The organism is Thaumasiovibrio clandestinus, assembly GCF_047250365.1.
Lineage (GTDB): Bacteria > Pseudomonadota > Gammaproteobacteria > Enterobacterales > Vibrionaceae > Thaumasiovibrio.
In genome coordinates this window covers 173,015-230,685 of the sequence record NZ_JBLBVL010000006.1, presented here as the reverse complement: position 1 = coordinate 230,685, position 57,671 = coordinate 173,015, and the positions used below count along the sequence as shown (strand labels likewise).

Sequence of the window (57,671 nt, the reverse complement as noted above, 5' to 3'; positions counted from 1 at the left end):
GTCGCCTCATACCTTATAGAGTTGATCAAAGCGTACGCAGTTAGTTACGAGAAACTTGATTAGAAGTGAGGGCCTAATGCTCACATCGTGAGTTTGTTGTGCTTTCTAACGACGTTATGATTCTCTCGGTTTCAATCATAACTAACGGAAAAAGACGATGAACTTGAAAGCGATTGCTTTAGGCGTTGCAATGGCGGGAATGACCGCAAGCACCGCGCTAGCTTGTACCTCTATTGCGTGGAATACCGAGAACCATGGTGTTATTACGACGCGTACTAACGACTGGATGGAGTCAACTTTCCCACACCTTGGTGGAATCGTTAAAGGCGATGAGCGCTATATTCATGGTGCCGGTCTTGGTGATAAATACACAGTGAAGTACGACGTGGTCGGCGTGCTTGCCTACGGCGAGTTGGATCTTGTGCATGATGGTGTTAACAGTGAAGGCCTGCAGGTTAACACACTGTTCTATCGTTCAATGACAATGGATCCTGTAACACACCCTAAGCAAGTGACACAATTCACGATGGGCGAGTATTTTCTAACCTCTTTCGCCACTGTTGAAGAAGTGTTAACGGCGTTGCCAACGCTCGATTATGCATCCATGAGCCTTGAAGCGATGCCTGTAGACATCACGCTGCACTGGTCAATTACCGACAAAGGTGGTGACCGTGCCATTATCCAACTTGATCCCGATGGTATTAAAGTCTACCGCGGCGAAGAAGCGGCAGTGATGACGAACGACCCATCAATGCAAGAGCATCTTGATAACTTGGAGAAAGTGAAGCCATCTTGGGAATCGGCTGACCGTAACCTTGAGTTTGGTTCGAACGGCAATAGTGCTTCTCGCAGCCGTTTTGTACACGCGAGTTACTTCCTAAATTGGTTGGACGAGCCAAGCAGTTCGTTAAACGGCATGATGAAATTATCATCAGTCCCTTACCGTGTACCAGCAGATGCCCCATATATGGACTTTGGTCAAGGTATGACGGGTTATGCGACGGAGTGGACGTTGACACAGAGCTTAGAAACTGGTGACAGCGTGTATGAGTACAACTTCGGTGAGCATTGGAATACTGTTCGCTTTAATGTGTACGATCTGATGGGTAAATCGTTCCGTGTTCCATTGTACACGTCTGCAATGGGTGAGCTGGACGCGATTAAGTAAGTCTCTGCTAATTTAAAGAGCCGCTCGATACTTGCCTTAAACAGGGCAAGTATCGTTTTTTGTTATACGGAATCATTGTTACTTACGTTAGCTTGCCCTTCATAATTGATCTATCGACAAAGATAACTCGCCTATTTTTTGAAGCCGATGCGATTACCCTCCGCTCACGACGGCGCGACGAATAATATCCCTTACTGGAATGCCTTGCCGTCATAAAATACCCACTCTCCGCATGGGCATGTTCGAATTACAGTAATAGTCTTGTTCTGATTTAATTGTGTATTTCTGTTGCAAATTAAACCTTGTTGATTTGGTTCTTATTTGGCATGCGTCTATTTTTTGACACTGCTATTTAATGATAGAGGTGTGATTTACATGATAACACTATGCCTGCAGCGCTTATTTATTGTTATGTTAATTATGGTTTGTCGTTTTCGTTATTATGAGATGACGTTTTAGTGACGCTGAATGTTTGTGTGAAGTTTGCATTTAGCGCCGCATTTATTTTATTAAGACATGCTGTTTGTGATGTGGGTTGTGTTATTAATGGTACGCTATACCTGTTAGTGTGAGCACGAATCATAATGATAGGTGTACAGAGTTCATGCTGTTTATATTATTAAATAGTGTTTTAAGTGGTCACTATTTTGAAGGTTTAACAAAAACGTGAAGAGAGTGAGTTTGTGGAGAAGAATAATATTACTGGCCTTAGGTTGCCATTGTCGATAGCCATTATGGCTATTTTGGGTATTACAGGATGTGCATCGGTTGAAGAGCAGCAGGCCGTTGTATGTACGGTTGATGATTCTGGGGTTATAGAGCCAAAAGAGGCCGTCGGGAATGTCAATCAGTTAATTGACGCCTGCGGTACTGAGTTTTATTTTGATTACCGAGATGATCAGATAGCAGATGTCGCAAAAATGTCACGCTATCAAGCTCAATTTGAGCGCATTTCTGAAGATAGTAGTGGGGCATTCTTTAGCCAAAATTCAATCAAAAATGTTCTGGCATCGCAGGTTTCATTGACCTCTCAAGAGGCTATGTTTGCTAGTGACCGCGCCGATATCAGTGATCAGTTTCAGCTAGCTAAGCTGCGCCACTTCCTGAATGCGTATTTAGCAACACTCGATAACTCTTCTAGTGTCTATGTTGTTGGTCATACAGACAGCACAGGCTCGGCTAAGTACAATCAGTTACTGTCTGAACAGCGAGCAAAATTCATTGCTGATGAGCTGGTTAGGCTAGGGCTAGATAGTACTCGTCTCTATTATGAGGGAGTGGGGCAGTCTCAGCCTATTGCAAGCAATGCGACAAAGGCAGGGCGTGAAGCGAATCGCCGTTTTGAACTTTTGGATATTATTAGCAACGGTGAGCCGGTTGATTTCAACGTGGCACGCACCGCAATGGCGAAAAAGCAACGTATTGAAAACGTGCTCAATATGAAGCCTATTAGTGAGCGTCCCGAAGTGCCATCAAAGAAACCAACAGATGGTCGTTTAGGGTTGGGCGGTGTTCCAGCGGCGTCTGCACCAATAGATTTTCAATCCCTTTTAGCGGCGCAGCGTCATTCATTATCTGCCGATGAAACGAATCAGCATATTGCAACATGCATTGAGGTTGAACCAGTATACCGTTCAAAAACAATTAACTATGCCACCGGTGAACCATTGACACACTCGAAAGAGCTATCCAGTGTTGGTAATTTGTTCCGTTCCACTTGGGTAGGACAGGCAGAAAACACACGGGTTAAAATTGGTCCAATAGACATTAAGCGTGAAACGCTGGAATCGGCCACAAGTCCGAAGGTATCATTCTTTATCAACAATGATGGCGGCAGTGAGCAAGTTCCAGATTACATTTACACAACGCACGTTGAAACATATAAAGGCGACAATAGCGTGTTGCTCCGGATGTATCCCGAGCAAAGAAATGCACACATGCTGTGCTCTGATGTCATATTTTCCACTGAAGGTGACGTGACGACTAAGTCAGCAGGGATTTTTTACCGCAATAAGCGAAAAGTGCAGCTTGTCAGAGACATTGATTTTAAACTAGATGGTAGTTAACCTGGTTGTAATTAAACGAGCTGTAATACGCCACAAAAAAAGAGCAGATATTCTGCTCTTTTTTTCGTTACGTTATGTATTCATCGCTGCAGTGGACAATTAATTACGGCTTCTAATGTTTTTTGCTAGTGCCAACTGTTGATTAGCCTTCCGCATTACTTGGTTTGCTAAGCGATCTTTTTTCGCATTGGATAGCTTGTCCGATATCCGCATGTATTGCTCTGCTACATTAGAGCGTAGATTGGTAAGGGGTAAGAAGTCTTCAGGTAAACGCGTGGCGATATTATCAACATTTCGAACTAGCTCATCGAGTTTGGCGACAGAAATATCATCAGAGAGAGTGGCGTTCAGATCTTCAAACCTCTGAAAATAATAGACTTCAGCCGCTTCGTAAGGGAATGGAATGCTATTTCCTTTCTCAATCTCAGCATTGTATTCATTCAGTACAAAAATAGATGATTTCAATCGATTGCCAAATTCGATGAGTTCACTGAGGTCACTGTTATTGGCAAAGAAAAGTTCGCCGATGGTAATAATTATCGTTAGGGCATGCACATCGTCGTTTTTAATCGCAGCTCTATATTGCTCGACAAAGCGATCTGTTGCTGTTGTTGTGGGTGAGAAGATAAGGTCTTTTCGAACTGTTGTTAAGTCGTCTTTAAGTACGTAGACATTGTCTTCTTTATCATCATCACCATAGTTTCCCTTTTCTAGGTGCATATTAATCCGTTGCTGAAGAACATCGACAGTATTTTGCCAACTAGACTCAATATCCGTGGCCAGCCTTTTTAGTGCTTGCGAGTCAGGATACAGTTCATAGGCGTCATTGAACACATCATCAATGGCATAATAGTCAGGAAACTTGCTCTCTCTATTATTCAAAATCGTTTCAACACGTGAGTCAAAGATAGCGATGATCTCTTTTCGGTGCTGCCTGAAGAGCCCATCGCTGATGATCGGATTACTGTTGGATATACTATTGTGTTTTTGAAGCAATGTTTCTGGACTCATTGCTAACCAAGCATTCGTTTGCGCTTGTTCATTCTGATAAAAGGCCACTTGTTCCACAAGCGTTTGATACTTGGTATGTTGATGATGAATACTGACCCCAGCAATAATCATGATCATTAGCGAGATAACACCACAAGCTAAGTATGAAGAGGTCTTTCTTTCAAAACACTTAATTGTCTCTTGAGCAGACAACGGTGAGAGATTGCCTGTTAGGTCGAGCCCGCGTTTTAGTGCTCCCCATATCCCCATAGGTAATTTAGCGAGTTTAGTTAATGTGTAATTCTCGGATTTTGCGATGTTAGAAGGCTTACGGCCAAAAGGGTGTCGGCTAGAAAGCAATTCATATGCGATGCAGTTAAACGCAAACATATCATCTTGCTGAGATGCTTCTTTGCCTTCTAGCAGATTGATTGATGCATAGTTGGGTGTATAGCCGCTTAACGACGAATCTTCTTGTTGTAGTTTTGCTGCGTAAATGTCCGTGTCTTCTTGATAGACCTTGGACACGCCAAAATCAAAAACTTTCACCTCTCCGTTGCGATTAAGCATGATATTGCTTGGTTTAAGGTCGGCATGTACCACATTTTGCTGATGGGCATAATCTAAAGCATGCAGAACTTTTTGAAGGATTTTATAGGCACTTTTAAAGGATAACCCATGAGGGCGTGAACGCTGAATAACCTCTTCAAGTGTTTCACCATCAAGGTATTCCATTACGAGGAAGTAGATTTGTTTATCTACCCCGAAATCATAGATGCGAATAATGTTATGGTGGCTTAATTGTTGCGTATTTTGCGCTTCTCTAAATAGTGATTTTATAACTTCTGGTTGTTCGGCAAACTCTGGTTGAAGTATTTTTAGTGCGACATAAGGTGATTCTGCCCCCGTTTTTTCTAGCAATCTATCCGTGGCTTTGTAAACATCACACATTCCACCGTGGCCGAGAAGGCTTTCAATACAGTAGCGGCCTTTAATTACTTGACCAATAAGTTTTACTGGTTGTTTATTGGTACTGCCAGCCACTTCCGTTTTAGAGATATTTTCTTTGTTATTGGTGATATTGTCTTCACTATTAACAATGTGCGTTTTATCTCCATCGGATTCCTTTTGTATAGATTGAGGTTTCGCTTGGGACATATTAAGGCTCCTATTTATTTAACATACATACTAAGTTTTTATGCGCGATGTCACGGTCAGGTATGTCATTTTTTTAAAGCCACTATACAAAATAGTAAATTGACAAATTTATTTATTACATTTCCCGTCGACGACATGTCAAGAAAATGACGCGGCAATATTTGTCTAGATTGATTAAGCTCGGTTAAATGTAGATAGTACCCAGCGTAAATTTAGTTTCATTTCAATAATTATTAATTTTCTTGCCTGGAGTGTTCATGGACTTGACGTTATCAATCGTGAGTTATCACAAATTTACATCTGAAATGAAATCAGTTGTTACTATTTCTGCGATTGATGATTCGTCTGCTTTTTTATTTGGTCGTGCTGCTGATTGTGATTGGGTTTTACCGGACCCTGAGCGAGTGGTATCTGGCGTACATGGAAAATTTCAATTTAGACAGGGCCATTTTTATTTGGTCGATTGCTCGACCAATGGCGTGTTTCTAAATCGCAATGTGATGCCGATAGGAAAGAGTAAGCGTGTTATGTTGTCTGATGGTGATTTGATTACGTTTGGTGACTATGAGGTTGAAGTAGCACTGACAAAACTTGAGGATGGCATCGGTGAGCCGCTACAAACACGCGCTTCCTCTGCATCGAGTGATAGTCAGCAGCAAGAGAATCGTCAATCGTCGGCGGTGTGTACAGCTGCAATTGACAATACCGTTGAATCGCAGGCAACCCTAAAGAATGACTTTTTGGGTGAGCTTGAAGATAGCTTTGATTATGAGTTAAGTGGTGATTTCGATGAGATTCCTGATGATTGGGATTTTTTGAATCAGCCGACCGCCCTTGCAGTAACAAACAATGATCTCGCAGCCACAGAAGCTACGTTAGATGTGGCGTCGCCGATATTAGATCAGAGCCCGAAAAAATCGCCGGTACAAGTTTCTCGTCCAGCAGCATCAAGGCAGGCTAGTTCCTCGTTAACACACGGCGTTGAAAAAGCGCCACGTTCTAAAAGCACTACTCATACCACACATGCGCGGGTAGTGAAAACAGCGATGCTCAACGCAATGTCGGCGACAGATGAATCTCCAACGGCAGCGTTCCTGCGAGGGATGGGTATCCCTGAAGAGATGGTGCCGGTGGATAATACCAGCCAATGGTGGTTTAACGTTGGGCAATCTATGCAGTTGATGATGACGGGCTTAATGGACACCCTGCATCATCGAGCTTCATTTAAGCAATCAAATCGCCTTAATCACACCGCCTTTCAACGCCAAGAAAATAATCCGTTGAAGTTCTCTGCCACGTTTGAAGATGCAGTGCATAACTTATTTAACCGCACGTCTGTCAGTTTCTTAACCCACGATCGCGCCATTACTGAAGCGTTTAACGACATTGAAAAACACGAAAACGCAATGATGAGTGGCGTTGATGGGGTTGTCAATGGGGTTATGAAGATGCTTCACCCCGACAATAGCGTCACATCACTAGAGACGACGGGTATTCTCGACCGGATGAACCCGTCGCGCATTGATGCAAGGCAATGGAACCTGTTCCAACAACGATATTTCGAACTTGAAAGTGAAATGCAATCTAACGAAAAACCATTTTACTTAGAAGACTTTGTTAAAGCCTATGAAACTAGCCTAAAGTAGCGAGGAATCATCATGCATAAAAGACTGTTATTTCTAGTATTTATATTGTTGTCTGGCTGTACGTTTAACTATTTTAAACCTGCATATACCACGCTTGAATTCGAGGCTAGTGAAGGGATAAACCCAGATCTGAACGGTCGAGCTTCACCACTTGTTGTTAAAGTTTACGAACTGACATCGCGTACGTTATTCGATAGCCGTGATTTTTTCTCTCTCTATGAGTCCCCCAAAAAGGCCTTAGGATCGGATCTTGTTGTTATTCAAGAGTACTCATTTTATCCGGGGTCGAGTGAAACGTTTGAGGCCAGCATGGTGTCAGCCTCTCGATATATTGGCATTGTTGCGGCTTATCGAGATATTGAAAATGCCCACTGGCGAGAAGTCATTGAGATTGATCCTAAGGGGTACGACACCCTTGCCGTCAAGATCGATGAGTTACGAATTTCAGTAAAAAAATAGAACGGAACTGAAGGATAAGTATGAGTGAGTTTGACCGGGTCGCTTGGAGCGAAGGAATGTTTTTGCGTCCCCAGCATTTTCAGCAGCAAGAGCGGGCGATAAAGCGCGAAAGCGCATTGCTACACGAAAGCTTGACCAAATACTCGTGGGGAATAACCTCGCTAGAGATTGATCAAAGCTTATTAAAAGAAGGCCAATTTGCCCTCACTGAGTGTGTAGCAGTACTACCGGATCGCTCAATGTTCATTGCCCCTGAGCGTGATGAATCACCAACGCCTATCAACATCGACAAAGATGACAAAGGAATGAAAGTGTATCTTCTCATTCCTCACAGCAAACCGCGCGAGGTCAATATTGCGAATGATAGCAGTATGGCTATCGCGCGTTACCGTTATCAAGATTATGCTGTGGTTGATGAAAGTGATGGACAAGATGAAGAGATCATTCAGCTCGCTAAACTGAACTGTTCTCTCAAGGTCGCGAGCGCGCCGGTGACGGGGTTTCACTCGATAGCTATTGCCGCTATTCAGTCTGTTAGCGCTGAAGGAGAGGTCACGCTTGATCAACAATTTATTCCTCCGTGTATTACCGTTACTGCCAGCCCAGTCTTAGTCCATTTTCTTAAGGATGTGATTGGCATGATTAAGTTACGTGCCGATGCTATTGCCAATCGAATGTCACAAGGAAAAGGTAATGTCACCTCGGCGGCGGATTTTATGATGCTACAGGTCTTAAATCGCTATGAGTCCATGCTTCGTTTGTATTCTCAGTCTGAGGGAATCCATCCTTTTGAGTTATGTGCACATTTTTATGGATTAATCGGAGAATTATCGGCATTTACCAGTAAAGATAAACGCCCGCCCGCACTCCCTGCTTATAACCATCATGATTTACCCGTGGTTTTTTCAGCAGTGGTTAACATTCTTACCCACTGTTTGAGCGTTGTGCTTGAGCAGACGGCAACCCGGATGCCGCTAGAGATGACACAGTTTGGCATTCGCGTGTCGGCATTAACAGATAAGAAGGTGCTTGAAACGGGCCAGTTTGTATTGGCCGTGAAAGCCGATATCGATGGGGAAGAGATTCGACGACGTTTCCCTGCGCAAATAAAAATTGGTCCCGTTGAACATATACGCGATCTGGTTAACAACCAACTGCAGGGGATTGGTGTCAGCCCATTACCCGTCGCACCGCGCCAAATTCCATATAACGCGGGTTATCAGTATTTTGAGCTCGATAAGTCAAATGATTATTGGTCTCGCTTAGGGGCAAGCGGAGGCATCGCCCTTCATCTGTCAGGTCAGTATCCGGCGCTTGAGTTAGAGCTTTGGTCAATTGCACTGTAGTGGGTAAGTTAAATGGTTGATAGTACCTTGATGAAACCTCGTCCTGGACGACGAACGCAATCTAGACCTGAGCCAGCACCCATGGCCAACGAAATGGGTGTAGATAACGATTGTACCGTTCTGCTAACAAAGGGTGCCACAACATCGGCGATGTCACGTTTACCGTCGATGGGTGAGAGCCCGATGATTGATGAAGCCAGCGTTCTTTTATCTTTGGTTGGGCAAATTCGTTCCACCAGCAATCATGGCGACGTTGGGACATTGCGGCAAGCATGTATCGACTATGTTCGTGATTACGAAACAAGGATGCGTCAACAACAAGTCAGTAACGAGCTGATTGAGTCGGCTCGGTACTGCGTATGTTGTCTGTTGGATGAGACTGTGCTCAATACGGTATGGGGCGAGCAGTCTGTGTGGACCAGTGATAGCCTGCTATCGACGTTTTATGCTGATACTTGGGGGGGCGAGCATTTTTACACACTACTTGATAACACGTTAGGCCAGCCCGATGCTTACCCTGATCTTCTAGAGCTACAATATCTTTGTTTGACCCTTGGTTTTGTCGGTAAGTTACGCATTGAAAAGCAAGGAAGAGAAAAGCATGAAGAATATCGCTATCGCGCTTATAAGGCGTTGAAAGATCTTAAAGGTGGTAAAGACACACCTTTAATTACCAACATTAAAGAACAAGTTATAGAGCAAAGTGAACATAAAGACCCGCTTCCTGCATGGGTTTCATTGTCGCTGTTTGCCGTGTTGATGTTATCGGTATTTATGTATTTCAATTATATTATAAATGAACGTTCTAACAGTACCTTCGTGAGTCTCTCGACCCTTGTACCTTTAAATAGCAATATTGACGATGCTTTATTTGTCGACGATCCGGCACGTTTAGCGATATATCAAATGCTACAAACGGAAATCGACCAAGGCGTTATCGAGCTCGTTGATTTACCCGATCGCTTACGTATCGTACTTAAATCAAGTGAGTTGTTTGCGTCTGGCAGCGCAGATATTCAGTCCCACATGTCCCCAATTGTATCCAAAGTAGGCCGTGTCTTGCAAAGCGTTGATGGACGCATTTTAGTGGTAGGGCATACGGACGACCGCCCCATTTTTACCAGCAAATACCCGTCTAACTGGCATTTATCATTAGCACGAGCGAACTCTGTCGCCGATCTGCTTGCTTCTGGAAATCAGCTTGCGCGGCGTTTGTGGTCTGAAGGTATGGGAGAGACATCCCCTCGGTTTTCTAACGATACTGATGAGAACCGAGCACGTAATCGCCGTGTAGAGATTGATATTGTGTTTGAACAACGTAGAGCGGGGCTGTAATGAGACTGATTAAGCGTATGGCTGCGGCAGTTGGACGATTGTTTGCGTGCAAATGGTTTAGAACCTTGATCGGCTGTCTTGCACTGGCATTTTTGATTTGGTTTGGCGGCCCATTACTAGCTGTTGCGGGTAAAGAACCCTTTCAAAGTGAAACGGTACGCTACTGCACATTGTTGGCGATTGCCTTCTTGTGGGGCGGAATTAACATTCTTCATCTTTCTAAAAGTAAGAAAGAGAAAAAAGAGAGTGTCGCGAAGCTGTTAGATGGCGGAGATCAAAAAAATGATGAACTACAAAATGAAGCGACCAAGCATGAAATCGACACCATCAGTGAGCGGATTCAAACCGCGATTCAGCTCTTAAACAAAACCTCAAAGCGTGGAAAAAAAAGCGTTTATTCGTTGCCTTGGTACGTCATGATTGGGCCGCCAGGCACAGGAAAGACGACCACCTTAGCCAACTCAGGTTTGGAATTTCCGTTGCAAGACTCTCTCGGTGATGCCCCATTGGCCGGCATTGGTGGAACTCGTCATTGTGATTGGTGGTTTACAAACAAAGCGGTATTGATTGATACCGCAGGTCGCTATACCACACAAGACAGTCACGCAGCAGTAGACAGTAAAGCGTGGCTCGGTTTCTTGGGGTTGCTAAAGCAGTACCGCACCAAGCGTCCAATTAATGGTGCCATTGTAACCGTCAGTTTACCTAGTTTAATGACGCAATCTCGCACTGAACGCAATTTGCATGCACGGGCAATTAAGATGCGTATTCAAGAGTTGCGTAACCAACTTGGGATGCACTTTCCTGTTTATGTCATGTTAACGAAAGCTGATCTGGTTGCCGGATTCAGTGAGTTCTTTGCTGAACTGCCACCAGAGAAACGCGAAACAGTGTGGGGGATGATGTTTCCATTGAAGCACGATCACGAACAAGGGGTCGTTAGTCTTTTCAATAAGGAGTTTCACCGTCTGCTAACAGAGCTTCTTTCATATATGCCAGAGCGTTTGCAAACTGAACGCGATATGGACGACCGCTCCCTGATCTATGAGTTCCCCAAGCAGCTTCGTATGTTGCAGTCGCAAATTGATGACTTTTTGAAAGAAGTCTTTGCTGCGAATGCTTTTGAAAAAGCGCCGATGTTACGTGGGGTCTTTATTGTCAGTGCTGCACAAAAAGGCAAACCGATTGATCGTGTCATGGCAGAAACATCCGGTGGCCTAGGGCTGGCACAGATCCCTCTGCGAAGTGCTGATGGGCATCAGGAAGGATATTTTATTAAAGCGCTGTTTGAAGACATTATTTTCCCTGAACAGTATATAGGCAGTGTTAATCGACATCACGAGAAGCAGAATCGCTGGGTTCATCGCGCCGCGATTGCTGGTGGGGTAGTGGTGACATCGGCGATGTCACTGTTGTGGTACTACAGCTATCAGTGGAATCTTAATTTGGTTCATGCTTCCGAGCAGGCGATGACAGAATATCAACATGTGCTCAATGGTCAGCAGCTTGATGAACAGTTAGACGTGGATACCTTAAGCCATGCGTTGGACCAATTGAGAGCACTGCCTGCCGGATTTGCTGGTAACGATCTTGATGGGCAAGGGGTGAAACGGGCAGGTTTTTATCAAGGAAACAAAATCGGCCAACCTGCCACGCAAGCCTACATTAACGCATTAAAAGGACCGCTATCTCATTATGCAGCGAGGCTATTGGTCGATGAAATGGCGGCAAATCAACAGCATCGTGAATACCTGTATGAAACGCTTAAAACCTATCTAATGATGTTTGACCATGAGCATTATGACCAAGATCAGGTGGTGGGATGGTTCTCAGCCTATTTTGAGCGTAGTTATCCAGGTGAGCTAAGTAAGTCATTGCGTCAGTCATTGTTAGGCCATGTAGATAGCATGCTTGCGTATATGTACATCGATGCTAAGCCAGATGTGGAAGCCATTGAAATGGCTCGACAGGAACTGACCACGATGCCGATTTCGGAGCGTGCCTACCAACGTATGAAATTGGAGTATATGGATAGCCATATCTCTTCATTCAGAGTGACCGATGTGCTGATGTCGCGCAGTTTGACCCAGTTCGAACGCCTTAGCGGAAAGCCACTGACCATGGGAATACCGGGTTTTTATACGTACAACGGCTTTCATATGGTATTTGAACGCCAAGTTGGGCGAACAGTGCGACTGCTAACAGAGGACAACTGGGTTTACGGCGACAAGATAGAATTAACCCGTGAAGATGAAGAAGCACTGGTTGCAGAGGTACGTGAGCATTACCTGCGAGATTATATTGATGAGTGGGATCAACTCGTTAATGACTTAGTGCTTAAAAAGACGCGAGGCGTGAGTGCCAGTTTAGCCCAAGCGAAGATCATTGCCGGGCCAGAACAGCCGCTACAGCAGTTGATCTTGGCTTATCAGTCGCAACTGGGTTTAACCCGAGTTGAAGTGAGCGATAACGTTAAGGCGGCTGGTGAAGTGGCATCCAATGTCTCTGATGTCGCACTGCGCTCATCCAAATCACGCATTGGACGCTATTTACCGAAAAAGATGCCAAGTGTCGATTTGAAGTTACCCGGCAAAGAAGTGGAATATGCATTCTATGACTTGCTGCAACTTGGCGATGCCGAGTTTGAACAGATGGCCTCTACTTTTTCTACTTACCACAACTATTTGCTCGATTTATCCAATGCAGAAAGCATGGATAAAGAGGCGTATAACAAGTTGCTAGATGGTAACGCTATTCGAGATTTATCACGTTCATTTCGTACTACCGACTCAGTGCTTCCAATGCCGTTCCGCCACTGGGTGAACAATATGGCGAACGAGACAACCCAACTGGCTAAAAAGGGCTCGCAATACCACCTCAATGATATCTGGGCTAATACTGTTTTAACGGATTATCAGCAGACAATCGCCAACCGCTATCCTTTTAATCCGGCGTCAAGTAAAGAGGTGAAATTGAGTGATTTTGAGAACTTCTTTGGGTATGGCGGCACCATGGATAAGTTCTTCCAAGATTATTTAGCCCCTTTTGTGGATACATCCCGAGGCGAGTGGCGTTTTGATAAAGAGATTGGTGTTAGCCAGCAGTCACTGGCAGTGTTTGAACACGCACACCGTATACGTCGAGCCTTCTTCGATCAATCAAGCAACCGCATCAATGTTGAGTTTGGGCTGCGTCCTTTGTATTTGGATCAACATATTACACGTCTAAAAATCGAAATAGGGAGGCAGTCTCTATCATACAGTCACGGTCCTACGCGCATTACTAACATTACCTGGCCTGATCGCGCATCGAATACCCGAATTGTATTTACGCCACCTAACTCCGGCGGAGAAATCACGCAAAATTATCACAGCCAATGGGGGATCTTCAGGCTATTAGATGAAGCGCTACTGTCCAGGCCTGAAGCACGACGAGACAATATAGTGATGATAGATATTAACGGCACCAAAGCACAGCTACAGCTGATCCCAGACAGTGAGATTAATCCATTTTGGTCTCGTGAAATGGAGCGATTCGCATGTCCGAAGATGCTGTAATGCCGCTGTGGGGGTATGTTGGAAAATTGCCCGCCAAAGGTGACTTTGTTCAAGACGGATTACCGATAGACTTTATTAACCAATGGCGAGAGTGGCAACAGGCCATTCTTGCCGTGAGTCGAGAGCAACTGGAAGACAAATGGCAAGATTACTATCTCACCGCGCCTATTTGGCACTTTGCACTGTCTGCAGGTGTGTGCGGTGAAAGTGCGATGATAGGTACGTTTATCCCAAGTATTGACAGTGTGGGCCGGCATTTTTTCTTCACATTAGCGGCAGAGGCGGAGTATTTGCCAGCGGCTTATTGGTGTCAGCCTCAATGGAGCGAGGACATTGAGCCTTGCATTTTGGATGTGCTGGAGGAAAGCATTGATTTTGGACAATGGGGTGAACAGCTGAAAAAACCTACGTGGGCAGCAATGCTGCCCCGACCTGAGCAGGTGACGACACAGTATGCCCGTTTTCCTTTGCTCGATCTTGTTCTCCACGAAGAGCCACTCTCTCCAATTCAGCTGTTGGATCAGCAGTTACGCCAACATCGTCCTCACTATTGTGTGTGGTGGACCGCAGGTTCAGACGCGGTGCCGGGCTGTAGCCTAATTACCAATGGATTGCCGAGTATTAGTCAGTTTTCGGCAATGCTAGATGGACAATGGAAGCAATGGTGTGCGCAATGAAGATGAGTGATTGGCAGTTTTTTAGTTTTGTAAAAAGTCATGCGGGCAAGGTTCGTCCTTATAACGAAGACTGTTGTACTGAAATGCTCTCTCATCGTGTTTGGGTCGTCGCAGATGGCATGGGAGGGCATAAAGCCGGAGATATTGCGAGTCAAATGCTGGTGGATACCGTGCGCAAAGTGGTTGATGAGACGCAAGATCTGAATATTGACCATTTGAAAGACGCCATCGTTAAAGCAAATCAAGCGATTTATCAATATGCCGCAGACTACTTGGAAGGCAGTACGATGGGGACAACCGCCGTCGTGCTCTTTATTGATGCGGGTCAGTATCACTGTTTGTGGGTAGGAGACAGCCGCTTTTACCGACTGAGAAAAGGCCAATTTGAGCAAAAAAGCCGAGATCATAGTCAAGTGACAGAAATGGTTGACCAAGGATTGATTCTAGCGAGTGAGGCTGAAAATCATCCGATGGCGAATGTCATTACTCGTGCTGTCGGTGTGCTACCTCAGGTGGTCGTGGATCAGGTCTCGGGACAACTATGTTCAGACGACCAATTCATATTATGTACCGATGGTTTAACCAAAGAGCTAACCAACCAAGAGATTGCGTTTTGCCTTGAGGCACAGACGGTAAATCAGTCGGGCCTTGCCTTAATGCACTCTGCTTTAGTTAAAGGTGCCACGGATAATGTGACCTGTGCGGTCGTAAAAGCCAGCTACCTTGGTCAGTGGAAAGAGTCGCAAGATCGCAATGATGCCACAGTGCCGGTGTTCTCAGGGTTAGGGAGAAAAGGCTATGACATATAGTGCCGATTCAACGACAGAAGATGAGCAGATGACAGTAGAGCCGACACGGTTTGAACTACCAAAAAAGCTGCAACGTTTTTCCGAACTGCTGGACATCAATCGGTTGCTTGAGCCTATTAGTGAAGCGTCGCCGTGTGGAAGCGACTTGCGCCAAGACATTGGTCCAACGTCAGCGTACTACCGTTTAAAAGACATCCGTTCTCAAGCGCGTTCGGCCGAACGTGATGCATTGATTGATGGGGAGCCTTTATTGAGCCTTGCTCACTTGTGGCGGCCGTTGGCGCAAGAGTTGCCAGACATTATTGCCACACAGAGTAAAGACTTTGAGCTATTGGCATGGTTGATTGAGGCCAATACACGTATCTATGGTTTTGGTGGATTGGCAATGAGTTACCTGCTCACCGCACAGCTAATTGAGCGATATTGGGATGGCATATTTCCCTTGGTTGAGGATGACGATCAAGAAGAGCGAGTCTCCGCACTTATCGGTCTAAATGGTGTGGATGGAGAAGGTACGTTATTGATGCCGATTAGCTGTATTGCCCTTACCGAAGATCTGGCAGAAGGGGAGTATTCGTTATGGGAGTATCAGCAAGCCAATGACATTAGTCGCCTAGATACTGATAAGCGTCAACAAAAAATTGATGCGGGTGGCGTCGCCCTCGATGATCTCGAGCGTGCGGTGAAGGCGTCGAGTAGCCCGTTCTATCAAGCATTACTCGCAGAAATTAATGTGGCAATTGATGCTTACGCGCAAGCGGTTGGCAGTATAGATCTCGCCTGTCAATTGAAACTACCCAGTAGCAATATCTCTAAGCGGCTCCAAGATTTTCATGATGCGATTGTGCATCTCGCAGGCGACAAGTTGCAGGCTCTAAGGGGGGGTGTTGAACCGGATGATGCCGAAGAAGTAACGGATGTATCGGAGCAACACGACACGGTTACAGGCAATATTCAACAACGTGAACAAGCAATTGTACAACTCATTAAAATTGCAGATTTTTTCAGACAGACGGAACCACATTCCCCCGTCTCTTACTCGATTGATCAAATTGTGCGTTGGTGCGACATGAGTCTGCCGGAGCTTTTAGCTGAGTTAATTGATAGTGGCGACGCCCGCGAAGGTTATTTCCGGTTGGTTGGAATCGTCAAAGATGACAGTAATAGCAAGTCTTAATAACAAATATAGGGAGAAATAATGAGCAGTATTCACGGAAAGTTATCAAGGGTTAGAAAGCCTCGTGTGCACATAACCTATGAGGTAGAAACGGATGATACCTCGGTAAGAAAAGAGCTGCCATTTGTCGTCGGTGTAATGGGTGACTTCGCAGGTCAAAATACAGAATCACTCAAGTCGTTAAAGGATCGCCGTTTTATCCAGATTGATAACGACAATTTCGATGATGTGCTCAAAAAAATGAATCCAGGCCTGTCGTTCAGAGTAGAAAATACCCTAGAAGGCAATGATAGCAAGTTCGATATAAATCTTAGCTTTGAAAGCATGAAAGACTTCGAACCTGGCGCAGTGGTTAATCAAGTTGAGCCGTTAAAGAAACTCATGGAAACCCGCAATAAGTTGCGTGACTTAATGACCAAGATAGACCGCTCTGAGCAGTTAGAGGATGTGCTTGAGTCTGTGCTTAACAATACCACTAACTTAAATCAGTTGGCGAGTGAACTCGACCTGATTGATGGCGCATCCGAGGGTGAGTCTGGCGCTCAAGCTGACAATGCTGCGCAAGTGAGCGAAGAAGGGGAAAAAGCATGAGTACCGAAGTCTTAAACCAATTAGATGCATCGACGAGTACTGAAACAACATCGTTTCTTGATATGGCACTATCTGCGACTAAGCAGACAGAGACGTCACGTGCGCAGGAACTCATCAAAACCTTAACTGAAGAAGCCATGAAAGGTACGGTGACTTGGAATAAGAATCTAACCATTACCTTTCGAGAAGCGATTGAAAAATTAGATGAGACTATTTCAACGCAGCTGTCAGAAATTATGCACCACGAAAAATTCCAGAAACTGGAAGGAACATGGCGTGGGCTTGAGTATTTAGTGGCTAACTCCGATACGAGTAAAACGCTGAAAATACGTATGGTCAGCTTAACCAAGAAAGAGCTGCATAAAGATCTGAGTAAAGCGGTCGAGTTTGATCAAAGCCAAATATTCAAAAAAGTCTACGAGTCTGAGTTTGGTTCTGCTGGTGGCGAACCTTATGGCGCGTTAATTGGAGACTATGAATTTACTAATCATCCGGAAGACATCGAGACATTAAGCCTGATGTCGAATGTCGCAGCAGCCAGTTTTGCGCCGTTCTTGTCGGCAGCATCACCGGCACTGTTTGGTTTTGAAGAGTGGGATGAACTGTCCAAGCCTCGCGATTTGGATAAAGTTTTTGAGTCGCTAGAGTACACCCAGTGGCGTTCGTTCCGTGAAAGCCCAGATTCGCGTTTCGTTTCATTAACCATGCCGCGAGTTCTCGCACGTCTCCCTTACGGACAGATGTCATCGCGCGTTGAAGAGTTTGGTTATGAAGAGTTCGAAGTCAGTGATGAGTCTCCATTGAACCTGCATAAAACGGCCGCTCACGACAACTATTGTTGGATGAACTCCGCGTATGTGATGGGAACGAAGATGACAGAAGCGTTCTCTAAATATGGTTTCTGCACCGCCATTCGTGGCGCTGAAGGCGGGGGCCGTGTCGATGGCCTGCCAGCACATACGTTTATTAGTGATGATGGGGATCCGGACGTGAAATGCCCGACAGAAGTGGGTATCACCGACCGTCGCGAAGCTGAGTTGAGCAAGCTGGGCTTCTTGCCGTTGTGTCACTACAAAAATACCGACTATGCCGTTTTCTTCGGTGCGCAAAGCTGCCAAAAACCAGAAATCTACAACAATCCAGATGCAACAGCGAATGCCGCTATCTCAGCACGACTGCCTTACATTATGGCGACATCCCGTTTCGCCCATTACCTGAAGGTGATGGCTCGGGACAAAATTGGTAGCTTCATGGAAGCAGAAGATGTTGAAGCTTGGCTTAATCGTTGGATTCTCTCGTATGTTAATGCATCTGAAGGGGGCGGTCAGGAAATCCGTGCTCAGTTCCCGTTAGCCGATGCGCGCGTATCGGTGAAAGAAGTCCCTGGAAGTCCGGGTGTTTACAATGCGGTGGCGTGGTTAAAACCGTGGTTGCAGATGGAAGAGTTGAGTACCTCATTGCGACTTGTTGCCAAGATCCCAACTAACTCGTAAATGGGATTCAGTGGGCCTGCGTGCCCACTGAACTGAGGCAAACGTAATGCAGCCAACGTTTATTGAAATTGAGTCACTAACAACAGAGCCAGAATCGCCCCGTGTTCTCGATATCAATGCCATTTGGCTAGATCGCTTTATTGATATCGACGAGCCAGATAAAGCAATTCGGTACTGGATAGAGTTTCAACAGTTAGATATTTCGACCCTTAAGCAATTGCAGACTCACTTTGTTGACGTTATTGGAATGTTAGATGAGCTGATTAATCAGCAACTGAATAAAATTTTGCATCATCCAACTTTTCAGGCACTGGAAGCAAGCTGGCGCGGCGTGAAGTATACGGTTCGTGAGATCGCCGCTCTGCGCGGGGATGAACAGGTGAAGATTAAAGTGCTTCACTACCCTTGGCATAGGCTGGTTCGCGACTGCAATAAGTCGATGGAGTTTGATCAAAGTGAGTTGTTTCGCTTGGTCTATCAGAACGAGTATTCGATGTCGGGTGGGGAGCCATTTGGGCTGTTGATCGGTGATTACCGTATTCAGCATAGTGATAAGCGTCGTGTCCATCAAGACACCGATGTGCTCAGAAAAGTAACCCAGACTGCGGCGGCGGCATTTTGTCCATTTATAACGTCTGCCGACCCAACGCTATTAGGGGTGGATTCGTTCAGTGAGTTGGCGTCAGTCGCGAATATTGGGGCACAGTTTGAACAGCCTGAGTTTATTGGCTGGCGTAGCTTACGTAAGTTGGATGATGCACGTTTTTTGGCGATTACCTTACCGGATGTGTTGATGCGTGAAACTTATGTTAGTGACGGGTCACGCCAAGAAGATTTTGCTTTTGTTGAGCATTGCCGTCATGCGGAAACCGACTTGCTTTGGGGAAGCGCGGCATACTGTTTTGGTGTGGTTGTCGCAAGGGCATTTATAGAGTCGGGATGGTTTGGTCAGATCCGTGGCCATCAGCCGGGAAATTACAAAAAGGGCATCGTTGTTAATATGCCAGCACAAAAACAACACTTGCCGGGAAGCCGTTATCGTGAAAAACCTGCCGTTAATCTTCGGGTTGGAGATAGGTTAGAGCAAGCGTTGGCTGACAGTGGATTTATTCCCATCTCAGCGGTACCTGATACGTCTTTACTCACATTTTATAGTAATGCGAGTTTACATGAGCCAAGCATCTACGACAGCTTGGGCTCAAATATTAACGCAAAACTGTCGTCGATGATGCAGTACATACTCTGTGTGTCTCGCTTTGCTCATTACATCAAAGTAATGGGTCGTGACAAAGTAGGCAGCTATGAGAACGCGCAAAGTATCGAAAATGATTTCCAGAGCTGGCTACATGATTACACCACTGCATCGGATGACGCGACAGAAGAGATACGGGCGCGTTACCCACTGAGTGAAGCGCGTATTCAAGTTAAAGAACAGGTTGCTCAACCGGGAAAATTCTTTTCCGTTGTTCATTTGCAACCCCATTTTCAATTGGATCAGATGGTATCGAGTATTCGGCTTATTACCGAGCTATCTCCAAATATATATAACGGATAACACAATGAGTGAATGGAAAACACAAATTCAGGCAGCGGATCTTGCCGGTGCCATCAAAAGCTTAATGACTCACTTGCAAAGTCGTGCCACAGATATCGAGGCGCGTAGTCAGTTAGTGGAATTGCTGTGTATCGATGGCCAATTCGAACGTGCAGAACAGCAATTGTTATTGATCTTAAAGCAAGACCCAGACTGTTTACCCGGCGGCACTGAGCTACGTCATTTAATACATGCCGCGCAGGCACGTGCCGACTTTATGGGAGGGGCTGCCACCGCCAAATTCTTGGGTAACGTGAATGAGCAAACACAAGCAGCACTGATGCGCATTACGCTAGGGTTAGCCCAAGGTGCTGAGGATCTCGATACGTTTAACCAACAATATGAACAAGAGCGTACACGACCCAACGTGTTGCTCGATGATAAAGAGCATGATGATCTGCGTGACCTCGATGATCAACTGAGTCAGTACCTAGAGTGCTTTGGTACCAACGGTGAATACTATTTAGTCCCTATGTCAGCCATCGCGAGTTTGAGTATCACTCCGCCTGCAAATCTCATTGAAACGGTCTGGCGTAAAGTTGAACTAGAGATAATTGATGGCCCATCCGGTGAGCTACACATGCCGATTACTTACTATCACTCAGCGACAGACGCACAAAAGCTGGGTAAGGCAACAGATTGGCTGTCATCGCCGGCCCATGATCTTGTTATCGGTGCAGGACATAAGATGCTGTTGGCGGGTGAAGACGCGGTGGTGCTAGGACAAATCGAAGGGTGGTCGGTCGTTGACACCGCAGTAGTATAGTGACGTTGTCACTAGGTTGGTTAATGTTTAATCCTGCAATAGCTTAATTAAATGGACGAGAGAAATTGGCAGAAATTGGCGCACATATCTCCCTGTTGGACAAACTTATCGATTTGTCGCCAGAGAGTACAGTAGATAAGCAAGAGTATCGTCAAGCGGCAACCAGTGTGGCTAATTTACGCCGAGATGTGGAAAATTTATTAAATGCCCGTGTTGGTTGGAATCGCTGGGATGACACATTTGAAGAGGTTGCGGCGTCGATACTCAACTATGGTTTGCCCGATTTCTCATCAATGCCTTTTAGTAGCCAAAGTGGCAAAACCCATTTGTGCAAAATTGTGAAGGAAACACTACAGCGATTTGAACCGCGGCTGTTTGATATTGATGTGTCGGTAAGAGAAGACGAAGAGAAACTCGATCGCATCCTTCGTCTTCGCATACAAGCCGTTGTGTTGCAGTCTGGTGTTAGTGAGGAAATTGTTTTTGATTCGGAAATTGAACCCGTCAATTTGGGATTTAAAGTCAGTGAGGGACGGTGATGAATGATGAATTTGTAAAATACTATCAACGAGAACTGACTTGGCTGCGTCATAAAGGTGGCGAGTTTGCCGAGCGTTATCCGAAAATTGCGGGTCGTTTAAAGATGACAGAGGATCATGTTGAAGATCCCCATGTCTCTCGATTACTTGAAGGTGTTGCATTTATTTCTGCGCAGATACGTCAAAGTTTAGATGACAGCCATCCTCAATTAACAGAGGCGTTAATTGGCGAATTATTCCCTGATTTTCATGCGCCGATCCCATCGATAAGCATGGTTCATCACAGGCCAAGTATCTATACCGATAAATGTGTCTCGTTACCTTCCGAGACTGAAGTAGAGATTACTGCACCGGGTTATCAGCGTTGTCTCTATCGCACCAGCGATGCGGTGGATATTTGGCCGTTTGAAGTCTCTGGTGTGGAGTATTTTAACGCGCCATTTAGTGCGCCAGAACAGAGTTTCTTGGAGCCGAGTGCAGCGGTGCTAAAAGTTGTACTAACGTGCCATGAAGGGTGCGCGAGTTTTAAACACTTGGACATTAATACATTACGTTTTCAACTTAGCGGTCAAGCGCAAACAACCCATGCTCTCTATCAGTTATTAATGCGTGCTCTGCAAGGGATAGTGATTGTTAGTGAAGACAATACCATCACCTCAATTCCAGCCACGCAACTGAACAGTCGTAGCAGTGCGCCATTGGTGCCTTATGGTGCCGAGAGTTTCAGTGGTTATCGTGAATTGGTGGAGTACTTTTTAATCCCTGAAAAATTTATGTTCGTAGAGCTTGAAGAGTTACAAACTCGTTGGTTTGGCCAAGGTAATCGAGCGACACTGTATTTTTATCTGTCTGAAAGTGAGCCACTGTTAACAAAACAGATCAGTAATGAAGCGATGCGATTAGGTTGCGGCCCCGTGATTAACTTATTCAAATCGAGTCTTGAGCCGGTCAAACTTTCCACCGTCGATTACGAATATGAGCTACGTGCTGCACACCGCCAGGCGGAGATGCAAGAGATCATCAAAATCGACAATGTGAAGCTCTCTTCAAGTAAGTTAGATCACGATTTGCAAGTCCAGCCTTATTACAGTGGGCAGCATCCCAACTATGCGAATGCGAACGATTTTTACTGGAGTATCCGTCGTGAAGATGCCAGCTGGGCAGGGGGATTTGATGAACCGGGTAGGCATATCTACCTCAGTGTGATTAATCAAGATCACTCGATTGAAGAGTTAGAACGATTAGGTCATGCCAATTTACTGGTTGAGGCGCAGTGCAGTAACCGAAATATTCCCGACCGCTTGCCTTCCATCGGCGATCATCTAGAGGTCAGAGTAAAAAGTAATTCTGACAATTTGGGCACACGCTGTTTGCTGCCACTTTCTAGTACTGTGCGCCCACGTATGAGTGGTCACACACGCTGGCAGTTTGCCAAATTGATCACGTTAAATAGTTTTAGTGATAGTAACGGGCTGCGCAATTTGAAAGAGATGCTCAAGTTATTTGATTTTAAAGGTTCACCTAGCACCAAAGTATTAACCGATGCGATTGAGTCTCTGCATGTTAATTCAACGACGGCACGCGTAAATCAACACGGTCGGGTGGGCTTTTGTTACGGCTCGGAGATTACGTTGGATATTGTTGAGTCGAGAGTTGAAACAGACCAACTATTTTTGTTTGGGCAGATCTTATCTAACTTCTTTGCACAATATGCAGAGATCAATAGCTTTACTCAGTTGACGATCCGTTTGCTGCCGACTGAACAGGTGTACCACCGCTGGCCAGCAATGGTCGGTCATAAAGCACTTATTTAACCTCTATATTAACGTGGAATCGACGCGCATCTTGGGTGCGAGAGCAATATGAATAAAGACAAAATAGTCGAAGCATTTATCGAACAGCCAATGTTTCCATCGTTGCACTTAATTGAGTGCTACGTGCAGGACATGCGAGAGACGCTAGGAACAGACACGTTACCCGCGCAGGAAGAAATTGTGCTGGAAGTGGCACAGCATCTTGGCTTCCCGCTTAACGATATGGAAAATTTACAGCTGCGCAACGATGGAAAAGTGCGTGTCGACAGCAACGTCATTGGATTGACCGGCACGAATGGCGTGCTGCCACAACACTATTCTGAACAAGTGCTGCAACGCTTGCGGGCGAAAGATCGCGGTTTGGCCAGCTTTTATAACATCTTTAATCATCGTTTGTTGTCGCTCTATTTTCGCACATGGAAAAAGTTTCAGCGCCCGGTTGCAATGCGCCAAGAATCATTTGGAAAAACCAGTGATTACCAACGCATCGTCGATGCATTGACTGGGCGTGAGGACAACCGTCGATGGGCGGGCTTCCACTTGCGTCCGGTGCGTTCACGCGAAGCGTTGCGTGCGGTACTCACTACCGTTGCCGGGGTAGAGGTTGAACTAAAAGAGCTTCAGGGCGCTTGGATGCCTTTAACGCGCGATGAACAAACAAGGTTGGGAAAGAGGGCGGCATCAAACGGGCAGCATGCGCAATTGGGAGTAAGTGCCACGTTGGGCAAGCGCGTATGGAGTGTCAATGCCGGTGTTAACGTTGTTTGTTACGTTAAAGAAGCTGATCAAATTGCATCTCTTATGCCTGGAGGGGAACGCCTTACCGAGTTGAAACGCCAAGCCGCGGCCTTAATGCCACCATCTTTAAGCGTAAAGTGGACGGTTGAAGCCAAGAAATCAGATTTGCCGATTGTCAGCTTAACTCGAGGTAAGGGAATGCTGGGACGCGGTGGAATATTGATGCCAAATAAAAAACAGAGTGATAAACGTATCACCATTTCGGTGTAACGCCACAAGGAATAGTTAATGAGTACTTTACCTCTAAAAGCAATTGTAGAAAAACTGTCACCGCAAGCGCGGTTGAGTTTAGAGAAGGCAGCGGCTTGTGCCAGTAGCCGTAGCCACTTTACCGTTGACATTGGTCATTGGTTATTTGAACTTTCAAATAGTCACAGTAGTGATTTTGTTGCGATAGCGCGACACTTTGGTATCGATGAAGCAACATGGTGTAACGATCTCAACCGTTATTTAGAGCGCCAAAAATCGGGCAGTAACGAAGTGCCGGGGCTTTCTCCTAATATTGTCGAGTTGCTGGGCCACGCATGGATGAGTGCGACCATTGCGTTTAGCGAAGCGCAAATCGATGTCGTGCATATCTTGTTTACCCTAATTAATGATGATGGTGGGCTGCTCATTCCTGCGCAGTTTTCAACGCAACTGACCAAAATAGATCCACAATTATTACAGCAGTGCTGGACGGAGGGTTTAGCACAGTATGCCCCCGCGTCGACAACAATGTCGGGTCACACGCCAGCACTGGATCAGTACACCGTTGATTTAACCGAGCAAGCTCGCGAGGGAAACCTTGATCCCGTGGTTGGGCGCGATGAAGAAATTCGATTGATGATCGATATATTGATGCGTCGTCGTCAGAATAACCCCATTTTAACGGGCGAAGCAGGGGTGGGTAAAACTGCCGTGGTGGAAGGTTTAGCGCTGAAAATTATTCATGGTGACGTACCAGAACCGTTGCAAGGCGTCGCGATCAAGGTGCTCGATCTCGCACTACTCCAAGCGGGTGCAGGGGTAAAAGGTGAGTTTGAAAATCGCTTAAAATCCGTCGTGAATGAGGTAAAAGCATCAGCAGTGCCGATTATCATCTTTATTGATGAGGCGCATGGCTTGATTGGCAATGGCTCAGAATCTGGTGGTGATGCCGCGAACATTTTAAAGCCAGCCTTAGCGCGTGGTGAGTTACGAACCATTGCAGCGACGACATGGGCTGAGTACAAAAAACACATCGAAAAAGATGCCGCGTTGACACGGCGTTTCCAATTAGTCCAAATCGAAGAGCCAACGGTTGAAGGGGCTATCGATATGCTGCATAGCTTGGTTGGAATGATGGAAGCGCACCATAATGTGCGTGTTACCGCGAAAGCGATCGAAGCCGCAGTAAAATTGTCACACCGCTATATTCATGGTCGTCAACTGCCGGACAAAGCGGTTTCACTTTTAGACACCGCATGTTCACGTGTTGCGCTAAGCCAGTCGGTTATTCCCGCACGGATTGATGTATTAGATAAGCAGATGCAAAGCGCACGAGCAGCGCAAAGCCAATTAATGCGTGATGCGCAACTGGGCGAGCATCACAGCCAAGCGTTAGCCGCGGTGGAGGTAAAAATTGCTGAATTGGAACATAGCCGTGAAAAACTTGCTGCGCAGTGGGATGAAGAGTCTGAATTAGTGACGGAAGTGCTCGAACTGCAACAGACATTGCTGCATAACGATGCGTCAACCTCTAACGAGTCTGAAAGAGAAAGCTCGCAAGCGCAGTTGACCATGGCTAACGCCAAACTGGCGGCACACGAACAACCGATGATTCACAGCTGCGTGAATGAGCTATTGGTCGCAGAGATCATTTCTGACTGGACTGGTATACCGATTGGACGTATGCAAAGTAATGAAATTGAAGGACTACTTAAGCTCCAAGCACGTTTGTGTGAGCGGGTTATAGGACAAGACCACGGCCTTAAAACCATGGCAGAGGTAGTACAAACCGCACGAGCAGGCCTAAATGATGAGAAAAAACCGAATGGGGTGTTTTTTCTAACGGGTCCAAGTGGGGTCGGTAAGACCGAGTCGGCACTGGCGCTGGCTGAAGAGGTTTATGGTAGCGAAGACAATATCACGGTGATTAACATGTCTGAGTTTAAAGAAGAACATAAAGTATCGCTACTAATGGGGTCGCCTCCGGGTTACATCGGTTATGGGGAAGGTGGCGTGTTGACAGAAGCGGTGAGACGAAAGCCCTATAGCGTGATATTGCTCGACGAGATGGAAAAAGCTCACCCTGGGGTGCAAGACGTCTTTTATCAGGTCTTCGATAAGGGAACCATTAAAGACGGCGAAGGGCGAGATATCGATTTTAGAAACACGATCATTATTATGACATCGAATGCTGGCACCGATACGACAATGGATCTCTGTGCCGACCCTGATCTCATGCCAACACCTGAAGCGTTGCGAGAGGCACTGCGCGATGACTTGCTGCAGAGTTTTAAACCCGCATTCTTAGGGCGAATTAATATTATTCCTTATTTGCCTCTGAATAACGAGGTCATGTCACTAATAATTGATTTGCAAGTACGTAAAGTAGAAAAGAGATTATTATCTAATTATGCGTCCAAATTAAATGTAACTGATGAAGTTAAAGATTATATTCTGTCACGATGTAACGAATCTGACAGTGGCGCTCGCGTAGTCCAGAATTTGTTGCAGAATGAAATATTGCCAAAAATATCAGAAAAGGTGCTGGTTTCAATGGCAAGTAATCAACAGTTTAGTGAGGTTAAACTAGATGTGTTAGATGGAATATGTCATGTGTCATTAGCGTGAGTTATTATATTGTTGCTTTCGCATATGCGATGCGCTTCACAGCTAAATGCGTGAGCGTTTTTATATGCTAATTTTAGTTGGGTTGTTTTTGGGTTAATATATCTCATTGATAATGACCCTGTCGTTAATTACCTCTCTTTATCTTTAAAAGTTAATGAGAATATAGCCGCTCATATTATTGAGTTAATTGTCTAAATGCTAAAGGAGATTAGCATGCAATCGAATACGTACCTTCAATATGCCGATATTAAAGGCGAAGCTACTGCTGAAAAATATAAAGATATGATTACGCTTCTTTCTGTGGATTGGAGTGTTGGCCGTGAGATTACGTCTTACACTGGTACAGCGCAAGACCGTGAAGCGAGTTCTACTCGTTTATACGATATGACGATCACTAAGCTTCAAGATCGCGCGTCGCCAGATCTATTTAAAGAAGCCACTATTGGTAAGGGTAAAAAGGCAGAGTTCTTCATCACTAAACAAGGTGAGAAAGTAGAAGAAATCATGCGTATTGACCTAACTGATGCCATGATTTCAAACTACACCGTTTCTATTCAGGATGACCGCCCGGTTGAAACGATCACTATTTCATATACTGAAATGGTAATGACAGTGACTCCAACAGATGACAAGAACAACGTTGTTGCGCCTTTGCGTTACGGCTACAGCGGTGTTACTGGTCAAGCATTCTAAGACTATTAGCTGCGGGAAATCCGCAGCTAAATTTTTACCGATATAGAAGTGAATATGAAAAAAGCCAGCCAAGATAATAATGTTGTCGCTATTGCTACCCCATTAGGCAAAGATAAGCTTATTTTAGATAGTGTGGAATATCAGGAAGGCCTTTCCCAATTGTTTTCAATGGTGGCGTCTGTACATGCAAATGGTGCAATTGTTGATGTTAACTCTTTAATTGGTAAGCCTGTTATTATCACAATGAAAATGCAAGAGAGGTTTGGCGGTTATAGATACCTAAACGGTATTGCGACACGAGTGAGAAGCGAAGGTACTCGTGTATCAGAAAGTGCAGATGGGGAGCTTTATCGAAAATATAAAATTATTGTAGAGCCAGCATTAACGTTTGCTGCACACAAGGTGAATTGTCGCTTCTTTCAGGAAATGAGTGTCGATGATATTGTTAGTGAAGTTCTTGGTGAGAATAATGTTGATTTTAAAAATAAGCTTGAAGAGAATTACCCTAAGCTTATTTATAAAGTTCAATATAATGAAAGCGACCTGGATTTTATATTGAGGATAATGGCAGAAGAGGGCATTGCTTTTAACTTTGAACATGGGAAAGGCACCCATACATTAGTGATGCATGACAACGAAAGCTATTATCAAGAAGCGCCAGAGGGTGTCTTACAATACCACAGTGGTAGCATCTCTAATCAACATGTCAGCATGTGGGAAGAAGAGGCAGGCAGCTCACCTGCAGGTGCAAGCATGTCTGGGTACGACCCTAGTGCGCCAACAGCAAAGCCACAAGCCGAGTCGGTGCAACAGCAATTTGTTGGCTTTCATCCGCCGGGCAGCGAACACTATATTTATACGGGTGAATCAGAGCAAAATGTTCGTATTACCACTATTGCTGAGAAGCGTTTAGATGTGCTGCAACGTGACATCTGCCGTTATTATGCCAAATCTGACTGCCGAACATTGAGTGTGGGTAAAACATTTTCGTTCTCGAAACATGTCAATTCTAACTACATCGGACCGGCATACCTCATCACCCAATGCCAAATTAAGGCCAGTGTCAATAATCAGCTCGGTTTGTCTAACGCCATTGGCGATGGGATTAAAACCAGTTTTACTTGTGTTGAGCGAAATGGGATTTATCGCCCAGCCATGCATTATAACAAGCCGAAAATCTACGGCTTGCAAACGGCTACCGTTGCGCCAAGTAGCAATTCAGAGCAAGAAGGGGATGTGGCTGTAGATGAGATGGGACGCATTAAAGTGTTCTTCCATTGGAATCGAGAAGGTAAACCCTCTTGTTGGGTGCGCGTGGCACAGGGTAGCGCAGGCAACCAATGGGGCAGTCAATTTATACCGCGAGTCGGTCAAGAGGTCACCGTTGAGTTTCTTAATGGTGATCCGGATATGCCAATCATCACAGGCAGCCTATACAACGGAGACCAATCACCAGCATTTGAACTGCCCTCGCGACGTAATGAATCGGGCATAAAAAGCCGCACCATCAAGAGCGAATCAGACAAATATAACGAGCTGCGTTTTGATGACACTTCAGGTGCCGAACTGCTCTCGTTGCGTGGCGAAAAGGACTATTTACGGATAATTCAGAACGATGAGTCGATTCAGGTTGGTCGTCATAGCCAGCACAAAATCGAAGGTAACCAAACGTTAAACGTAGGGAAAAGTCATACAGGAAAATTTGGCAAAAATTTGGTGTTGGATGCTGGTAGCAATATCACGATTAAATGTGGTAGCGCACAAATCACCCTAAATAGTGGCGGCAACATCGACATTAAGGGAAGTAGTATCAAAATGAACGGCTCGACGATTGCGTTGCGTGCCGGGAAGATTTCGTTAAATTAACACCTCAAGGTCGACCATGATGCAGAGTATGCGTTATCGCCTAATTGACTGGGCAGGATTAAGTCTAATTTGTCATCAAGGGTAGGTTGATGAGTGCAATTTCTTTGTCAGCTTACGCGATTCAAATTGGCAAAAATAGTGGATTAGAAGCGCTAAGAAAAACCGCATCGCTGGACCGCGACTTTGTTTCTGTTGCGGGATACGACGGTGACGTACTGTCGATCAATGCCAGTCTTAGTACACATTGGCTCACTCGCCTGCTGGATAACCTTGAAGCCACCTTGTCTCACCAACCTGTTGAGTGGAGCGATGGCCCTGTCGTTGTGCTTGCACCCTATGCGTTTCAGCCTATTCAAAAAAAGCTGTTGTTAGGATTGCAGGCATTGTTACCACCATTAAAGACGCCACGTGCCCATAAGGTGTTTGCTTGTGGTGCAAACGCGTTGCTAAGAGCAGCCAATTTCATTTCTACGCAACTTGATAACCATGGTCATGTTTGGATAGTCGGGATGGATATTCATCCGTTTTTTATTGATGGTAGCCAACCAGCGCAGGGTTACCCGACGGAGTCGGTTGTGATTGTGAAAGCGCAACGCGCTCAAGCGGGGCTAACCGCGCAATGGGTGCACCATGAGTTAGCAACCGATGTGAGTCATTTCTCTTTAGCAAGCAGTCGCGTTTATACCATGGCGGCAACTCGCTTACATGATCAGTCACCATTGGTGGCAATTTATCCCCCCTATAGTCTGGAAGATGAACTCGTGCTTTCAGGCATCAAGGGTATCGATGCACTAGGTAGTCATATGAACGAAGAGGTGAAGTACGATTGGATGAGCGCAATCATTGGTGATTTAGGGGCCAACCTTCCACTGTTGCAATGGTTAAATATTCAGCATGACTTTAAACATGCAGCTTGGGCCGCCAATGGTGTGGTGTTGCAGTGTGCGCGTTCAATCAATGGTTACCATAGTGGCGCCCTTCTTGGTTGGCAGGGGGCCTAACCATGTCTTTAAACTATCTTGATGTTATTAATAACCAGCGCAAACGTTTTCATTTTAGCGACAGCTACCTGATTGACCACCATCAGTTTGAAGACTTTTTTGCGGCGCAAGCGTTTGTTGAACAGTTTGAACAAGCGGCGTTTGAAATTGGCATCATTTCGCGCTGGATTGATAAAGACAAGCTAGAAGATGTGCCGTTTTTACACTTTCTTGAAGAGCGTGATCTTGTCGCTTACGGCCTGATTCATGATCAGGTCTATGTAATTGATCTTCCAGAGGTAGTGATTCAGTCAGCGGTGGGTGAAAACTCTACCCTCGAACCCGCTCCGCCACCACCGCTTCCTGCGCGTCAGCAAGCCAGCGGCAAAGCAGGCGCTAACGGCTCAAATAGTATTAATAGCGACGGAAATAACTTCAATACCGATGGCGCGGCAACGGGCGGTGACCCGGTGGCGATGTTTAACGGCGAAGAACTGTTAACCTGCCATGATGTTACGATACCCGGTACAGAGTTGGTTTGGGAGCGCCGTTACCGCTCTTCACGCTGTGCTGACAGCAGGGATATGGGGCGAGGTTGGCGACACGGTTTCGATTATCGCTTAGCGCCAGAATATAACGAAAAAGAAGTACTTACTCACTGGCTGTTCACCGATAATCAAGGCAACACCATGCGGTTTGACGCCGTCGAGGCAGGGGCGATTAGCTATCAGCGTCGCGCTGGTGCCAGCTTGCATCACCATGTTGCTGGCCACTGGCTGGTAAACTTGCGCGATGGACGTCAGCTTAAATTTGCCCACATTCACCAAACTTGGTGTTGTATTCAGCTGCGTTTTCCTCATGCTGTGCAGCTCGATTTTAAATACTCAATTAGCGCTAAGTTGATCGCCATACTGCACTCCGGCGTTGAGCAGTTGTGGTGTAAGTACAACCGTCAGGGGCAGTTAATTGCGTTGTTGCGCCCTGCTGAACGTCTCGATCGTGCGCTGACCTTAGCGCAATATCAATATGATAATGATGACCACCTCATCCAAGCCAGTAACGCCAATGCCGAAACCGAGCACTACCGTTACCGCGACGATCACCTGCTTGAGCGACGCCAGCGTGGCAGTGGCCTTAATCACTATTTCGTTTGGGATGGTGAAGGCGAAACAGCCAAATGTGTGCGTCAACACAGTGATGATGGCTACTATGATTACCGTTTTGAGTTTTCTGGCTTGTCGTCGAACTACCGCGATGCCCTTGACCATCAGTGGCGATTTGTTCATGACCAAGAAGGCAACCTCACACAACTGATCACACCAGAAGAGAATATCTGGTACTACGAATACAACGCGTATCAACAAAAAGTGATGCAAAAAGATCCCTGCGGCCATCAAACCTTGTATCTGTACAATCGCCATGGTCAGCTCACGACAGAAGTTCATCCTGAGAATCATGTTTACCAATATGCTTACAATGAGTTGGGCCAATGTGTCGCGATGACCAACCCAGCACATCAAACATGGCGAAACCACTACAACTCGTTGGGATTATTAACGCATAGTACTGCCCCTGATGGGCGCATAACCTACTACCAGTACGATCCGCAAGGGCGAGTTAAAGCGATCCGTTATCCCAATGGCGAGCGCAAACAGTGGTGGCGTAATGCGCAAGGCCAACCATTGGCCTTTCAGCACAATGGTGTGTTACAGCGTTATCACTATAACGCCCGTGGTCAGCGTGATGCGATCGCTTATGCCGATGGTAGCGTGGCACAACTGCACCACAATGATGCTGGACAATTGGTACGCTATACCTTGCGTCACGATGCGATGGGAGAAGTGACCCGTTGTCACCAATATCAATACGATAAAGCCGGACGAATTAACGGCTATACCTTAAATGGTGAACGGGGTTGCCAACTGACATGGGGTGAATTTGCCCAGCCAGAAACCATTATTCGTCCCGATGATGCGCACCTGCATCTTAGTTACGACAAATCGCGTCAACTAACCGCGATTGAACGCAGTGATGGACACGGTTTTGCTTTTCGTTGGACAGCGGAAGGACGTATTGCTGAGTATAAAGATGGTCAGGGCAGCTTTACCGCTTATGACTATGATCCTTGTGGCCGAACGACCCTAGTGACTCAAGCACAACAGCAATTGCGCTTGCAATATAACCCCAATGGGCGGGTGACGCAGGTGCGCGCCACCAACGCCAATGCGTTTTGCGATTTGCACTTTCGTTACGATGCAGCAGGACGCCTTTCTAGTGCGATTAACGCGCAGCAAACCGTGGTGATTAATTATCACAGCAACGGCTCCCTCAATAATGTTTGGCAACATGGTCAGCATATTCAGTACGGTTACGATGGGCGCGGCTTGCGGGATAGTGTCAGTTTTCCGGATGGTACACAGTGCCAAATGCGCTATAACAAAATTGGCCAGCTTATCGCTATCGAACTCAACGATGAACAACGGGTTAACCTTGGCTATGACGACATCGGTCGTATTGCGCAGATCTCCAGTACCCATCATCAAGCAACCCATAACAATGAACAACGCATTTATGACGGTTTGAGCCGTCTTGTCGCTCAGCAATGGTCACAGCAATCCCGTAATTACGCCTACAATACCCAGCACCGTATTGCCAAAATCGAAGACTCGCTGTTAGGGGCGACGGATTACCACTACGATGCGATGGGGCAGATCATAAAAGAGCTGGGCAACGACGGCGAGATAAGCTATCCCTTCAATAGTTTTGGTAACCGAACTGATGCTGAGTATCGCGGCGACCGTTTGATACGTAATAGCGAAAGTATCTATAGCTATGATGAGCATGGCAATCAAGTCTACTTTGGTGCTAATGGCGAACAAGGACTAACCCAAGGTGAACAACATCGTCAGTACAACGCCCTAAATCAGCTGATGAGTATTAACGTTAATGGCGTGCTGACCGAATATGAATATGATGCCCTTGGGCGTCGTTCGCGTAAGTGTAGTGAACATGGCGTAACCGAATACTTTTGGGAAGGTAACCACCTGATTGGTGAGATGAGCCGCGGCGTTTATCGCTGGTACTTCTATCTGCCTGGCACCTTTACCCCATTGATGTTAATTGAAAATAACCAAATATACCTCTATCGCTGTGATCAGGTAGGTGCACCGATTGCGTTGTTTGATACACAAGGCCATTTAGTCTGGCGGGCGCGTTATAGCACCTGGGGCAAGGTATTTATTGATTGTGAAAAGATCAAGAATCCACTGCGTTTCCAGGGCCAGTACTGTGATGAAGAGAGCGGCTTGCACTACAATCTCACCCGTTACTATGACCCTGTGGCGGGGCGTTTTATTCAGCCTGATCCGATTGGTGTGATGGGCGGTGTGAATGTCTACCAATATGCCCCCAACCCTATTCAGTGGGTTGATCCTTTGGGAATGAGCTGTCAGCGCGAAAATAGCACCAATATTGGTCCCGGTGGTAACGGCGGTGGCTTTGATGCCGATAGCCCCCAAAATGTCGAACGCGCTGCGCTCGGCAATGAATTGGGCGACAATTGGCTCGATAACGCCTGCTGGTTCCCTGATCTGCCTGAGCCTGACTTCAGTAAAGCCAATCTTCCCGAGCCGCAACACAAAGTGGTAGTGGAAATTGCTGGAACCCCCGCGCCGCACTCCGAGCACCTTATCTTGCAAGCCACCGATGCACAACCCGAGCAAGTGGCGTGGCCAGTGGCGGATGACAACGCCACCCATCGCAGCTTAAACAGCTTTACAGGCTTGGAAAATGAGCCCAAGGATCTCTATCTCTCTATTCCGTTTGCCGATCATGGCGAGCCGGTTAATTTGCTGTTGGCGGAAGGGCTTGCCCCCGTTGATGAAAGTGCCGAGAAAGACGAGTGGGAAACGATCATGGTGCCGGTGCGTCTGCTGGCGTATTTAGATGGCAGCAAAGATAAGCGCAAAGTGGCCGATTTGCGTGGTGGTTACATCTATGTTTTCTGGAAAAATGTGTTGTGGCGCGAATTGGCGGTCGACAAGTTTGGGCGATACCGCGATGTGAATTTAGACTACTACCGTGAGCAGGGTGACCTCAACCCGACGCGGCGCTCATCCGATCGGGCAGAACCACCGCTACTGGATCACCTTGAACGTCCTGTGTTGCGTGAAGCGAAAGGGTTTGGTCAGGAGCAGTTCTGGGTGCCGTTTAAAATTAAAGGCGAAGAGCAGAGTGGTGGCAAGGGTATTCGTGTGATGTTTAGCCCCGATCAACTGCCAATGACGCGAATTGACGCCCTGCATGATGACCATGCGCAACTGCACAATAAGACGACGCCGTTGGATGAGATTGGCCAGTATGGCGGTGCGCACTGCTTTACGCAGGGCGAGAATATTCAAACAGCCAAAGCCAATGTGTTGCCCGCCGCCAACGGTGATGAAATGCCATGGCTCAGTGATGATGAAGATATTCTCACCCGTATCGATAACAGCAATACGGTGTACGGTTTTGTCGGCGCGCAAAATGGCGGGCTGCGTATCAAAGTCGATGTGGGGCCAAGTGTGGTATGGGATGAAGACCAACCCTCTAACATGCTGATCATGCTGGTGGACAGCGAGTCGGATTGGCGTAAAGCCACCTACTTAAGCCGTTCTCGTCCCGAATCACTCTATGTCAATGGACAGATTACCGGGATACCTGAAGAGGGCGTGTTTAGCCTCTACTTAATAAACGGCAACAGCTTTACCGACCGACAACTGGTGTTTGCCGACAAAAGTTATGCCGAAATCATGGCCCCTCCACCCGAACCTGCCCCAGAGGGAGAGACCGTCAGTGCCGACATTGTGCCGCTTGAGGTGATTGAACAACATGTCAAGGAGCAGGAAGAGAAGGTAAATAGACTGCTTGAGGGCTGGAACGCATGGTAGCCACAGTGACGCAGCGCGGATGACACGCTTGAAAGGATGAAAGGTCGATGAACAAAGCCACAAGGATAAGTAAGGCCACCAGAATGAATGGACTGACAAGGTTGACAAGGTTGACAAGGTTATTGATGAGTAGAACAAATAGATCGCCTGTCGTGGCGATGGAGCAAACCGCGTCAAGCCGGACGCGATTAGTGCGTCACCTGCTGTTAGGTAGCGCGTTGCTGGGCGTTGCCCTGCTAGGGTCTGGCTGCGATGGCGCATCAAGCGGACAGCAAGAGCCAGTCGTCAAAGAGAAAGTGATCGCACCGAATGAATCGACATTCACGGTTCTACCTGAACGTATTTGGGTCGATCCAGACGGTAGTGAGAGTTCATATGCATGGCGTCTAAAACGTATAGTTAATAATGGACGTAAATCTCTCGGTATTAAGATTAAATTAACCCCTCCTGCTGAGCCGGATATCGTCGCGTGGGATGCTGAGTACACCATGCCGCAAATGATGTTTCGTTATGATGGCCACTACTGGACCGCCAACTTTAACGGCACCGCGATGCAAATTCTTGTTCACCGTGATGAAGTGGCAAATATCGCCTCCAAAGGGCCTCAAGTGCGCTCCCCCGATGGGCGTTTTCTGATGATGTCAACCTATCAAACCAGTGGTGCGGGTGACTGCTCTATCTTTGACCTTAAAACCCGTCAGTACACGCGTATCTCCCCCCGTGGGCGCTGTGGCTCAGTGTGGAGCCGTGATAGCAAACGTGCCTATATCGTGGGCAGTGGGGTGAAAGGCTACTTTGATACTGAGCAGGGTCGCTTCGTACATACCCATGAGCGCAATGGCGATAAGCGCATTTCGGGCCGTTGGGGCGGCTACCTAACCCCGGATGAGAGCCTGTTCTTTATGATGTACGACGACACGTTCGCCGCTAAGCGCGACTTTCTTGATATTGACCAAGGCGATACGGTCTTTTTCGACCCGGACAGTTTCGAGCTGGTTAAGTTAGGCGAGTATTACCCCAAGGGGTGTGGTGCCGAGGTGCGTTACACCATTGATCATAAGTATTTTGCATGCTCTGGCGCAACATTGAGCCTGAGAGATCACCCCAACGCCCCTGCAATGTTGTTTCGTCATCAAGAGCCCTTTGAGCATGTTGATATGGTCAGTACCGCAGCACCAGTACTATATAACCAATTTAGTCGCTATTTCCGTCGGGATAACAGTTTAGATCGGTATCGCGGCGTCAATGAAGATACGCCGTTAGAGCGGCAAGTGATTAAATTTGAAGTTGATGGCAACAGTACGGCGCGACTGTTTTTTTGGCTGCCGACCAATCTGGTTGATAGCATTGATGAGATTGATTTTACAGATCAATTTCCCTCGCTGCCAAGCCATGCCGAAGTGGCCAAAGCACGCCAACTGATCGCCGCGGAGCAGCAGCGATGAACCGAACAGATAACGGCGTTTACTTGATGCGCGCCCCAACCAATCACCTGGGGGAATTTATACAAGGGCAGCTAACCCCTTTAGCGGACTACACCCTGATCTATGTGGATGGGGATCAGCACGGCGAACAGGCCCTGCCACAACGCGCCGAGCAAGGGACTTTGCCAGATGACAATAGCGCGATTCAATCGCGATCTGAAATTCAACTGGCTTACACTAACGCCAACGGCAAGCTGCACCATATCTCGCAACAAGCCGCAGCGGCCAGTAGTGAAGGCAGTAGCGAAGAGGGCGCTGCAGGGGAGGATAACGCGAAAGAGAACAGCGCATCGCCAAGCAATGCAGTCCCCTCATGGCGCGGCAGTGAAATCTTGGCAAGTCATGGTGCAACAGCGGAGGGCTACTATTTTCCCGCCCCATTAATCCCATTTTCCATGGCAACCGATCCAGATAACTGGGTGACTAACTTGCAGCAGTTGGTGGGCAAGTACGTTGATATACCAGACAATAAGTTTGACATCAATGTTGAGCAGGTGGCGTTGTCTAGCTTGTTAGACCCTCGTCCTATCCAAGATGGCAGTAGCGATTACTGGGATGATTATAAAGCGGGCTATCAAGAGTGGCTGCAAGAGGGGGTTAAGTTCCTCAATGTGGTTAAAATGCCCTTCTCCAGTGCGATTGTGCTTAATTTTTCCAGTGTCGTCTTTGAAGGTGCCAAGGTGACGGTTTCTGGCGTTCCGGCTGGGGTGACATTGATGGGGGTTTCTTATCGGGCTGATGTTCCAGCACAAGAAAACCTCGCAGAAGTTGTCGAGGACACATTTAAAGGACTAGCCAAAACAGATGAGGGCTACCAAGATGATGAGCAAGCGACGGCCTATACTGCTGCGTTTTACCTCGACTCCGTACTGCCAGAACAACTGTCGCCTAAAGCGCAATATTTGCGTTTTACGGTAGAGTTAGATGAAGATAACTATGATGCATCTAATTTTATTGAAGAACATAAGATAAAAACATATTCCTTCGTTGAGCAAGCACTGCACTTCCCAATCGTGAATGCCTTGGGGCGTTTTAGCTTGATTAATGGCGATCCGATCAGTGCTGAAGAGGTACTGCTGAGTAGCCATCCGAGCCTGTTTAAAAATCAGATCAATAAAGTACTCAAACGGCAAACACCCAGCTTGCAGTTTGTCGCCAATCAAAAAGCGGTGCAAGACAGCAATGAGGCCGCCCAAGGCGAGCAGTATAAAACCGTGCAAGCCCAGCTACTACATCCTATTTTGATGGAGGATGCCTACTACAAGTTAGGTATGGCAGTGTGCACCAAAGGGGTGGGGCGAGCCACGCTGGCTGCGGTCGCCAGTGCCGCATTAAGCAAATACCCGGCCCGAGAAGAGGGCAATGTCACCGCCTTGGCGATGGGAGCGCTAGGGCTTTATAACAACGTGAGCCTCGTGGTGGGTGATATTGAAAAGGTGCTAAATCGCGGCCTATCATTGGAAAAAGGCGTCGCGAGTGTAGTGAAAGGCGCGATGTCGGTAACGCGGCGAGGCATCGAAGCGGTATCCAGCGAGGTGGTGGACAATCTCACTCATCAGGTTCGTCGCATTACTGGCGATCTCAACGGCACGGCAATCAGTGGCCGTGCACGATCCTTTGTTAGCCGAGTCGGGCGTTTTAATCAGCTCACGCAGTGGGTCGATAAAATGGCGGAGCCTTATATCAGCGCGGCGGAGTGTTTGTATCACTTTGCGTCTTTTGCTAAAGCAGCAAATAGTGCAGCGCAGGTCAATGAAGATTTAGGCCGTTTCGCTTCAGATTATTATCACAACGTTCAAGTGCAAGGTTACGATCTTGATGCAACATCTGAAAAGAACGATCTGATTACCGGTGCGCGAAATCGGCTGATTGCATCACTTCCGCAGACGATTCGCGAGCTATCTCAATCTATTCAAGAGGCGAACGATAATCGGCTGTTGGTTCCGGTGTTATTTGATGCCGGTAGCGCCCAGATCAACGAAGAGGCACAGGCCTATTTGGCAGAGCTGATTGAGGTGCTGAATCAAACAGGGCCCATGCCAATATACATTACGGGTCATGCTTGTGACTTGGGTGATAATTTTGATAATGATGGCCTTGCAACCCACCGCGCCGAAAGCGTGAAAAAATACCTTGTGGCGCGTTTAGCCGATGCCGACTGGGACGCATCGATTCTTGACCTAGGCTATGGCGTCGCCAACTACAACAACGCCGATGCGACCCCCGATCAAACTCGGCGACAGAGCCGCCGCGCCGATATCTATTTATCCAACACCACCTATTTGCAGATACCAGCTTGCCGCTCGGGAACTGCTATTTTCCAAGAGATGTTTGGCAACTTACAGGCGTTAAAGGTGAGGCAGGTTGAGTCAACCGTGGCGGGGGCACGCAGTTTACTGTGTTTGCTTGGGGTTAAATTCCCACTTGCAGCCGTTGCCTATGCGTTATGGAGCGTGGGAGATGTGGTAGTAACTGGCAGTGAGCTAATTGAAAGGGAGTTTGATCCGCAAAACTATGCCGACAAAAAAGCGATTAAGGCGTTGTCGGAAAGAAACTTTGCCGCCTTTTCAATTTACTTAGACAATGAAAACAGGACGCTAGAATCGCTTTTCATCAAGAAAGCCTATATAAAAAGAAGCATTGCTCTTATTGGTTTGATCCGCCTGATTTTGCGCTCCAAGATAAAAGAGACCCTGAGCATCCAGGTGATGGATATGACGGATATGGATGATACTGTCAATTGGGTCACTAAAAATGTCGTTTTGGAATATGACCTAAAAGGCTATATCGACTATTTTATTCTTAACGATGATTGGGAAATTCATAACGACTCCATCACACCCCATCTCGATGAAGTTTGGTTAGAGAATCGCAACCGTGCCAATGTTCAAGGTGTTTTTCGGGTTGAATCCGTCAGGCAGCGTCAGTTAAACCCGTTTATTTATGGGGCCTTAACCATAACGCATCAGTTAGCCATGCAAGATGAAACCCGACAACATTTAGAGAAAGGCAGTCACTTCAAACAGTGCTTCCCGGTTCACTACTCTCTTGCAAGCAGTGATGAAAGTCTATTTGATAGTTTGCTGGTTGATAATTCACCCCACTTCTTAGCGCAGCATGATAATACGCCAATATTTGAACAAGTGGTGATGTCAGCCCGTCCGCGAGGCGCAAAAGAGGCAACGGCGTGGAAGCCTTTCATCACCTACTTACAAGATGATAGGGCGCAAGTGCTCTCGCCGTATGATCAAATTAGGATCTTAGTGGTGGTGAATAAGCATCGCCCTGAAATTGCGCAGTGCTTGGAGCAAGAGGATAGCTTAACGTTCCCACTAGCCGCGCGAGCGGTCAGACACAGCCATTTTGGTAAGGATAGAAAGTCGGCACCGACGGTCGATTATGTCTATAAGTTGAAGCTCGAGGACCTACTGCCTCATGAGAAAGAGGCGTTAAGTGCGCACTTTGGTGAAGACGGAAGTGAGAGTGTGTTTGGTGCCATCATCAATCCAAGTTATACGCTCGGGAAGAGTACGCTGTTAGGCACCCGACCGATGAGCGACTTAGATAACGGTTTACTTAGAACGTTTGGGTGTAATGATACGAGGAACGCATTAAGTCGCTGGCTGTATGACATCGAGCCAAGGCACATCATGAAATACCATTATGAGGTGTACCCATTAGCGGCAGCGCACCACGCCAAACGGGTCTTTTATGAAGAGGTGGTGCATCCCGCACGTTTTCCGCAAAGCAGCCCGTCATCTTTGTTGGCAGGAATGAGCCAAGAGTATCGCTCGTATCTGTGTAACTTTGAGATGTCGCTCGACCCGAATCGTGTCTATTACTATCGCCATAATCACCGTCATAGCCATGACCGTAGCCATCCCCATGCGCATGACGGTAACCATAGTCATAGCCATCAACATCGATATCAGAGCGATGACCATGTCTTTATTGAAAAGGGTTTTCTAGAAGGGACAGACGCAACAGATTATGAGATGCCGAAATATGTCACTAATCCGAGTTGCTATATGCTATTTAAGCAACCAGACGTCGATCTTAATGAGTTTAGTTATCCCAGATTAACTCCAGAGAGGCCTTATCAGCCTACCACTATTGCGGGGTGGCAAGAGAGCATAATGAGCCCGCATTCGCATAACACGGAATACTTAGCCTACACCGGGGTAGATTGGGATAAGCCGCTCAGTTGTATGGTGGTGGTTACCTCTGAACATGAGCCTCATCGCTTCCCAGCAATAGAAGCGCAACAATTTGACCCTACGGCGTTTAAAGTGGAGGTTGCCCTGTCACGGCGCTACGATGGCGTTAATAGTGTTCTCGGAAATACCCGCAGTAAAGAGATCAGCCGCCTAAATCAGTTGGTGTGTATCGGCATTATTGAGAAAAAAGCCGATAGCTATACGTTTACCCGTAGCGGGCACTTAAGTTTTAAGTGGAGAGAGATTGTTAAGTCGTTTTCCGAGCAACCGCAAGACGTTTTGCGCCGCATGGCGAAGGAGACTGCTAAGACAGATGTGTTTGTTGGCGTGGGGGAGATAGAGTACCTCAACCGCTGCGGCAAAATGGTGCAAGGCCTGCCACCAATGGGGACAGCCGTTTGGACAGAGCAGGATAACCGGCAAGGCGTGTTGGCGAACTATTCACACCCGCAACTGGATGCGAGAGCTAAATCGCATTACATCGACATTAAATTTTCGCTTAAATCGGGGGCAGGTAGTGGGTTAGAAAAAGAGCAAGCGTTTAAAGTTTGCTTCAACCCCCATGTTTCGACGCGCCCAGCGAATGCTTGGACAGAATATGAAGACGATCAACGAGAGCGCTTGGATAAATTAAATGCCGTTGGCGAGGCGCTAAATAGCCAGCTAGAGGATTTAAACAGTTGGCTAGAAGCGCAAGCAAAAGGGCCAGAGTCAGCCAATAGCACGATTAAAGAGTGGTTAGACGCGCAATTAGGTTGAGGTGAATGAGGTTAGAGAAAGCCATCCGGTAGGATGGCTTTTGTTTTTTGAGCCGGTAATGCGTCGCCGATTTACGCCATTCTTGCTTTTAACACTAAGAGTATACGTACCCAAAGCGCAGATAAAATAACTAAAATCGTGCCGACAAAGCCGAGGAAGTACCAACCCGCATTCCCTTCGTTTTCACCGAGCAGGGTGAAAGCGCCAGCAATGGTTAGCATAATGGTGAGATATAAAATGCTCGTGATAGACCATTTCCACCAGCTCATCGGAATATCAAGATCTTTGGCCCACACTTTAGCCCCAGAAAATACCCAGACTTGCAGGGCGCCAAGAACCATCCAAAAAATTGGATCTAAAATTGTTGATTGTGGAAACATTAGATGCCCTCCCAGTTACCGTCATACTCCCAATCTTTATCTACCTTGAGGTAGTTTTCGCTTCGCAGCCACTCTGGTGGTTGGTGGTATCCAGCAAACTTACCGCCTGACCAATCAGGATGGAAATCTTCAGCATCTGGGTAGTAGAAGAAGTTGTGCTGCATTGCTAACAACGCCTTGCGTGTTAACCCTGTTGGATCACGCGGATCGGCTTCTTTAACCAAGACATGCATCCAGTTGTTCTTACGGGTGTAAGGGCAAACTGCAATGCAGATCCGACACCCTAAGCCATCAGCCGTAGATGCGGTATTCCAAAATTCATAACAACTGTCTTGATTAAAACCATACTTGCGAAAGCCGCGAGAAACGACATCGGGCTTGTCTGCTTTACTGATTGAGCCACTCGGGCAGGTATCGGCGCAGATTTTACACTCTTCACAGAAATGTTTGACCCCTATATCAATGGGTTTATCCGCTTCTAAATCTAGATCTGTAATGACGGCAGCAAGACGTAAATTAGAGCCGACTTCAGGTGCTATAAGTGTGCCACCTCGGCCAAGCTCACCCATGCCAGATGCGGCAGCAAGTGGAGGTACCATGATTTCATAATCGTTGCCAGGCCACTGTGGGCGACCCGCATAACCAAGTTGACCCAGGAAGGCTGCCATCAATCCTGTTGCTTGTTGACAGCGCCAATAGGCATCAAATGAGGTTGAATAACCCGCTGCCGCATACATTGGATCCCAGTTCATTGGTACACCAAAAATGATGACGTTCTTCCAATGCTTAGGGACCGATTCGTCCCAATCTTGGCTTCCACCAGGCATACCGCGCATCATGTTCTTTACCATGAAACGTTCATCGAATTTGGCAATGGTGCAGAGGCTCATTCCAAATTTATGTGCCATTTGCCTGATTAGCTTGGAAGCATGCGCTGGAGATTGAAAATCAACCCGTTTATTTGCAACATTTCCGACCCATTGAAAGTCTACCTCATCGGGGTGACCTTGTGGTTTAGGAGGAAACTGAGAGGATCCGAGCGCCTTTAAAAATGAACGGTCATATGCCCACGCTAACGCAAAGCGATCAAAGTGCTCTCGAGTGTTGTCCTTATGCGCGGCCATTTGGCGAAATGCGTTTTGCATATACGGCCAGCCTTCTGGGTTCCTTTCATAGTATTCACGCGTTTTTGCGTCAGGAATCTCAGTCCAATCACTGTTGATGTCAAAACCTTCAGAAATTAACTTGCCGAGAACAGAACGACGGTTAAATAGCCAATCGCCCCACTCTGGACGTTCAACCACGCCGACCTGCTCTAAAGTGGGCGCAATATCCACTTCAAACGGTTTGCGGTTAAAATACTGATCTTTCCCTGCTTCGGTGCGACCCCACCCGACGTTGGCGTCTGGGTCTCGACCTGTAACAAAACCAGCCCCCATTGATGCGCCAACGGTTGCAGCCGCTGCAGCAGCACCACCAACCTTAAGGAAATTTCGTCGTGACGGGTTTGCTGCTTGTGGGCTATTTGTATCCTTTTTTCCCATGAGACAACTCCAGTTAAATATTTGCTTACGAATAACCATAAATAACGATTCATGGTTCAAACTAATAACTAGTATTAATGGGATAACCGTTGGTTAAAAGACAAAAACAGCACAGAAAGTGGTAAAAATAAAACCAAGCAGTGTTACTTTGCTTTACAGCAATAAATTATTTTTACGTGCTAAGCTGCAATGGCATAGCTGGCGAAACTCTTTTGGTGTTACATCCGTGTGACGCCTGAAAAACTTGGTCATATTGGTGGCTTCTTTAAATCCAAGCTGCAAAGAAATATCTTGAATGGAGTGTTGACTAAAAGCCAGTTTGCGTTTTAATTCTAAAATAACCCTGTCATCAATCAGTTGTTTGGCTGTTTTACCGGTATGCTTTTTGGCAATTAGGTTTAGGCTTTTGCTGCAAACACCAATCATTTTAGCATAGTCAGCGACTTTATGTGTTTGGTGAAAGTGATTTTCTAGCGCTCCTTTTAAGCGCCGAAAATGCCTAGAGTCTTGGTTTTTGTGATGGGCTAACGTTTCATTGTGTTGAACTAAATTGTCTAACAGTAATGCTCTTACTAATGCGCGAATAACTTCACGGCTAATAAAACCGCTCTTTTGTGCTTCTTGGTACAACTTGTCGATGTAGGGTTGGCAATCAGATGTAATCACATCAATGCAGTTGATTGTTTCCATTGCGAAGCGAATTTTGTCCTGAACAAGATCGTCGCTGCCACAACTGAAGACGTGATCATTAAACAGTATGGCATAGCCCTCTAATTCGGGATTGTCGTCAAAGTAGTGCACTTGGTATCTGGCGATCGATATTATTGTTCCGGGTTGATAGTTGTACGATTTGTAGTCAATGTGATGACGTCCCGTGCCTTGCTGGATAAAAATGATTGCGTCAAAGTTAATTCGATGAGGCTGGGTCATAATACTTTCGCTACCATCGGTTCGCATCTCACTAATGCGATAAACTGCAAATTCCATATCATCACGCTGTGAACGCAGGTTGATGCTAACAATATCGTCTAGCTTCATCATCTTAATAACATCCTTTTGTTTCCTAATATGTGCCATTCCATGGCATTTGAACCCAAGTGCACGTTACTGTACGGCCTTGTTTTTATAATCAATCATGTATTCTACTGGGACTTATACATTCGCATGGCGAATGGTACATATAAAGCCATTTGTTACATGGGGCTGAAAATAAAAGTAAAGTGCTGTGCTGTTTTTATTTTAGTGGTTATAAATCATTGCTGAGATACATAGGTTCGCTAAGATTCATTATGCATAATTTCACTTAATGCCGGAAGGTTTACAGCCTATTCAAAATGGTAAAAATGAGAAAGCAATTTCAATTATGAGGCTCAGATCAGCCGCGAGCAAGTTGAGTCTCTGTTTGAGTTGTTTTTGTCGGTCAATCTTAGCCAGCTTGGCTTAAGCTTGTCAAATAGCCAAGCCTATCAACAACACTTTTCACAGGTGATGCAGCAACAATCGATCAGGGTGACCAATGTTACCGAATAGCGATAATCCGGCGCGTCCCCTTGTTGTCGCCAAGCGAGCTTAGACATACGTTTAATTTATCCATTTCATCTCTGTTATCCAGTGAAATCGCCGATGTATTATTAACCGAGATAAAGAAACAGAAATATGTCGGCTGGCATAATTAGGGTACAATGCACACAGCCAAGGTGCTGTATTAGACGCAGGTTGGTATAACGTTATGAGTTAACAAGAATAAAGGTAAATATGGCCGTTTTAGACATCCTCACCACACCCGATCCAAGGCTTAAAGTTAAGGCTGAGAAAGTGACTGACATCGCGTCGGTTCAAACGTTGATCGACGATATGTTAGATACGCTATACGCGACGGACAACGGTATTGGTCTTGCTGCTACTCAAGTGGGGCGCAAAGAGGCGGTTGTCGTTATTGACCTGTCCGAAAGTCGCGATGAACCTCTGATATTGGTCAACCCTGAAGTTGTCAGTGGCACGAATTTGGCGATGGGACAAGAAGGGTGTTTATCGGTTCCGGATTATTACGCTGATGTAGAGCGATATACATCTGTGGTTGTTTCAGCGCTAGATCGCGATGGACAAGCGATCACCATCGAGAATGATGAGTTCCTCGCCATTGCTATGCAGCATGAAATTGACCATTTAGCGGGTAATTTGTTTATTGATTATCTTTCACCGTTAAAGCGTCAAATGGCGATGAAGAAAGTGAAAAAATACGTTAAAGCGCAACAGCGCGTATAGTCAGCGTATTCGCCTTTTGTGTGCCGTTAAGCCCTTTTGTGGCCGTTAATGACAGTGGCGCACAAAGGGCATTCGTTGCAGCAGTAATGTTGCCAAATACAGCCGTTACTTAATTGTGACCTTTTCAATAATAATGGCATCGCAGGGTACATCATCATGACCCAGCTTGGATGTGGTTTTCACATTTGCAATGTTGTTGACGATATCCATACCAGCAGTCACTTTTCCAAATACAGCATAACCCCAGCCTAAATTGGTGGTCGCTGTGTGGTCGAGAAAATCATTGTCTGCCAAATTAATAAAAAATTGTGCAGTGGCAGAATGCGGCGCATCGGTACGTGCCATAGCGATAGTGCCAATGGTGTTTTTAAGGCCCCGATTGGCTTCGTTAGTAATCGCCGGACGTGTCACCTTTTCTTGCATATCTTCTGTTAAACCGCCACCTTGAATCATAAAGCCTTTGATTACACGATGAAAAGTTGTACCTTCATAGAAACCGTCTTGGCAGTATTTTAAAAAGTTTCTGGAGCTGACAGGCGCTTTACCCATATTCAGTTCAATTTCAATGTCGCCTAGATTGGTAGTAAAAATAATCATAAGAGCAGTGACCACGGTGGTTTCAGTGAAGTGCGGCAGTATACGAAATTAGCTCTTGAAGCGACAGCGGAAACCGTCATAGCCGAAGAATACTTTTTGAGGTATACCTGAAGAGGTAACTATAAAAACCACTAAATTGGAGTATGTTGATAGTGGAAGAAAAAGAAAAAATGCTTGCAGGTCAGTATTATGACGCAAGTGATTCGACGTTGGTTGAGTTGCGATTAAAAGCACGCTTGGCAACTGAGCAATTCAACGCTACCAGTGCGGCACACCCTGAAAAAAGAATGCGCATCCTCAAATCTTTGTTCGGTTCAACTGGAGAAGTCATCCACATTGAATCGTCATTCAATTGTGATTATGGCGAGAATATTCATGTCGGTGAAAATTTCTATGCTAATTTCGGTTGCGTTATTTTAGACGTGGCTGAAGTTCGTATTGGTGATAACTGTTTCATTGCGCCGCAAGTCGGGATCTATACCGCAACGCACCCGTTAGATCCGGTTGAGAGAAGAGATGGTTTAGAATATGCCAAACCAATTACTATCGGTGATGATTGTTGGATAGGCGGTAACGCAACGATAAATCCAGGGGTGACGTTGGGCAATAACGTGGTCGTCGCCTCTGGTGCTGTTGTTACAAAAAGCTTCGATGACAATGTGGTCATTGGCGGCAATCCGGCAAAAGTCATTAAGCAAATTCCTGCCTAACTACTCACCCGACCTAACTACTCACATTGAGTGCCTGAGGGGGCACTCTAAAACCGATGAGAAGCTACTACTGGATAAGGGCGGATTTAATTCAAGCCGTTGCCTGATTAAAACGGCAGAGAGAAGCTCAGTGTCGTACATTTTCACGTGTCTCCAGTCACATTACAGAAAACAAACTCTCGCGAAAACCAAGTGATCGTTATTACCCACTACGCTGTATATATAGCTAAGCGGAACTAACGATGGAGAGAGTGATGTCGATACCTGTGGGTATAAGTGCTTGCGTACTGGGGGAAAAGGTACGGTTCGATGGTGGACATAAACGCAACCGATTTGTGACAGATGAACTGACAAAGTTCTTTGAGTTTAAGCCTGTTTGTCCTGAAATGGCGATAGGTATGGGAACACCCCGGCCCGCTATCCGTTTGGTGGAAAGAGACGATGATATTCGGCTGGTGAGCACCAAAGATATTGATGATGACTTTACCGCAGCAATGAAAGCATTTGCTGAGAAAAAGCTACCATCGTTATCTCAACTGTGCGGTTATGTGGTGTGCGCAAAATCGCCGACTTGTGGCATGGAGCGGGTAAAGCTCTATATAGAGAATGGCAATACGATCCCCGGTGGAACCGTAGGGCTGTACACTCAAGCACTAATGCAGATGTATCCTTGGTTACCCGTCGAGGAAGATGGTCGCTTGCAAGATCCTATTTTGCGAGAAAACTTTGTGTTGCGAGTGTTTGCGCTAAACGATCTGTATACATCTACGGCAGACTTGAGCGCAAAAGCGATCATTGATTTTCACTCGCGTTATAAGCTGATGTTAATGGCGCACAGTCAGCAGGCGTATCGTAATCTTGGACGGCTGGTCGCATCGATTGCTAAATATGAACTCGAAGAGTTCTTTGTCGAATACCGTTTGCAGTTTATGCAAGCACTGCAGTTACGGGCTAACAAAAAGAACAATACGTGTGTACTGCAACATATTCAGGGTTACTTTAAGAAGTACCTGTCTAAAGAGCAGAAAGCAGAGTTAGCCCGTGTGATTATGGATTATCGTGTAGGAGACTTGCCGCTATTAGGTGTTCTCACCTTAGTTAACCATTATCTTAATACTTACCCTGATGAGTACCTGCTGAGCCAAGTGTACCTTCATCCTTACCCCCAAGAGCTTAAATTAAGATACGGTCTGTAAGGAGGGTAGGATGAGTCGAGCAGTGATCTGGCTAAGACGCGATTTACGCCTAGTCGATAACACCGCGCTGCATAATGCGGCGCAGCACCATAGCGACTTAATCCTCGTCTATATTGCTACTCCAACTCAGTGGCAAGCGCATCATCTCGCTCCAATTCAAGCCGATCTCATCGCACGACGGCTTGCTTATCTTAGGCGACAAGCACAGCAATGTCATGTCCCCCTTTATTACCTGAGCTGTGATAGTTATGCGCAGGTGCCTACATTACTGAAAAGCGTTTGTCAGCAGCATGGTGCTACGCACCTCTATTGCAATCGAGAGTATGAACTGAACGAAGTTCGTCGTGATGTGTTGGTGGAGAGAACACTGACAGAAGAAGCAATCAAATTTAGATCCTTTGATGATAGCTGCATATTGCCGCCGGGCTCGGTACTCAATGGGTCGGGTACGTGTTATCGGGTATTTACGCCTTATCGTCGTGCGTGGGTTCAGCAGCTGTTATCGAATGCGCAAAATGTTGCTCTGGTGCCGTCACCGCTGGCCAGGCAAACTCCCCCTCTGAATGCGGAAAATTACGGCGTTGAGTTGCCTGAGATTGAATTTAAGTACCCTAAAGTTTCAAGCTCGAACTATCCAGTCGCTGATAACGCAATATATGCTCTTCTTTCGGAATTTTGTCAGCACAAAGCCGCACAGTATGCTCAAGACAGGGATTATCCAGCCCGTGATGGAACCAGTCAATTATCACCTTATTTGGCGATTGGCGCGTTGTCGGCGCGGCAGTGTCTTAACGCATTGATGCGGGAGTACCCTAATAGTTTAGAGAGCCAAGATAGCGGTCAATTTGTATGGCTAAATGAGCTAATTTGGCGCGAGTTCTATAAACACTTGAGCGCGGCATATCCATCACTGAGTCAAGGCCAGCCATTTGTTGCATGGACAGCAGGCGTGGATTGGCATGAATCGCCGTCATTACTTCAAGCGTGGCAGCAGGGCAAAACCGGATTCCCGATTGTGGATGCAGCGATGCGGCAACTCAATACAACAGGGTGGATGCATAATCGCTTGCGTATGATAGTGGCGAGTTTCTTAACCAAAGATCTGCAACTAGATTGGCGAGAAGGGGAGCGCTACTTTATGTCTCAACTCGTGGATGGGGATTACGCCTCCAATAATGGAGGGTGGCAGTGGGCCGCGTCGACGGGGACGGATGCACAACCCTATTTCAGGGTATTTAATCCCACCACACAAGGAAAGAATTATGATCCTAAAGGCATCTTTATCCGTAAGTGGATACCAGAGCTAACATGTTGTCCTGATAAGTACCTCCACCAGCCAGAGCGGTGGGAAGGGTGTATAGAAGCAGGGTATATGTTGCCGATTGTTGACCATGCGAAAGCGCGTTTAATGTCGATTGACCGTTTCAAACAAGCGAAAGCGCGCTGGGAGGAGAGCCAAAATGAGAACAATGCAATCTGATGCGCTAGGGAAATTCGTTGATATTTATGGCCAGTTGAACAAACACAATTTGCATTCTCTTGATGAGCTTTACCACCCCGATATTGTCTTCGAGGATCCCGCACATAGAATCGAAGGTAGTCAGGCGCTTAAAGCGTATTTTGAAGAGTTGTATCGCAACATCAATGAGTGCGATTTTAAAATATTGCACTCGGCTGGTGATGACGGCTCTGCTTATGTTCGCTGGGTGATGACATTGTCTCACCCTCAAGTGGAGAGTGGTCGCTTGCGACGTGTGGAGGGGTGTACTTATTTAGAGTTTTCAGACAAGCGAGTGGTTTACCATCGCGACTATTTTGACCTCGGCGCGTTGCTGTATGAGGGGCTGCCAGTGTTGGGGCGAATTATTGCAGCAATTAAAAAGCGGTTAGGACAATGAGCCGCGTACTGATAACCGGCGCAACGTCCGGATTAGGCTATCAACTGATGCGTGACTATGCCGAGCAAGGGTGGGAGGTGTATGCCTGTGGTCGGAATGCTGCCAAATTAGAATCGATCACCCAGATTAATAACGTCCATGCAGTGTGTTTTGATGTGACAGACAGTGAGCAGGTGCACCAAGCGCTGGAAAATGTGCCTGATTGCGAACTGATTATTTTGAACGCGGGTAGTTGCGAATATATCGAGCATGGCGAGTTGGATTCTGCCTTGTTCAGACGGGTGTTCGAGACAAATTTTTTTGGTGTTGTGAATTGCATAGAGGCATTGCAGGCAAAGTTTCGTCTCCGTACTCACCTTGTTCTGATTGGTTCAAGTGCGGACTATGTTCCGCTTCCTAGAGCTGAAGCCTACGGCGCATCGAAAGCGGCGTTACGTTATTTGGCATCAACGTTATCTGTAGATTTGGCAAGTAAGGGGGTTGATGTGTCGCTGGTTTGTCCAGGGTTCATAGAAACACCATTAACCGACAAGAATGACTTCGCGATGCCTTGTTTGATTTCAGTCGAGGAAGCGTCTAAGTCAGTGAGAGAAGGCGTTGAAAAGCGGCAGCGCGAAGTCCATTTTCCGAAGCGTTTCACATTGACGTTGAAATGCATTGCGCTACTGCCACTTCGCTGGCAATTAAAATTGGTAGGCAAGTTGATAAGGAGTGCAACGTGAAAATAGCGATAATCGGTAGTGGTATATCGGGTCTAACCGCTGCATGGTATTTGCAGCAGCAACATGAAGTAACCTTGTTTGAATCAGCAGAGCGATTAGGGGGGCACACCGCAACCGTTGATGTAACGGTACCGAGTGGACAGTACGCCGTTGATACGGGTTTTATCGTTTTTAACGATAGAACATACCCTAATTTTGAGCGGTTGTTGGGTGAGCTAGGCATTGAACGTCAGCCAACAGAAATGAGCTTTAGTGTCAAAAATGAGGCGACGGGGCTTGAATATAATGGCCATACATTAAGCACTATGTTTGCTCAAAGAAAGAACCTGCTTCGCCCTTCATTCTATTATCTTCTTTTTGAAATAGTCCGTTTTAACCGATTAGCAAAACGTGCCTTGCAGGATGACGAGGCTCTGGATGGAACATTGGGTGACTTCCTCCAACACCACCAATTTAGCGCTCCCTTTGTCACCAACTATATCTTACCGATGGGCGCGGCCATTTGGTCATCGACCCTTTGTGATATGCGTGCTTTTCCCCTGCGCTTTTTTATGCGCTTTTTTATCAATCACGGTTTACTGGATGTGACTAATCGTCCGCAGTGGTATGTCATCCCAGGGGGCTCTCGAGAGTACATTAGGCGCATGGAGCAGCAATGGTCCGTTGACGTTAAGCTTAATGCGTCGATAACCGCGGTGTCGCGTTCCCCCCAGCGAGTGGATATCGATTATCAGCAAGAATCGCAGGTTGTTCGATCGTCATTTGATCAGGTTATTTTTGCCTGTCACAGCGATCAGGCGCTACGTCTGTTGAGTGATGCCAGTGCAGCAGAGCAGCAAGTATTAGGTGCCATACCATATCAAGAGAATGAAGTCGTGTTGCATACTGATAGCCGTCTGTTACCGAACACTAAGGCGGCTTGGGCATCGTGGAATTACCTCTTGCGGGCCGGTTCTAATCAGGATACTGCCCCCACAGCGTTGACTTACAATATGAGTAAACTTCAGGGGCTGTCTGCCGATGAAACGTTTTGCGTTACCTTGAATCAAACGGAGATGATTTCCGAGGAGAAAATTTTAGCCAGTTTTAACTATAGTCACCCCGTTTTTAATTTAGAAAGTGTCGAGGCGCAGCAACAGCGAGGACGCATTAATGGCCAGGATGGAACATGGTTTTGTGGGGCTTACTGGTACAACGGTTTTCATGAAGATGGGGTTCGAAGTGCGTTAGATGTTGTACATGGGATTAGGCAACAGCCAATGTTGGTTGATGTAGATAGTCAACATGAGATGACGGCATGATCAGTGACAATGGCAGTGCTATCTATTCTGGACACGTTTGGCACAGGCGTTTCAATCCGCGGAAACACCAATTCGCCTATCCACTATTTATGGTGATGATAGATTTGGATGAGGTCGCCTCATTACAACGCCAGATCCGAGGCTTCGGTGTTGGGCGGTTTTCTATCGCGCGTTTTAAGCGCCAAGATTATTTACCGAGTAGTAAAGAGAGTAAGGATTTAAAATCTGCTGTGCTCGCTAAGGTAACCGAGCTGGGAGGAGAACCGATAACAAACGGTAAGGTTTATATGCTAGGGCATTTGCGCTACTTCGGCCTCTATTTTAGTCCTCTTAACCTTTACTACATATACGATGCTAAGCACAGCTGGCGGTATGTTATTGCTGAAGTGAGCAACATCCCTTGGAATGAACGTCACTATTACCTTGTACCGGCTGATGCAGTTGCGAGTAATGAAATATGGCGCCACCCTAAAAACTTTCATGTTTCCCCATTTAATCCGATTACTCAATGGTATGAGTGGCGCTTAACCTCACCCACTTCATCCTTGCGCGTGCATTTAGACGTGCTAAAAGAGGAAGATGAACAGCGTGTTTTTGAAGCGACGCTGGCATTAAAGCGCAAATCGCTGGGGCGGTTTGATCTATTGCGCCAGGTAGCGCGTATACCCTTTATGACTGTGTACATTGTTGCGTCGATTTATTGGCAGGCATTTAGGTTGTGGCTGAAAGGGGTGCCATATCAACCCCATGTTGACCCACGGTTTACCCGTACACCTGAACAAGGTGATAAAAAATAATTTAACTTATGAGAAGGTGACTAGGTATGAGTAACTTGCCATCAAACACTAGCTGTTCATTTGAGATGACGGTATCCGAAAAGACCTCAAGAAACATGGTTCACCTTTTTCTTAATCGTATTTCAAATGCTGGCTTAACACTCATTGAAGAGGGTAGCGGTGTCTATCAGTTTGGTGACAGTAACTCAGAGATGCAGGCGCAACTTATTATTAGAAAGCCAGATTTTTATGTTCGGGTATTACGCGGCGGCTCTGTTGCAGCTGGAGAAGCGTATATAGATGGCGACTGGGACTCGCCTGATTTAACCGCGTTTATTCGCGTTGTTGTAAGAAACTTGCCGATGCTAGACCAGTTAGAGCAACGGATAGGCGGGGCGTTACGCATTAAGAATAAAATTGCGCATTGGCTTAATCGTAACAACTTAGTGCAAGCGAAAAAAAATATCTCAGCACATTACGACTTGGGTAATGACTTTTATCGCCAATTCTTGGACTCTCAGATGCTCTATTCATCGGGGATCTACTTATCAAAAGAAGATGACTTAGCTCAGGCTCAAGTTAACAAAATGCATCGCCTTTGCCAGCAGTTGCAGTTGGAACCCGATGACCATGTATTGGAGATTGGTACTGGGTGGGGGGCAATGGCGATATACATGGCGAAGCATTTTGGTTGCCGTGTCACCACCACCACCATTTCGGCTGAACAGTATCAATGGGCTGAAAAACGTATCGCTGAGGAAGGAGTGAGTGACCGTGTCACTTTGCTGTTGCGGGACTATCGTGAGCTCGATGGCATTTACGATAAATTGGTGTCAGTGGAAATGATCGAAGCCGTTGGGCTGAGTTATTTGCCCGAATACATTAAGCAGTGCCAAACCCTATTGAAACCGGGAGGGCTGGCAGTACTACAAGCGATTACCATTGCTGATCAGCGCTTTGATTACTATCGCCAGAATGTTGATTTTATTCAGATGTATGTATTTCCTGGCGGCTTTCTTCCTTCGGTTTCGCAGTTGCAGTCGTCGTTTACTCGTCATTCCGATTTCGTTTGTCGAGATTTGAAAGATATTGGTTACGACTATGCAAGAACGGTTAAAGACTGGCATGACGGTGTGAATGAAAACAGTAGCGCCATTCGAGCGCAAGGTTTTGATGAACGTTTCATGCGTTTGTGGCGTTTCTACTTGAGCTATTGCGAAGGCGGGTTCTGGGAGCGCAGTATTAGTGCCATTCAATTGACATTGTCGCGACCAAAGTGGGTTTGAGGGTGTGAATTATGCGCTCGATGGTGATTACCTCATGCATCTTTAACGTTTTTTGGTTGTTATGCATCATGGGGCAAAACTCGGCACTCTGGTTGCTATTACCACTGCTAACCTTCTATTTTCTGGTGAATAAAGCCGTATTTATCCCTGCTATTGTTGTTGCAGTAGGGGGCTCTTGTCTCGATTTTCTGCTGTTTACGTTTGGTGTGTTTTCGTTTAGTAGCGGCGGTTTCCCGCCTTGGCTTGCGGTGCTGTGGCTCGGCTTTGGGGTTTTTTACTGGCAAATTAGGCCGGTTATTGAACGCATGCCGGTTGGTTTCTTTGTTGTTGGCGGTGCTGGTTTAGCGGTGCTCAGCTATAAAGCGGGCGAGCAACTCGGTGCAGTGGTATTTCCGCTGCAACTCTATTTTACGTTATCTCTGTTGTTTGTCTGTTGGCTGGTGATTTGTGCATTGCTTTATGTCGGCACCGGCTATCGGATAAAGGCCGTAAGGAGGTAAAATGCGGATATTGGTATGGCTTGCAATGTGGTGTTTGGCGAGCGTTTCTTCGCCATTACTTGCTAACTGGCAACAGTGGCCAGTGGTGGGGAGTGCTACTTTAACATGGGGCTTCTGGACAGTTTACGAGTCCCATTTGCGCTCTCCGTCAGGGAGTTATCAAACAGATAGAGACCTCGCTCTTGAAATTAACTATCTGCGCGATTTATCCAGTCGACAGCTATTAAAAGCGACGGATCAGCAATGGAAAAAGCTCGGTTACAGCGCAACACGGCGGCAATCGTGGCTCGATTCATTGGATGAGGTATGGCCGGATGTGAAAAAAGGAGATACATTAACGTTTGTGAAACAGCCCGATGGACAGAGCCAGTTTTGGTTCGATAACAGTGTTATTGCGGAGTTTACGGACCCTGATTTGAGCGCAGCATTTATCGCGATCTGGCTGTCGCCTCAAACCTCCTATCCTCGCTTGCGTCGTCAGTTAATTGGACAAGCGTCGAGACTGCAATAGGAATTATTGAAAGGAATGATTGTGTTGAGATGCTTGGTGTTAGGTGCGTTTTGTCTGTTTAGCCAAATGGTTGTTAGCGATAGTTTCAATCATCATCTTCTCTTGGGAAGCAACAGCCTTAATGTCAGCACCAGCCTTGAAGTTAACACTAGCCTTGAAGTCAACAACAGCGACATGTCTTGTGTCGTCTTGCTGCATGGGTTGGCCAGAAGTCGTTCTTCGATGGCGAGCTTAGAGCCGGTGCTAAGTGATGCCAACTACTTTGTTGTCAATCAGGGTTACCCGTCAACCGAGCACCCCGTTGAGATATTGGCGCCGATGGCGATTGAAGAAGCGTTGAGCCAGTGCGGAGGTAGAACCCCAGTTCACTTTGTTACTCACTCCATGGGTGGGATATTAGTCCGTTATTACCTAAGGGAATATGCGTTTACTGCGTTGGGAAGGGTTGTCATGCTAGGGCCGCCGAACCAAGGGAGTGAGGTTGTTGATACGTTGCGAGATGCGCCGGGCTTTTTATGGCTAAATGGTCCTGCAGGGCAACAGTTGGGCACAGAGCCAGCCAGTGTTCCCAACCAGTTAGGTGAGGTACATTTCGACCTTGGTGTGATTGCAGGCTCTAGAAGTGTTAACCCTTTGCTATCGCAATTTCTGCCAAACCCTGACGATGGAAAAGTATCGGTTGATAATACAAAAATAGAAGGAATGTCGGCACATATTGTTTTACCCGTTACCCATACCTTTATGATGTACAACGATAGGGTACATCAGCAAGTCCTTCATTTTCTACGTCATGGTCGATTCGCATTGTGATGAGCCATTTCTTTATAAAGAGCACCTCCCTGCATGGATGACCCCTTATAGGTCACTCATGTAGGGAGGCGTACCACAAAGCACCGATTATTGGGTTTAAATTCTGCCAGCGAGGCTATCGTGATTACTGTTCGTTATAGCCTGTTTTTCGATAGAGAATGGTGAGAGATTGTGGCACTTGCATGTAGCTATTATTGCAAGTTTTACTCTGTATTTGTGTTTCAGAGGTATCGCATATCTGTTGCCATTCGTTACCATTAGGAAGGCGGAACCGTGTTGGTATCTTGGTGGGGTTAATCAGGTACAGCAACTCACGGCCATTATTGTATAAGCCCAAATGTAACGCGATAGCATGCTGCTTGTGCCAATCACCCCCTGTCATCGGTGAACCATTGGAGTTCATCCAGCGAATTCTGTGCATTTCCCTTGTATTACCACTGAAATTTTCGATAAAAGGTTTCATATAGGTGTTACGGGCACGGATCATTGCAGCCAGCCATTTGTGAAAGCGTTGTTGACGCTCATTAAGAGCCCAATTGACCCAGCTTACTGGGGTATCTTGGCAGTAAGCATTGTTATTGCCTCCCTGTGAATGGGAGAGGGCATCGACAGCGAGGACGTGCGGGATCCCAAAGCTAAACAGCAGGCTTAGCATAAAATTGCGTTTTTGCTTCTCGCGTACAGCGGTAATACTAAGGTTATCCGTGGGGCCTTCAATGCCGTGGTGGCATGATCGGTTGTCGCCATGCCCATCTTTGCCTTTTTCGCCATTAGCCTCATTATGGCGTTGGTTATAGGAAACCAAGTCTTGTAGGGTAAAGCCATCGTGATAGGTGATGTAATTAACACTTAGCTTATCTGGCCAACGTGAGGCACTGAAGAGATCTCGTGATCCCATTAAGCGGGTGGCAAAGTCAGCGAGTCCAACACCTTCACCATGCCAAAAGCTGCGCATAGTATCGCGGAACTTATCGTTACACTCATTCCACCCGCGTGGGAAGTGGCCAAGTTGATAGCCATCAGGCCCAATATCCCAAGGCTCTGCAATCAGTTTTGTTTTTTGTAGTGCTGGGTCTTGGTAGACCGCTTGAAAGAAACCACTATAAATATCAAATTTATCTTTTCGTCGCCCTAAAGTGGCGGCAAGATCAAAGCGAAATCCATCGATGTGGTATGTCTCTACCCAGTGACGTAGTGAGTCGAGAACGGATCGCAATGCAGGGGGATGGGTGAGATCGACGGTGTTCCCGCAACCGGTAAAATTGGCATATTGTCCCGGTGATGTCTGGTAATAGAACTGTGGGTCGAGTGCTTTATAATGCAGAAGTTCCCCACCATCGCCGCCTTCGGCTGTGTGGTTGTATACCACATCGAGAATGACTTCTATATCATGGCGATGCAGCTCTCTGACCATCGTTTTTAGCTCTACGACAGGGTCATTAACGGCA

43 protein-coding genes (2 of these 43 running past the window's edge) are annotated in these 57,671 nt (G+C 46.5%); 37 read left to right on the top strand and 6 right to left on the bottom strand.

Annotated elements, in window-relative coordinates:
* The 3 genes from ACKLNH_RS11145 to ACKLNH_RS11135 all read left to right on the top strand — a co-directional run.
* Positions 1 to 63: the 3' end of a LysR family transcriptional regulator gene (locus tag ACKLNH_RS11145; protein WP_413112334.1), read on the top strand. Its footprint begins 834 nt before the window's first position; the window shows 63 of its 897 coding nt (coding positions 835-897); its start codon lies beyond the left edge, outside the window; it ends in the stop codon at positions 61 to 63.
* 94 nt (positions 64 to 157) lie between these two features.
* A complete protein-coding gene (locus ACKLNH_RS11140; protein ID WP_413112333.1) occupies positions 158 to 1,168 on the top strand; it encodes a linear amide C-N hydrolase in 1,011 nt (336 codons plus the stop codon).
* Between the two features lie 683 nt (positions 1,169 to 1,851).
* A complete protein-coding gene (locus tag ACKLNH_RS11135) occupies positions 1,852 to 3,234 on the top strand; it encodes an OmpA family protein (RefSeq protein ID WP_413112332.1) in 1,383 nt (460 codons plus the stop codon).
* Between the two features lie 99 nt (positions 3,235 to 3,333).
* Here the strand turns inward: ACKLNH_RS11135 and ACKLNH_RS11130 are convergent, their stop codons facing one another.
* Positions 3,334 to 5,382 (bottom strand): serine/threonine-protein kinase, encoded by a 2,049-nt coding sequence (locus tag ACKLNH_RS11130; RefSeq protein WP_413112331.1) that lies wholly within the window; start codon positions 5,380 to 5,382, stop codon positions 3,334 to 3,336.
* 257 nt (positions 5,383 to 5,639) lie between these two features.
* Here ACKLNH_RS11130 and tagH point away from each other — a divergent pair, with 257 nt between their 5' ends.
* The 22 genes from tagH to ACKLNH_RS11020 all read left to right on the top strand — a co-directional run bounded on the left by tagH (position 5,640) and on the right by ACKLNH_RS11020 (position 41,727).
* The gene (gene tagH, locus ACKLNH_RS11125; RefSeq protein ID WP_413112330.1) at positions 5,640 to 7,028 is read left to right on the top strand and encodes a type VI secretion system-associated FHA domain protein TagH; all 1,389 of its coding nucleotides are present in this window, start codon (positions 5,640 to 5,642) and stop codon (positions 7,026 to 7,028) included.
* A 12-nt stretch (positions 7,029 to 7,040) separates the two neighbouring features.
* A complete protein-coding gene (tssJ, locus tag ACKLNH_RS11120) occupies positions 7,041 to 7,487 on the top strand; it encodes a type VI secretion system lipoprotein TssJ (RefSeq protein WP_413112329.1) in 447 nt (148 codons plus the stop codon).
* A 20-nt stretch (positions 7,488 to 7,507) separates the two neighbouring features.
* The gene (tssK, locus tag ACKLNH_RS11115) at positions 7,508 to 8,833 is read left to right on the top strand and encodes a type VI secretion system baseplate subunit TssK (protein ID WP_413112328.1); all 1,326 of its coding nucleotides are present in this window, start codon (positions 7,508 to 7,510) and stop codon (positions 8,831 to 8,833) included.
* A gap of 12 nt (positions 8,834 to 8,845) precedes the next feature.
* Entirely contained in the window at positions 8,846 to 10,168 is a 1,323-nt protein-coding gene (tssL, locus tag ACKLNH_RS11110; protein ID WP_413112327.1) for a type VI secretion system protein TssL, long form, read from the top strand.
* Positions 10,168 to 13,725 carry a type VI secretion system membrane subunit TssM gene (gene tssM, locus ACKLNH_RS11105; protein ID WP_413112326.1) on the top strand — a complete coding sequence of 1,186 codons (3,558 nt, stop codon included), beginning with the start codon at positions 10,168 to 10,170 and terminating at the stop codon, positions 13,723 to 13,725. Before tssL ends, tssM begins: the two co-directional genes overlap by 1 nt.
* Positions 13,707 to 14,402 carry a type VI secretion system-associated protein TagF gene (tagF, locus tag ACKLNH_RS11100; RefSeq protein ID WP_413112325.1) on the top strand — a complete coding sequence of 232 codons (696 nt, stop codon included), beginning with the start codon at positions 13,707 to 13,709 and terminating at the stop codon, positions 14,400 to 14,402. The genes tssM and tagF overlap by 19 nt, the downstream gene beginning before the upstream one ends.
* The gene (locus tag ACKLNH_RS11095) at positions 14,399 to 15,211 is read left to right on the top strand and encodes a PP2C family protein-serine/threonine phosphatase (protein WP_413112324.1); all 813 of its coding nucleotides are present in this window, start codon (positions 14,399 to 14,401) and stop codon (positions 15,209 to 15,211) included. Before tagF ends, ACKLNH_RS11095 begins: the two co-directional genes overlap by 4 nt.
* Positions 15,201 to 16,388 (top strand): type VI secretion system protein TssA, encoded by a 1,188-nt coding sequence (gene tssA / locus ACKLNH_RS11090; RefSeq protein WP_413112323.1) that lies wholly within the window; start codon positions 15,201 to 15,203, stop codon positions 16,386 to 16,388. The genes ACKLNH_RS11095 and tssA overlap by 11 nt, the downstream gene beginning before the upstream one ends.
* Before the next feature lie 21 nt (positions 16,389 to 16,409).
* Positions 16,410 to 16,979 carry a type VI secretion system contractile sheath small subunit gene (gene tssB / locus ACKLNH_RS11085; RefSeq protein WP_413112322.1) on the top strand — a complete coding sequence of 190 codons (570 nt, stop codon included), beginning with the start codon at positions 16,410 to 16,412 and terminating at the stop codon, positions 16,977 to 16,979.
* Entirely contained in the window at positions 16,976 to 18,472 is a 1,497-nt protein-coding gene (gene tssC, locus ACKLNH_RS11080; RefSeq protein ID WP_413112321.1) for a type VI secretion system contractile sheath large subunit, read from the top strand. The genes tssB and tssC (ACKLNH_RS11080) overlap by 4 nt, the downstream gene beginning before the upstream one ends.
* 46 nt (positions 18,473 to 18,518) lie before the next feature.
* Entirely contained in the window at positions 18,519 to 20,027 is a 1,509-nt protein-coding gene (tssC, locus tag ACKLNH_RS11075; RefSeq protein WP_413112320.1) for a type VI secretion system contractile sheath large subunit, read from the top strand.
* A gap of 4 nt (positions 20,028 to 20,031) precedes the next feature.
* Entirely contained in the window at positions 20,032 to 20,832 is an 801-nt protein-coding gene (locus tag ACKLNH_RS11070) for a type VI secretion system accessory protein TagJ (protein WP_413112319.1), read from the top strand.
* 65 nt (positions 20,833 to 20,897) lie between these two features.
* On the top strand, positions 20,898 to 21,371 hold the full coding sequence (gene tssE, locus ACKLNH_RS11065; protein ID WP_413112318.1) for a type VI secretion system baseplate subunit TssE: 474 nt from the start codon (positions 20,898 to 20,900) through the stop codon (positions 21,369 to 21,371).
* A complete protein-coding gene (gene tssF, locus ACKLNH_RS11060; protein ID WP_413112317.1) occupies positions 21,371 to 23,185 on the top strand; it encodes a type VI secretion system baseplate subunit TssF in 1,815 nt (604 codons plus the stop codon). The genes tssE and tssF overlap by 1 nt, the downstream gene beginning before the upstream one ends.
* 48 nt (positions 23,186 to 23,233) lie before the next feature.
* Positions 23,234 to 24,193 (top strand): type VI secretion system baseplate subunit TssG, encoded by a 960-nt coding sequence (gene tssG, locus ACKLNH_RS11055; RefSeq protein ID WP_413112316.1) that lies wholly within the window; start codon positions 23,234 to 23,236, stop codon positions 24,191 to 24,193.
* Positions 24,194 to 24,211: 18 nt separating this feature from the next.
* On the top strand, positions 24,212 to 26,800 hold the full coding sequence (gene tssH, locus ACKLNH_RS11050; protein WP_413112315.1) for a type VI secretion system ATPase TssH: 2,589 nt from the start codon (positions 24,212 to 24,214) through the stop codon (positions 26,798 to 26,800).
* 213 nt (positions 26,801 to 27,013) lie between these two features.
* Positions 27,014 to 27,493 carry an Hcp family type VI secretion system effector gene (locus ACKLNH_RS11045; protein WP_413112314.1) on the top strand — a complete coding sequence of 160 codons (480 nt, stop codon included), beginning with the start codon at positions 27,014 to 27,016 and terminating at the stop codon, positions 27,491 to 27,493.
* 54 nt (positions 27,494 to 27,547) lie between these two features.
* The gene (tssI, locus tag ACKLNH_RS11040) at positions 27,548 to 29,359 is read left to right on the top strand and encodes a type VI secretion system tip protein TssI/VgrG (RefSeq protein WP_413112313.1); all 1,812 of its coding nucleotides are present in this window, start codon (positions 27,548 to 27,550) and stop codon (positions 29,357 to 29,359) included.
* An 89-nt stretch (positions 29,360 to 29,448) separates the two neighbouring features.
* Positions 29,449 to 30,360, top strand: a complete 912-nt coding sequence (locus ACKLNH_RS11035) for a hypothetical protein (RefSeq protein ID WP_413112312.1) — start codon at positions 29,449 to 29,451, stop codon at positions 30,358 to 30,360.
* A 2-nt stretch (positions 30,361 to 30,362) separates the two neighbouring features.
* Positions 30,363 to 35,267 carry an RHS repeat-associated core domain-containing protein gene (locus ACKLNH_RS11030; protein ID WP_413112311.1) on the top strand — a complete coding sequence of 1,635 codons (4,905 nt, stop codon included), beginning with the start codon at positions 30,363 to 30,365 and terminating at the stop codon, positions 35,265 to 35,267.
* A 125-nt stretch (positions 35,268 to 35,392) separates the two neighbouring features.
* Positions 35,393 to 36,712, top strand: a complete 1,320-nt coding sequence (locus tag ACKLNH_RS11025; RefSeq protein WP_413112310.1) for a hypothetical protein — start codon at positions 35,393 to 35,395, stop codon at positions 36,710 to 36,712.
* Positions 36,709 to 41,727 (top strand): OmpA family protein, encoded by a 5,019-nt coding sequence (locus ACKLNH_RS11020; RefSeq protein ID WP_413112309.1) that lies wholly within the window; start codon positions 36,709 to 36,711, stop codon positions 41,725 to 41,727. The genes ACKLNH_RS11025 and ACKLNH_RS11020 overlap by 4 nt, the downstream gene beginning before the upstream one ends.
* A gap of 71 nt (positions 41,728 to 41,798) precedes the next feature.
* Here ACKLNH_RS11020 and ACKLNH_RS11015 read toward each other — a convergent pair whose 3' ends face one another.
* The 3 genes from ACKLNH_RS11015 to ACKLNH_RS11005 all read right to left on the bottom strand — a co-directional run bounded on the left by ACKLNH_RS11015 (position 41,799) and on the right by ACKLNH_RS11005 (position 44,692).
* Positions 41,799 to 42,107 (bottom strand): hypothetical protein, encoded by a 309-nt coding sequence (locus ACKLNH_RS11015; RefSeq protein ID WP_413112308.1) that lies wholly within the window; start codon positions 42,105 to 42,107, stop codon positions 41,799 to 41,801.
* Complete coding sequence (locus tag ACKLNH_RS11010; protein WP_413112307.1) at positions 42,107 to 43,651, bottom strand: reductive dehalogenase; 1,545 nt, start codon at positions 43,649 to 43,651, stop codon at positions 42,107 to 42,109. The genes ACKLNH_RS11015 and ACKLNH_RS11010 overlap by 1 nt, the downstream gene beginning before the upstream one ends.
* Before the next feature lie 153 nt (positions 43,652 to 43,804).
* The gene (locus ACKLNH_RS11005) at positions 43,805 to 44,692 is read right to left on the bottom strand and encodes a helix-turn-helix domain-containing protein (protein WP_413112306.1); all 888 of its coding nucleotides are present in this window, start codon (positions 44,690 to 44,692) and stop codon (positions 43,805 to 43,807) included.
* Between the two features lie 714 nt (positions 44,693 to 45,406).
* On the opposite strand from ACKLNH_RS11005, the gene def reads away from it, so the two are divergent.
* Positions 45,407 to 45,916 carry a peptide deformylase gene (def, locus tag ACKLNH_RS11000; protein ID WP_413112305.1) on the top strand — a complete coding sequence of 170 codons (510 nt, stop codon included), beginning with the start codon at positions 45,407 to 45,409 and terminating at the stop codon, positions 45,914 to 45,916.
* 105 nt (positions 45,917 to 46,021) lie between these two features.
* Here def and ACKLNH_RS10995 read toward each other — a convergent pair whose 3' ends face one another.
* Positions 46,022 to 46,513, bottom strand: coding sequence for a peptidylprolyl isomerase (locus tag ACKLNH_RS10995; RefSeq protein ID WP_413112304.1), 492 nt, complete (start codon positions 46,511 to 46,513; stop codon positions 46,022 to 46,024).
* Positions 46,514 to 46,665: 152 nt separating this feature from the next.
* Between ACKLNH_RS10995 and ACKLNH_RS10990 the strand changes: the two genes are divergently transcribed.
* The 11 genes from ACKLNH_RS10990 (at position 46,666) to ACKLNH_RS10940 (ending at position 56,223) form a co-directional block, all read left to right on the top strand.
* Entirely contained in the window at positions 46,666 to 47,223 is a 558-nt protein-coding gene (locus ACKLNH_RS10990) for a sugar O-acetyltransferase (RefSeq protein ID WP_413112303.1), read from the top strand.
* A 254-nt stretch (positions 47,224 to 47,477) separates the two neighbouring features.
* Positions 47,478 to 48,419: a YbgA family protein gene (locus ACKLNH_RS10985; protein WP_413112302.1), complete on the top strand. Its 942-nt coding sequence runs from the start codon at positions 47,478 to 47,480 to the stop codon at positions 48,417 to 48,419.
* A 10-nt stretch (positions 48,420 to 48,429) separates the two neighbouring features.
* Positions 48,430 to 49,899 (top strand): deoxyribodipyrimidine photo-lyase, encoded by a 1,470-nt coding sequence (phrB, locus tag ACKLNH_RS10980; protein ID WP_413112301.1) that lies wholly within the window; start codon positions 48,430 to 48,432, stop codon positions 49,897 to 49,899.
* Positions 49,880 to 50,317 (top strand): nuclear transport factor 2 family protein, encoded by a 438-nt coding sequence (locus ACKLNH_RS10975; RefSeq protein ID WP_413112300.1) that lies wholly within the window; start codon positions 49,880 to 49,882, stop codon positions 50,315 to 50,317. Before phrB ends, ACKLNH_RS10975 begins: the two co-directional genes overlap by 20 nt.
* Positions 50,314 to 51,039, top strand: coding sequence for an SDR family NAD(P)-dependent oxidoreductase (locus tag ACKLNH_RS10970; RefSeq protein ID WP_413112299.1), 726 nt, complete (start codon positions 50,314 to 50,316; stop codon positions 51,037 to 51,039). The genes ACKLNH_RS10975 and ACKLNH_RS10970 overlap by 4 nt, the downstream gene beginning before the upstream one ends.
* Positions 51,036 to 52,340 carry an NAD(P)/FAD-dependent oxidoreductase gene (locus ACKLNH_RS10965; RefSeq protein WP_413112298.1) on the top strand — a complete coding sequence of 435 codons (1,305 nt, stop codon included), beginning with the start codon at positions 51,036 to 51,038 and terminating at the stop codon, positions 52,338 to 52,340. The genes ACKLNH_RS10970 and ACKLNH_RS10965 overlap by 4 nt, the downstream gene beginning before the upstream one ends.
* Positions 52,337 to 53,137: a DUF1365 domain-containing protein gene (locus ACKLNH_RS10960; protein ID WP_413112297.1), complete on the top strand. Its 801-nt coding sequence runs from the start codon at positions 52,337 to 52,339 to the stop codon at positions 53,135 to 53,137. The genes ACKLNH_RS10965 and ACKLNH_RS10960 overlap by 4 nt, the downstream gene beginning before the upstream one ends.
* Positions 53,138 to 53,163: 26 nt before the next feature.
* Positions 53,164 to 54,402: a class I SAM-dependent methyltransferase gene (locus ACKLNH_RS10955; RefSeq protein ID WP_413112296.1), complete on the top strand. Its 1,239-nt coding sequence runs from the start codon at positions 53,164 to 53,166 to the stop codon at positions 54,400 to 54,402.
* Between the two features lie 11 nt (positions 54,403 to 54,413).
* Entirely contained in the window at positions 54,414 to 54,902 is a 489-nt protein-coding gene (locus ACKLNH_RS10950; protein WP_413112295.1) for a DUF2878 family protein, read from the top strand.
* Between the two features lies 1 nt (position 54,903).
* Complete coding sequence (locus tag ACKLNH_RS10945) at positions 54,904 to 55,413, top strand: chalcone isomerase family protein (RefSeq protein WP_413112294.1); 510 nt, start codon at positions 54,904 to 54,906, stop codon at positions 55,411 to 55,413.
* A gap of 21 nt (positions 55,414 to 55,434) precedes the next feature.
* The gene (locus ACKLNH_RS10940; protein WP_413112293.1) at positions 55,435 to 56,223 is read left to right on the top strand and encodes an esterase/lipase family protein; all 789 of its coding nucleotides are present in this window, start codon (positions 55,435 to 55,437) and stop codon (positions 56,221 to 56,223) included.
* A 124-nt stretch (positions 56,224 to 56,347) separates the two neighbouring features.
* Here ACKLNH_RS10940 and glgX read toward each other — a convergent pair whose 3' ends face one another.
* Positions 56,348 to 57,671 carry the 3' portion of a glycogen debranching protein GlgX gene (gene glgX, locus ACKLNH_RS10935; protein WP_413112292.1) on the bottom strand. It continues 623 nt past the right edge of the window, so the window shows 1,324 of its 1,947 coding nt (coding positions 624-1,947); its start codon lies off the right edge, out of view; the stop codon is at positions 56,348 to 56,350.

Coding starts and splice junctions, on each gene's coding strand:
- ACKLNH_RS11140 (WP_413112333.1), top strand. CDS start 158: ATGAACTTGAAAGCGATTGCTTTAGGCGTTGCAATGGCGGGAATGACC.
- ACKLNH_RS11130 (WP_413112331.1), bottom strand. CDS start 5,382: ATGTCCCAAGCGAAACCTCAATCTATACAAAAGGAATCCGATGGAGAT.
- tagH (WP_413112330.1), top strand. CDS start 5,640: ATGGACTTGACGTTATCAATCGTGAGTTATCACAAATTTACATCTGAA.
- tssJ (WP_413112329.1), top strand. CDS start 7,041: ATGCATAAAAGACTGTTATTTCTAGTATTTATATTGTTGTCTGGCTGT.
- tssK (WP_413112328.1), top strand. CDS start 7,508: ATGAGTGAGTTTGACCGGGTCGCTTGGAGCGAAGGAATGTTTTTGCGT.
- tssL (WP_413112327.1), top strand. CDS start 8,846: ATGGTTGATAGTACCTTGATGAAACCTCGTCCTGGACGACGAACGCAA.
- tssM (WP_413112326.1), top strand. CDS start 10,168: ATGAGACTGATTAAGCGTATGGCTGCGGCAGTTGGACGATTGTTTGCG.
- tagF (WP_413112325.1), top strand. CDS start 13,707: ATGTCCGAAGATGCTGTAATGCCGCTGTGGGGGTATGTTGGAAAATTG.
- ACKLNH_RS11095 (WP_413112324.1), top strand. CDS start 14,399: ATGAAGATGAGTGATTGGCAGTTTTTTAGTTTTGTAAAAAGTCATGCG.
- tssA (WP_413112323.1), top strand. CDS start 15,201: ATGACATATAGTGCCGATTCAACGACAGAAGATGAGCAGATGACAGTA.
- tssB (WP_413112322.1), top strand. CDS start 16,410: ATGAGCAGTATTCACGGAAAGTTATCAAGGGTTAGAAAGCCTCGTGTG.
- tssC (WP_413112321.1), top strand. CDS start 16,976: ATGAGTACCGAAGTCTTAAACCAATTAGATGCATCGACGAGTACTGAA.
- tssC (WP_413112320.1), top strand. CDS start 18,519: ATGCAGCCAACGTTTATTGAAATTGAGTCACTAACAACAGAGCCAGAA.
- ACKLNH_RS11070 (WP_413112319.1), top strand. CDS start 20,032: ATGAGTGAATGGAAAACACAAATTCAGGCAGCGGATCTTGCCGGTGCC.
- tssF (WP_413112317.1), top strand. CDS start 21,371: ATGAATGATGAATTTGTAAAATACTATCAACGAGAACTGACTTGGCTG.
- tssG (WP_413112316.1), top strand. CDS start 23,234: ATGAATAAAGACAAAATAGTCGAAGCATTTATCGAACAGCCAATGTTT.
- tssH (WP_413112315.1), top strand. CDS start 24,212: ATGAGTACTTTACCTCTAAAAGCAATTGTAGAAAAACTGTCACCGCAA.
- ACKLNH_RS11045 (WP_413112314.1), top strand. CDS start 27,014: ATGCAATCGAATACGTACCTTCAATATGCCGATATTAAAGGCGAAGCT.
- tssI (WP_413112313.1), top strand. CDS start 27,548: ATGAAAAAAGCCAGCCAAGATAATAATGTTGTCGCTATTGCTACCCCA.
- ACKLNH_RS11035 (WP_413112312.1), top strand. CDS start 29,449: ATGAGTGCAATTTCTTTGTCAGCTTACGCGATTCAAATTGGCAAAAAT.
- ACKLNH_RS11030 (WP_413112311.1), top strand. CDS start 30,363: ATGTCTTTAAACTATCTTGATGTTATTAATAACCAGCGCAAACGTTTT.
- ACKLNH_RS11025 (WP_413112310.1), top strand. CDS start 35,393: ATGAGTAGAACAAATAGATCGCCTGTCGTGGCGATGGAGCAAACCGCG.
- ACKLNH_RS11020 (WP_413112309.1), top strand. CDS start 36,709: ATGAACCGAACAGATAACGGCGTTTACTTGATGCGCGCCCCAACCAAT.
- ACKLNH_RS11015 (WP_413112308.1), bottom strand. CDS start 42,107: ATGTTTCCACAATCAACAATTTTAGATCCAATTTTTTGGATGGTTCTT.
- ACKLNH_RS11010 (WP_413112307.1), bottom strand. CDS start 43,651: ATGGGAAAAAAGGATACAAATAGCCCACAAGCAGCAAACCCGTCACGA.
- ACKLNH_RS11005 (WP_413112306.1), bottom strand. CDS start 44,692: ATGATGAAGCTAGACGATATTGTTAGCATCAACCTGCGTTCACAGCGT.
- def (WP_413112305.1), top strand. CDS start 45,407: ATGGCCGTTTTAGACATCCTCACCACACCCGATCCAAGGCTTAAAGTT.
- ACKLNH_RS10995 (WP_413112304.1), bottom strand. CDS start 46,513: ATGATTATTTTTACTACCAATCTAGGCGACATTGAAATTGAACTGAAT.
- ACKLNH_RS10985 (WP_413112302.1), top strand. CDS start 47,478: ATGTCGATACCTGTGGGTATAAGTGCTTGCGTACTGGGGGAAAAGGTA.
- phrB (WP_413112301.1), top strand. CDS start 48,430: ATGAGTCGAGCAGTGATCTGGCTAAGACGCGATTTACGCCTAGTCGAT.
- ACKLNH_RS10975 (WP_413112300.1), top strand. CDS start 49,880: ATGAGAACAATGCAATCTGATGCGCTAGGGAAATTCGTTGATATTTAT.
- ACKLNH_RS10970 (WP_413112299.1), top strand. CDS start 50,314: ATGAGCCGCGTACTGATAACCGGCGCAACGTCCGGATTAGGCTATCAA.
- ACKLNH_RS10960 (WP_413112297.1), top strand. CDS start 52,337: ATGATCAGTGACAATGGCAGTGCTATCTATTCTGGACACGTTTGGCAC.
- ACKLNH_RS10955 (WP_413112296.1), top strand. CDS start 53,164: ATGAGTAACTTGCCATCAAACACTAGCTGTTCATTTGAGATGACGGTA.
- ACKLNH_RS10950 (WP_413112295.1), top strand. CDS start 54,414: ATGCGCTCGATGGTGATTACCTCATGCATCTTTAACGTTTTTTGGTTG.
- ACKLNH_RS10945 (WP_413112294.1), top strand. CDS start 54,904: ATGCGGATATTGGTATGGCTTGCAATGTGGTGTTTGGCGAGCGTTTCT.